At 71.0% G+C, this 57671-nt stretch carries 48 protein-coding genes and 3 pseudogenes (1 of these 51 cut by a window edge); 38 read left to right on the top strand and 13 right to left on the bottom strand.

Features of this window, described 5'->3' with window-relative positions; genetic code table 11:
- Nucleotides 1–160: the 5' end (the start) of a hypothetical protein gene (locus ACFYY7_RS39305; protein ID WP_388669337.1), read on the bottom strand. The gene continues 476 nt to the left of window position 1, outside the view; 160 of the gene's 636 nt are visible here — the first part of the coding sequence; the start codon lies at nt 158–160; the stop codon falls past the left edge of the window.
- 1054 nt (nt 161–1214) lie between these two features.
- On the opposite strand from ACFYY7_RS39305, the gene ACFYY7_RS39300 reads away from it, so the two are divergent.
- The 6 genes from ACFYY7_RS39300 (at nt 1215) to ACFYY7_RS39275 (ending at nt 9093) form a co-directional block, all read left to right on the top strand.
- On the top strand, nt 1215–2465 hold the full coding sequence (locus tag ACFYY7_RS39300) for a ParA family protein (protein WP_388669334.1): 1251 nt from the start codon (nt 1215–1217) through the stop codon (nt 2463–2465).
- Nucleotides 2462–3712 (top strand): ParB/RepB/Spo0J family partition protein, encoded by a 1251-nt coding sequence (locus ACFYY7_RS39295; RefSeq protein WP_388669331.1) that lies wholly within the window; start codon nt 2462–2464, stop codon nt 3710–3712. Before ACFYY7_RS39300 ends, ACFYY7_RS39295 begins: the two co-directional genes overlap by 4 nt.
- 674 nt (nt 3713–4386) lie before the next feature.
- Nucleotides 4387–5499 carry a bifunctional DNA primase/polymerase gene (locus ACFYY7_RS39290; RefSeq protein ID WP_388669328.1) on the top strand — a complete coding sequence of 371 codons (1113 nt, stop codon included), beginning with the start codon at nt 4387–4389 and terminating at the stop codon, nt 5497–5499.
- Nucleotides 5496–7028: a phage/plasmid primase, P4 family gene (locus ACFYY7_RS39285; protein ID WP_388669325.1), complete on the top strand. Its 1533-nt coding sequence runs from the start codon at nt 5496–5498 to the stop codon at nt 7026–7028. The genes ACFYY7_RS39290 and ACFYY7_RS39285 overlap by 4 nt, the downstream gene beginning before the upstream one ends.
- A complete protein-coding gene (locus tag ACFYY7_RS39280) occupies nt 7025–7414 on the top strand; it encodes a DUF6009 family protein (protein ID WP_124723573.1) in 390 nt (129 codons plus the stop codon). Before ACFYY7_RS39285 ends, ACFYY7_RS39280 begins: the two co-directional genes overlap by 4 nt.
- Before the next feature lie 170 nt (nt 7415–7584).
- Nucleotides 7585–9093 (top strand): FAD-dependent monooxygenase, encoded by a 1509-nt coding sequence (locus ACFYY7_RS39275; protein WP_388669321.1) that lies wholly within the window; start codon nt 7585–7587, stop codon nt 9091–9093.
- Nucleotides 9094–9119: 26 nt separating this feature from the next.
- On the opposite strand, the gene ACFYY7_RS39270 is transcribed toward ACFYY7_RS39275, so the two are convergent.
- Nucleotides 9120–9791 (bottom strand): ScbR family autoregulator-binding transcription factor, encoded by a 672-nt coding sequence (locus ACFYY7_RS39270; RefSeq protein WP_388669318.1) that lies wholly within the window; start codon nt 9789–9791, stop codon nt 9120–9122.
- A gap of 128 nt (nt 9792–9919) precedes the next feature.
- On the opposite strand from ACFYY7_RS39270, the gene ACFYY7_RS39265 reads away from it, so the two are divergent.
- Entirely contained in the window at nt 9920–10771 is an 852-nt protein-coding gene (locus tag ACFYY7_RS39265) for an NAD(P)H-binding protein (RefSeq protein WP_388669315.1), read from the top strand.
- A gap of 83 nt (nt 10772–10854) precedes the next feature.
- Here ACFYY7_RS39265 and ACFYY7_RS39260 read toward each other — a convergent pair whose 3' ends face one another.
- Nucleotides 10855–11808 (bottom strand): ScbA/BarX family gamma-butyrolactone biosynthesis protein, encoded by a 954-nt coding sequence (locus tag ACFYY7_RS39260; protein ID WP_388669312.1) that lies wholly within the window; start codon nt 11806–11808, stop codon nt 10855–10857.
- A gap of 435 nt (nt 11809–12243) precedes the next feature.
- Here ACFYY7_RS39260 and ACFYY7_RS39255 point away from each other — a divergent pair, with 435 nt between their 5' ends.
- The 15 genes from ACFYY7_RS39255 (at nt 12244) to ACFYY7_RS39185 (ending at nt 27212) form a co-directional block, all read left to right on the top strand.
- Complete coding sequence (locus ACFYY7_RS39255) at nt 12244–12879, top strand: ScbR family autoregulator-binding transcription factor (RefSeq protein WP_388669309.1); 636 nt, start codon at nt 12244–12246, stop codon at nt 12877–12879.
- A gap of 271 nt (nt 12880–13150) precedes the next feature.
- The gene (locus ACFYY7_RS39250; protein WP_266738057.1) at nt 13151–13984 is read left to right on the top strand and encodes an AfsR/SARP family transcriptional regulator; all 834 of its coding nucleotides are present in this window, start codon (nt 13151–13153) and stop codon (nt 13982–13984) included.
- A gap of 43 nt (nt 13985–14027) precedes the next feature.
- Nucleotides 14028–14786, top strand: a complete 759-nt coding sequence (locus tag ACFYY7_RS39245; protein ID WP_388669306.1) for a ScbR family autoregulator-binding transcription factor — start codon at nt 14028–14030, stop codon at nt 14784–14786.
- A 33-nt stretch (nt 14787–14819) separates the two neighbouring features.
- Nucleotides 14820–15587 carry a phosphopantetheine-binding protein gene (locus ACFYY7_RS39240; RefSeq protein WP_388669303.1) on the top strand — a complete coding sequence of 256 codons (768 nt, stop codon included), beginning with the start codon at nt 14820–14822 and terminating at the stop codon, nt 15585–15587.
- A 31-nt stretch (nt 15588–15618) separates the two neighbouring features.
- The gene (locus ACFYY7_RS39235; protein ID WP_388669301.1) at nt 15619–17526 is read left to right on the top strand and encodes a polyketide synthase; all 1908 of its coding nucleotides are present in this window, start codon (nt 15619–15621) and stop codon (nt 17524–17526) included.
- A complete protein-coding gene (locus tag ACFYY7_RS39230) occupies nt 17523–18347 on the top strand; it encodes a 4'-phosphopantetheinyl transferase family protein (protein ID WP_376315034.1) in 825 nt (274 codons plus the stop codon). The genes ACFYY7_RS39235 and ACFYY7_RS39230 overlap by 4 nt, the downstream gene beginning before the upstream one ends.
- A 222-nt stretch (nt 18348–18569) precedes the next feature.
- Complete coding sequence (locus ACFYY7_RS39225) at nt 18570–19529, top strand: MBL fold metallo-hydrolase (protein WP_388669297.1); 960 nt, start codon at nt 18570–18572, stop codon at nt 19527–19529.
- Nucleotides 19530–19762: 233 nt separating this feature from the next.
- Nucleotides 19763–20584, top strand: coding sequence for an AfsR/SARP family transcriptional regulator (locus ACFYY7_RS39220; RefSeq protein ID WP_266738047.1), 822 nt, complete (start codon nt 19763–19765; stop codon nt 20582–20584).
- 185 nt (nt 20585–20769) lie between these two features.
- Entirely contained in the window at nt 20770–21531 is a 762-nt protein-coding gene (locus tag ACFYY7_RS39215; RefSeq protein WP_388669294.1) for a thioesterase II family protein, read from the top strand.
- Between the two features lie 5 nt (nt 21532–21536).
- On the top strand, nt 21537–22805 hold the full coding sequence (locus ACFYY7_RS39210; protein WP_388669291.1) for a beta-ketoacyl-[acyl-carrier-protein] synthase family protein: 1269 nt from the start codon (nt 21537–21539) through the stop codon (nt 22803–22805).
- Nucleotides 22802–24103 carry a ketosynthase chain-length factor gene (locus tag ACFYY7_RS39205; RefSeq protein ID WP_388669288.1) on the top strand — a complete coding sequence of 434 codons (1302 nt, stop codon included), beginning with the start codon at nt 22802–22804 and terminating at the stop codon, nt 24101–24103. The genes ACFYY7_RS39210 and ACFYY7_RS39205 overlap by 4 nt, the downstream gene beginning before the upstream one ends.
- A 58-nt stretch (nt 24104–24161) precedes the next feature.
- Nucleotides 24162–24425 carry an acyl carrier protein gene (locus tag ACFYY7_RS39200; RefSeq protein WP_388669285.1) on the top strand — a complete coding sequence of 88 codons (264 nt, stop codon included), beginning with the start codon at nt 24162–24164 and terminating at the stop codon, nt 24423–24425.
- A gap of 19 nt (nt 24426–24444) precedes the next feature.
- A complete protein-coding gene (locus ACFYY7_RS39195) occupies nt 24445–25677 on the top strand; it encodes an FAD-dependent monooxygenase (protein WP_388669282.1) in 1233 nt (410 codons plus the stop codon).
- A gap of 774 nt (nt 25678–26451) precedes the next feature.
- Entirely contained in the window at nt 26452–26904 is a 453-nt protein-coding gene (locus tag ACFYY7_RS39190) for a MarR family transcriptional regulator (protein WP_266738034.1), read from the top strand.
- Nucleotides 26901–27212 carry a replication initiation protein, RepL2 gene (locus ACFYY7_RS39185; protein WP_266738032.1) on the top strand — a complete coding sequence of 104 codons (312 nt, stop codon included), beginning with the start codon at nt 26901–26903 and terminating at the stop codon, nt 27210–27212. Before ACFYY7_RS39190 ends, ACFYY7_RS39185 begins: the two co-directional genes overlap by 4 nt.
- Before the next feature lie 154 nt (nt 27213–27366).
- Here ACFYY7_RS39185 and ACFYY7_RS39180 read toward each other — a convergent pair.
- Both ACFYY7_RS39180 and ACFYY7_RS39175 read right to left on the bottom strand, forming a co-directional pair.
- A pseudogene (locus ACFYY7_RS39180) lies at nt 27367–27660 on the bottom strand (HD domain-containing protein); the annotation flags it as partial.
- Nucleotides 27661–27961: 301 nt separating this feature from the next.
- Entirely contained in the window at nt 27962–28618 is a 657-nt protein-coding gene (locus ACFYY7_RS39175) for a hypothetical protein (protein WP_388669278.1), read from the bottom strand.
- A gap of 529 nt (nt 28619–29147) precedes the next feature.
- Here ACFYY7_RS39175 and ACFYY7_RS39170 point away from each other — a divergent pair.
- From ACFYY7_RS39170 to ACFYY7_RS39155, 4 genes and pseudogenes are all read left to right on the top strand, one after another.
- Nucleotides 29148–29687, top strand: coding sequence for an ArsR/SmtB family transcription factor (locus ACFYY7_RS39170; protein WP_388669275.1), 540 nt, complete (start codon nt 29148–29150; stop codon nt 29685–29687).
- Nucleotides 29684–30970 (top strand): MFS transporter, encoded by a 1287-nt coding sequence (locus ACFYY7_RS39165; protein ID WP_388669272.1) that lies wholly within the window; start codon nt 29684–29686, stop codon nt 30968–30970. The genes ACFYY7_RS39170 and ACFYY7_RS39165 overlap by 4 nt, the downstream gene beginning before the upstream one ends.
- Nucleotides 30971–31001: 31 nt before the next feature.
- Nucleotides 31002–31229, top strand: a pseudogene (locus ACFYY7_RS39160) (TetR/AcrR family transcriptional regulator); the annotation flags it as partial.
- Nucleotides 31230–31246: 17 nt separating this feature from the next.
- Nucleotides 31247–31369 (top strand): annotated as a pseudogene (locus tag ACFYY7_RS39155) (ATP-dependent DNA ligase); the annotation flags it as partial.
- A 186-nt stretch (nt 31370–31555) separates the two neighbouring features.
- Here the strand turns inward: ACFYY7_RS39155 and ACFYY7_RS39150 are convergent.
- From ACFYY7_RS39150 to ACFYY7_RS39140, 3 genes are all read right to left on the bottom strand, one after another.
- Nucleotides 31556–32011: a VOC family protein gene (locus ACFYY7_RS39150; protein WP_388669269.1), complete on the bottom strand. Its 456-nt coding sequence runs from the start codon at nt 32009–32011 to the stop codon at nt 31556–31558.
- A 50-nt stretch (nt 32012–32061) separates the two neighbouring features.
- Nucleotides 32062–32679 carry a hypothetical protein gene (locus ACFYY7_RS39145; RefSeq protein ID WP_388669266.1) on the bottom strand — a complete coding sequence of 206 codons (618 nt, stop codon included), beginning with the start codon at nt 32677–32679 and terminating at the stop codon, nt 32062–32064.
- Between the two features lie 405 nt (nt 32680–33084).
- Complete coding sequence (locus tag ACFYY7_RS39140; RefSeq protein WP_388669263.1) at nt 33085–33555, bottom strand: nuclear transport factor 2 family protein; 471 nt, start codon at nt 33553–33555, stop codon at nt 33085–33087.
- Between the two features lie 131 nt (nt 33556–33686).
- On the opposite strand from ACFYY7_RS39140, the gene ACFYY7_RS39135 reads away from it, so the two are divergent.
- From ACFYY7_RS39135 to ACFYY7_RS39110, 6 genes are all read left to right on the top strand, one after another.
- Nucleotides 33687–35288, top strand: a complete 1602-nt coding sequence (locus ACFYY7_RS39135) for a class I adenylate-forming enzyme family protein (protein WP_388669260.1) — start codon at nt 33687–33689, stop codon at nt 35286–35288.
- Nucleotides 35285–37045, top strand: coding sequence for an FAD-dependent oxidoreductase (locus ACFYY7_RS39130; RefSeq protein ID WP_388669257.1), 1761 nt, complete (start codon nt 35285–35287; stop codon nt 37043–37045). Before ACFYY7_RS39135 ends, ACFYY7_RS39130 begins: the two co-directional genes overlap by 4 nt.
- The gene (locus tag ACFYY7_RS39125; RefSeq protein WP_388669254.1) at nt 37042–37863 is read left to right on the top strand and encodes an SDR family NAD(P)-dependent oxidoreductase; all 822 of its coding nucleotides are present in this window, start codon (nt 37042–37044) and stop codon (nt 37861–37863) included. The genes ACFYY7_RS39130 and ACFYY7_RS39125 overlap by 4 nt, the downstream gene beginning before the upstream one ends.
- 20 nt (nt 37864–37883) lie before the next feature.
- Nucleotides 37884–38888 (top strand): aromatase/cyclase, encoded by a 1005-nt coding sequence (locus ACFYY7_RS39120; RefSeq protein ID WP_388669251.1) that lies wholly within the window; start codon nt 37884–37886, stop codon nt 38886–38888.
- A 45-nt stretch (nt 38889–38933) separates the two neighbouring features.
- The gene (locus ACFYY7_RS39115) at nt 38934–39890 is read left to right on the top strand and encodes an SRPBCC family protein (protein WP_388669248.1); all 957 of its coding nucleotides are present in this window, start codon (nt 38934–38936) and stop codon (nt 39888–39890) included.
- Between the two features lie 241 nt (nt 39891–40131).
- On the top strand, nt 40132–42270 hold the full coding sequence (locus ACFYY7_RS39110; protein ID WP_388669245.1) for a condensation domain-containing protein: 2139 nt from the start codon (nt 40132–40134) through the stop codon (nt 42268–42270).
- Nucleotides 42271–42333: 63 nt separating this feature from the next.
- On the opposite strand, the gene ACFYY7_RS39105 is transcribed toward ACFYY7_RS39110, so the two are convergent.
- Together ACFYY7_RS39105 and ACFYY7_RS39100 are read right to left on the bottom strand one after the other, a co-directional pair.
- Complete coding sequence (locus ACFYY7_RS39105) at nt 42334–45081, bottom strand: AAA family ATPase (RefSeq protein ID WP_388669242.1); 2748 nt, start codon at nt 45079–45081, stop codon at nt 42334–42336.
- Between the two features lie 100 nt (nt 45082–45181).
- The gene (locus ACFYY7_RS39100) at nt 45182–45466 is read right to left on the bottom strand and encodes a PqqD family peptide modification chaperone (protein ID WP_388669239.1); all 285 of its coding nucleotides are present in this window, start codon (nt 45464–45466) and stop codon (nt 45182–45184) included.
- Between the two features lie 768 nt (nt 45467–46234).
- Here ACFYY7_RS39100 and ACFYY7_RS39095 point away from each other — a divergent pair.
- From ACFYY7_RS39095 to ACFYY7_RS39070, 6 genes are all read left to right on the top strand, one after another.
- Nucleotides 46235–46531 (top strand): antibiotic biosynthesis monooxygenase, encoded by a 297-nt coding sequence (locus ACFYY7_RS39095; RefSeq protein ID WP_266738007.1) that lies wholly within the window; start codon nt 46235–46237, stop codon nt 46529–46531.
- Nucleotides 46521–47315: an acyltransferase domain-containing protein gene (locus ACFYY7_RS39090; RefSeq protein ID WP_388669236.1), complete on the top strand. Its 795-nt coding sequence runs from the start codon at nt 46521–46523 to the stop codon at nt 47313–47315. The genes ACFYY7_RS39095 and ACFYY7_RS39090 overlap by 11 nt, the downstream gene beginning before the upstream one ends.
- A 370-nt stretch (nt 47316–47685) precedes the next feature.
- The gene (locus ACFYY7_RS39085; protein ID WP_388669232.1) at nt 47686–49464 is read left to right on the top strand and encodes an acyl-CoA dehydrogenase; all 1779 of its coding nucleotides are present in this window, start codon (nt 47686–47688) and stop codon (nt 49462–49464) included.
- A 20-nt stretch (nt 49465–49484) separates the two neighbouring features.
- Complete coding sequence (locus ACFYY7_RS39080) at nt 49485–50375, top strand: 4'-phosphopantetheinyl transferase family protein (RefSeq protein WP_388669229.1); 891 nt, start codon at nt 49485–49487, stop codon at nt 50373–50375.
- 158 nt (nt 50376–50533) lie between these two features.
- The gene (locus tag ACFYY7_RS39075) at nt 50534–52123 is read left to right on the top strand and encodes an acyl-CoA carboxylase subunit beta (RefSeq protein ID WP_328512731.1); all 1590 of its coding nucleotides are present in this window, start codon (nt 50534–50536) and stop codon (nt 52121–52123) included.
- Nucleotides 52120–52395 carry an acyl-CoA carboxylase subunit epsilon gene (locus ACFYY7_RS39070; protein WP_388669226.1) on the top strand — a complete coding sequence of 92 codons (276 nt, stop codon included), beginning with the start codon at nt 52120–52122 and terminating at the stop codon, nt 52393–52395. Before ACFYY7_RS39075 ends, ACFYY7_RS39070 begins: the two co-directional genes overlap by 4 nt.
- Here ACFYY7_RS39070 and ACFYY7_RS39065 read toward each other — a convergent pair.
- From ACFYY7_RS39065 to ACFYY7_RS39055, 3 genes are all read right to left on the bottom strand, one after another.
- Nucleotides 52367–53485: a BTAD domain-containing putative transcriptional regulator gene (locus ACFYY7_RS39065; RefSeq protein ID WP_388669223.1), complete on the bottom strand. Its 1119-nt coding sequence runs from the start codon at nt 53483–53485 to the stop codon at nt 52367–52369. The two genes, ACFYY7_RS39070 and ACFYY7_RS39065, sit on opposite strands and share 29 nt — an antisense overlap.
- A complete protein-coding gene (locus ACFYY7_RS39060; protein ID WP_388669220.1) occupies nt 53482–54228 on the bottom strand; it encodes a thioesterase II family protein in 747 nt (248 codons plus the stop codon). Before ACFYY7_RS39060 ends, ACFYY7_RS39065 begins: the two co-directional genes overlap by 4 nt.
- A gap of 162 nt (nt 54229–54390) precedes the next feature.
- On the bottom strand, nt 54391–57432 hold the full coding sequence (locus ACFYY7_RS39055) for an AAA family ATPase (protein WP_388669217.1): 3042 nt from the start codon (nt 57430–57432) through the stop codon (nt 54391–54393).
- Nucleotides 57433–57671 lie beyond the last annotated feature (239 nt).

Raw genomic sequence — 57671 nt, 5'->3', positions numbered from 1 at the left:
TGTAGCCGGCGCCTCCGGCGAAGCTGTGGACGGACCGCGGGTCGTTCTCGTACTCGAAGGTGACGCCCTTGAGCTTGCGTTTCCCTGTCCTTGGCTGTGTTGCCTCCGGGACATTCGTGCCGAGTTGCTCACCCAACAGGTTCAGGATGTCGTCGAACACGGCGTTGCTCTCCGGCGAGGACGCAGGAGAAGGCACTGCTCGGGGCCGACGCGGCTGGCGCGACGGCGTTTCAGATGTCACTGGACCCTCCTTGTTGCTCAGGCGGTCCGAGGCTATCCCAAAAGTTCGGCTGAGCCTTACTTTTGACGGCTCGACACGCTTCGAGTCTGAAGGGGTGACGGATGCGCCTCAAAAGTTTGCGTGAGCCGAACTTTTGGTGCACGAAAGCGGTGAAAGTTAGCGTGAGCCTAACTTCCAGTTTCGTTCTGCAGCACATTTTGATCGAATCGGTGCCACGGGCTGGGGTGTTCGCCTGGAACCGCCACTCCCCTGACCTGCGGTTTCTCCGGCGATCATGGTCGGTTTGAAAAGTTAGGCTGAGCCTTACTTTCAGGGCCAAATGTGCTGGCCAGGTTAACATTTCGACCCACCAAATGTGTCGGCCAGAGCATGATCAACATCGCATATGTGCAGGTCAGAGCCTTGCTGGGGTCCGGCGCCTCTTATAAAAGAAGAGCCGCACGCTACGTACGGGCAGTGTGCGAAGCCGGAGTGCGTGCTGTGGTGGCTGTGCTTTGTTGGGGTCGTGAGTCGGCAACGGGAGGCGTTAGCACCGTTCCTGAGGAGGGGTCACGGGCTGGACTCTCTACTCGCCTGACTGAACCTCGGCCCACGAAAGCCAGCCCCGACGATAGGTTCATGGACTCTGCGGCGGGAGTGCCCACCCGAGCCACCCACTCCGATCAGCCACTGTGCCGCTTTGACCACCCGCGGTTCAGTGAACCCGGCGGACCGCGACGGCACAGTGGCTGAGTCGAGGCCGAGTCGGCACCCGCGATGGACAAGATGCCCTGAGGCTCGCGCGCAGAGTGGGGCATTATAGGTGATGTTGGTTCGTTTGGATCTACTCTCCCGCACATTCGGACGTTCCGGTTCGTGGTGGGGCGCTGTGGGGGAGCTATCACGGCGTGATAGCTCCCCCACAGCGAAAAAGACGACACAGCTAACGTGTTGAGCGCTTAATTGATCTACGGCGTTAGTAGAGTGACGGACTATGACGACACCCGACATCCGGGGCGACCGAGAGAAGGTCGTCTCGAAGCTGCCCTCCTGGCTTCGCCAGGAACTCAAGGTCCGCGCCGTTCAGCACGGCATCGACATGCAGGACGCCGTCGAAGCCGGCATCACTGCATGGCGCGGTCTCGGCTCCAACCTCTCCCCCATCGATACATCTGGGGCGGAATCCTTCGCGACGTTCCTGCCTTCCCAGCTGTGGGCCGGATTCCGTTCGGACTGCAAGCGCCGCGGAGTCTCGCTCATCCAGGGCCTGGCCCAGTCCGTGCGGGTCTGGTTGGACAGTCATCCCGCGCCTGCTGTTCGGCGCCCCGATATCGTCCGACGCGTCGTCATCTGCAATCAGAAGGGTGGCGTCGGCAAGACCGCTGTGACTGCCGGGACCGGCGAAGCTCTTGCGGAGGACTCCACCGCCCTTGTGCCGGTCCGCGTCTCCAAGCACTTCGCGGCACTCCTCGAAGAGGACGAGGAGGCCGCCAACGATCCGCTCACTCTGGAGGATCTGCCCGGGCTCGGACAGCGCGTTCTGCTCGTCGACTTCGACCCGCAGGGGCACCTCACCAAGCAGCTCGGCCATGCTCCCCTCGCCATGGACGGGGACTCTCTCACCAATCACATGGCCGGTGACGGCAAGGGTTCACTGAGCGATCTCATCGTGACGATCGAGGAGGACCGGTTCGGCAGGCGTCTGCACCTTCTGCCCGCCTGCACCGATGCCTTCCTTCTCGACGTGCGACTTGCCTCCGTCCGTGCACGCGAAGCGGCTCTCGAACGCGCCCTTGCCGCGGTCGAGCCCGATTACGACGTCATCCTGATTGACTGCCCTCCCAGCCTCGGGCTCAGCATGGACGCTGCTACTTACTACGGGCGCCGTCGCCCGCAGGAAGTGCCGGGCAACTCCGGCGTTCTCATCGTGGTCCAGGCCGAGGACAGCAGCGCCGACGCCTACGAACTGCTCACGTCGCAGATCGAGGACATGCGCAATGACCTCGCGCTCGACGTCGACTACCTCGGGCTGGTCGTCAACCACTACGACGCCCGCCGCGGGTACATCGCCACCTCCTCCCTCCAGTCCTGGATGGCCATAAAGGATCCGCGTGTCGTGGGCGTCATCGGAGACCTCAAGGAGCAGAAGGAAGCCGTTCGTGCCAAGCGGCCCCTGCTTGCCTACGCGCCCCGCTGCGAACAGTCCGTTGCCCTCCGCGCCCTCGCCCGGGAGATCAGCAAGTGAGTAAGGCCAAGAACCTCGGAGCCGGCGCCTCCTTCGCCCAGGCCCGACCCATCAGCGCTCGTCGGGCCGCGATCGGCGCTGCTACGGGCGTGCCGACGGCAGGTGTGCCCGAGCCGACCGAGCTTTCTCTGAATCTCATCAGCCAGAACCCTGACAACCCCCGCGAGGAGCTCCGCGATCTTGAGGGGCTGGCGGAGAGCATCGCAGAGATCGGCCTCGTCAACGCCGTGACCGTGGCCTCCATCGAGGCTTATCTGGAGGAGCGGCCGCATCGCGCGGCCGACCTCGACGAGGGGGCCCGGTACATCATCGTCGACGGTCACCGTCGTCTTGCCGCAGCACGTCTTGCCGGAGCTGCGAAGATTCGCGTCAGCGTCGACAACGCCCTTGTCTCTACGGATGAAGCGCTGCTCGAGGCGGCCTTCGTGGCCAACGTCCACCGCGACGACATGAACCCATTGGAGCAGGCTCAGGCCCTTCGTACGCTCGTCGACTTCTACGGTTCTCAGACCAAAGCTGCCAAGCGGCTCGGCATTGCGCAGTCGACCATTTCGTCGAAGCTCTCCGTTCTCGACCTCGACCCTCAGCTTCAGGCGGACCTGGTGGAGGGGCGCCGCAAGATCGAGCACGTACGGAATCTCTCCAAGCTGCCGCCCGATGAGCAGCGCCAGCAGGCGGATGCGCGGGCTGCCGCGGGGGTTCAGCGGCGCTCGGCAGTGCGGGAGCTATCACGGCGTGATAGCTCGGAGGTCGGGGGAGAGGTCGAGGAGTCAGTTGGTGCCGGTGCTTCGGGTGGCTCCGGGGAGCAGGGGGCGGCAGTATCACGGCGTGATAATCCGGGGGAGGGACCGGAAGAAGTATCACGGCGTGATAGTTCGGAGGAGAGTCACGCTGCCCTATCACGGCGTGATAGCCCGAGTGAGGATCAGGCCGTCCCATCACGGCGTGATAATCCCGAAGCTCGGCAGGCTGAGCTATCACGGCGTGATAGCTCCGAGGCCCGGGAGCCGGCATCGGCGACACACGATGAGGTGCCCGGACAGCGGTCGGAGCATGCCGGGCACCAGGTCGCACCGGCTCAGCTCGCGCCTGGGGAGTCGGGCATCGTCGCGCTCGGCAAGGTGACGAAGATGCCCTGGCACGACGGTCATCAGGTTGCCGACCTCGTACTGAGGAAGATGGACGAGGCGCAGCGGAAGATCCTCGTCGACAGGATCCTCGCCGAAGGCAGCAACTCCGTTCGGTGAATAGCCCGGTGAGGACGGGTCGGGGCCGGGGCGACGTCAGTACCCGGCCCGCCCCAGGGCGGTTGTCGGGGTGCGGCGAAGAACTGTTCGGCGCAGTAGGCGTGTTGGTGCTGATGTGCTTGAACTTCGGTTGTCCGGCCTGCAGGTTCGTGCCCGCCGGCAGGCGCGATTGGCTGGTATGCACCGGTGAGAGCAGTCGTAATGGGGAAGCCGCTTGAGCCTGGCTGCAGACGGGCTTGAGCGGTTCGGATGGTGGGGGAGTGGCCTCAGCGACTGAACGTCAGCGACTGAATGAGTGTTGAGTCGCTTCGATCAGAAATGTAAAACCGCAGGTCAGAAGGGCTTGCTGGGGGAACAGCGACTGAAGCGACTCAAGTTTCAGGTATATGGAGACATTCGTGCGTGTGCGTGTGAGCGCGTGTGTGCGTCATATATAGCGAGCTTGAGTCGCTTCAGTCGCTGTTCTGTGTTGCATACGTCTGTGACCTGGTGTTTTGTGTGCCTGTCCGGCAGCGACTGAGCGACTGTCGGTCTCTGGGGTCTCGGTCGCTCCGTCGCTCGGGCATCCTGCAGATGCGTACACCTGTTCTGCCCCATGTGCCTCTCCTCTCCCTTAGATTTCGCTAATCTGATTTTGGGAGTTGAGTCGCTTCAGTCGCTGATGGGGGAAGTGAATGGCAGCTGAGCTGCAGGTTTCGCGCAGCGACCCACGGCAGTTCGTGAGATCTGCATCGGTCGCTTCGCAGCCTCTGACAACTGCCTCGTGGTGTGCGCGCCAGGGGTGGCCGGTTCATCCTCTTGCTCCGGGCCGTAAGACGCCTGTGGGCAACTGTGAGGTGTGCCGTGTTCAAGGTCATGCCCGAGGGGGGTGCGACTGTATTCGTGCGGGTCGCTGGTGTCATGGGTTTCATGCGGCAACGCTTGATTTCGACCGGATCCAGCAGTGGTGGGGATCCCGGCCCGATCTCGGGGTGGGAGTCGCCACCGGTCCGGCCGGCCTCGTGGTCATTGATATCGATGCGCATGCGTGTGAACTCCCCGACCGTGACCGGCTGCTGCCCGGTGTCGGGATCTCCGCCGGGGTCGACCTGACGGGGCTGGCCAATGGCTTCCACACCCTGGGCGTGCTGGCTGCACTGCGCGGCGCGGCCAGCCCGGCGGACGACGAGTCGACGCTCCGGGTCCGCACCCCGTCCGGGGGACTACACGTGTGGTACCGCAATGACGGCGGGCACCGGTGGCAATGCTCCTCCGGGTCGGGCGGCGGCCGTGCCCTCGCCTGGCAGGTCGATGTCCGGGCGCACGGTGGGTACATCGTGGCGCCCGGGACCGTGACCCCTGCAGGGATCTACCGGCCCGTGGGGACCGTACGGGTTCCGGCTCCGCTTCCCGCCTGGCTCGCCAGGGAACTGGAGCGCACCGGGCATCTGCCGTCCGCGTCCGTGCCGGGGACCCGGCCGGTGCCGCCCCGTGCCCGGCAGGCGGTTCTCGCGGCCGGTGGCGGCCGCGGTGCGGGGGACCGGGTGCTGACCGGTGTTCTTGCCGAGGTTGCAGCGTGTGCGGCAGTACCCGAAGGCGCCGCGTTCTCCGAGAAGTTGAACCGGGCCGCGTACACCACAGGGGGGCTGGTCGCGGCGGGGCACATGACGGAGGCCGAAGCCACGCGTGTGTTGCAGGATGCGGCCGAGCAGGCCCGCCCGGGGCAGCAGCGGCGTTGCCTGGCGATCATCCGGAGTGGGCTGAGCGCAGGTCTGGCACGTCCACTGTCCCTCGGGGGGCGGGCGTGAGTGTGGACGAGGAGAGAGCACTGTCTGCCTTCGACGTCCAGGCGGTGGCCGCGCAGATCCTTGCGCAGCCCGTCCCGGCGCCCCGGCAGAGCGAGGAGTCCGCGCGGTACGAGGCTGTGGCCGCCCCGGAGGGGGACGGTGAGGCGACGGCGGACGGGCTGTTGCCCGACACGCTGACGGACCGCGGTAACGCCAAGTTGTTCGTCAAGCTCTACTGCAACGACTACCGGCACGTCCCCGGGATCGGCTGGTACCGGTGGGACGGCACCCGGTGGCAGATCGACGAGGACGACACGGTGATGTGGTCGGCGGGCGATCTGGCGGAGTCCATTGCCACCACCGATCCGCGAGGCGTCTACACCCCGACAGCGTTGCAGCAGCACCGACGCCGCACGCTGAGCACCAGCGGGATGAACGCGATGCTGACGCAGGCGAAGTCCGCCCCGGGGATGGTGCTCAACGCGGCGCGGCTGGACGCGGATCCGTACGCGTTGTGCACGCCCGCGGGCGTCGTCGACCTGCGGTCCGGGCGCATCCGTCCTGCGGAGCCCACGAAGGACTTCCATTCCCGGTCCACCTCGGCCGCGCCCGAGCCGATGCCGACGCCGCGCTGGAACCGGTTCCTGACCGACACCTTCGGCGAGGGGCCGGACGGTGCGGAGATGATCGACTTTCTCCAGCTGCTGCTCGGCTACTCCGTCACCGGGGATGTCGGCGCCCAGGTCATGCCGTTCCTGTTCGGCTCGGGGAAAAACGGCAAGTCCGTACTGCTGGATGTGCTGATGAAGCTGCTCGGGGACTACGCGGACGCGGCGCCTCCGGGGTTCCTGATGTCACGTCCGTACGAGGGGCATCCCACCGACCTGGCCGAGCTGCACGGCCGGCGCGTGATCGTGTGCAGTGAGGTCAAGCCGGGGGACCGTTTCGACGAGGCGCGGGTCAAGCTGCTGACCGGTGGTGACCGCATCAAGGCGCGCCGGATGCGGCAGGACTTCTTCAGCTTCGAGCCGACGCACAAGATGTGGCTGCTCGGCAACCACCGCCCCGAGGTGGGCACGGGTGGGTTCGCGTTCTGGCGGCGGATGCGGCTGATCCCGTTCGAGCGGGTCGTCTCCGACGACCGCAAGATCGACAATCTGGCGGACATCCTCGTCACTCAGGAGGGGCCTGGCATCCTCAACTGGCTCATCGAGGGCGCCCGTCGCTACCTGGGCGGCGACAAGGACCTGGCGGGCCCCGAGCGGGTCCGCATCGCGACCACGGCGTACGCCGAGACCGAGGACCACACCGGGCGCTTCGTCCACGAGACCTGTCGGCTTGAGGCCGATCTGCGGGCGGAGCAGTCGCAGCTCTACGCGGCCTACAGGAGCTGGTGCCAGAATGAGGGTGCTCCGGCGATATCGTCCCGGGCTTTCGCGGCACGTGTCCGCGAGGTGGTGGGACTGGCGTCACCGAAGGAAATGATCCTTTCCAATCAGCGCAAGTACTACCCGGGCATCGGCCTGCTCGCGGACGAGGAGACAGTATGAGTGCCCTCATCGCAGAGGACGAGATCGTCGACGAGATGGACCTCGTCTGGCTTGAGGACATCAGTCGGCTCGACTATGTCCGGCAGAGCCTGGACCGGTTGCCGACCCGGCGTGGCAGACCCGCGTACCACCGTGACGGCCGGATGGTCGGGTACGCCCTGCTGGGCCCGAAGGCCAAGCCGTCCCGTTCCTCCGGCACGTTCAGGCGGCGGGTGTTCTGGCTGCTGCCGCACGACCGGGACACCGAGCCCGACGGGCTGTACGCGAGGGGGGCGCCGGCGGAGGCCGTGGACGTGCGGACGCTGGCGCCGGGCAGCAAGGGGCACAAGACCGAGCGTTCGGAGGGCGGACCGATGTCGTCCACGATGCGGGAGCTCCAGCCCTAGCCTCGGCCCCACGGCCTCGGCCCCACGGCCTCGGCCTCGACGGTCTCAGCCTCGACCTCAGCTTTGGCTTCGGCTCCCGGGATCCCGTTCTTCGGTGGATGGATTAGAAACAGTCCCTCCGGTATATTTCCCGTTGCGAGGGTGGATCACGGCCAGGGGAAGGCGTCGCTGTGCAGGGGGAACATCCGGTACGGGCACAGGTCGTGGTGGTCGGTGGGGGACCGGTCGGCATGCTCGTCGCCGCCGAACTGGCAGGGTACGGAGTCGACACCGTGCTCCTGGAGTCCCGGGCCGAGGTGTCCGGCCAGCCGAAGGCGACCACGCTGCATGCCCGTGCGGTGCAGACGCTGGCCCGGCGTGGCCACCTGCCGGGGGACGGGTACCCGTACACCGGTGGCGCGGCGGAGAGCCCCTTCCACTTCGCAGGTCTGCCCGGACTGGTGATCACGGCTCCTGCACGTGAACCCGAGCCGATCCTCAAGTGCCCCCAGGCGGAGCTGGAGCGGCACTTCGGGGCGCGGGCGCGGGCGGCCGGGGCTCGGGTCCTGCGCGAGCACCGGGTGACCGAGGTCGTCCAGGAGGACGGCGGGGTACGGGTCATGGCCGAGGGGCCGGAGGGGAGTGTGGTCTGCTTCGCCGAGTACGTGGTGGGGGCGGACGGCGCCCGCAGCACGGTCCGGGACCGGGTGGGCATCGCTTCCGACACTCATCCGGCGACGGTGTCCGCGCTCATGGGTACCGTCACGCTCGCGCAGCCGGATGCGCTCGCCAAGGGCTGGCACCGCACCCCGCGCGGCTGGATCGTGGCCAAGCACGATGCGGGGGGCAGCACACACATCCGGACGCTGAACTGCACCGGCGCCCATGCGGACCGGCAGCTGCCTCCCACGCTGGAGGAGTTGCGGCAGGAGGTGTCCTGGATCGCGGGCCGGGACATCGCGATGGACGCACCGCGCTGGCTCAGCAGATTCAGCGACTTCGCGCGGCTGGCCCGGAGCTACCGCGCGGGGCGGGTCTTCCTGGTGGGCGACGCGGCGCATGTGCACTTCCCGATCGGGGGACAGGGCCTCAGCGCCGGGGTGCTCGACGCCCTGAATCTGGGCTGGAAGCTGGCGCTGGCGGTGCACGGATCGGCGGACGCGGGTCTGCTGGACACCTACGACCTGGAGCGCCGTCCCGTCGCCCGGAAGGTCATCGAACAGACACAGGCGCAGCTCGCGCTGATGCGGTCAGGTCCCGAACTCGATGCGCTGCGGGGCGTGTTCACCGGAATTCTGTCGGCGGACCGTGCGCACGGGCACCTCGGCGACATGATCAGCGCGCAGGACACGGTGCTTCCGGACCGGACCGGCGGGCCCTCCGGCGGGGCGACGGGAACGTTCCTGCGCAACGCGGTGCTCAGCACGGCGGACGGCGAGACGGATGTGATGGGGCTGCTGCGCGAGGGCAGGCCTCTGCTGCTGCTCCTCGGCGAGGAGAGCGACGGCCACCGGGAGGCGGCCCGGGGGTGGGAGGGGATTCTGAACGTGGTCCGCGCCCGGCCCACCGCCGAGGTGCCGTACGAGGCGCTGCTGGTGCGGCCCGACGGCTACATCGCCTGGGTGCCCGGCGGCCATGACCTGAGGCAGGCGTTGTCGGCGTACTTCGTCGAGGGCGCCGTGTCTGCGGGGCACCGTTGACAGTGGCCCGCAGACACGAGCGGTGCTCAGCCGGCCGTGTCGACGAGGTCCCTTATGTCGGCCGCCTTCAGCGCCTCGTCGTAGACCGCGGCTCCCCGGCCCTCGGAGAGGTCGAGCGAGGCGAGGACGGAGGGCACCACCGCGCTGGGCAGCACGTGACGCATCAGGGCGGAGACCCGGCGGACCAGGTCGTTGTACTCGCAGACGGCCTGCGACATGGACTGGATGCCGGCGAAGGAGCCCACGATGACATCGGCCGTCTCGGCCGGCGTGATGTGGGGCAGCAACTCGCCCTGGGCCTGCGCCATTTGGAGCAGCTCGTGGCCGACCTCGGCCCAGCGCAGGAACGGGCCGCTGCGGTCGAGGCTCTGCGCCAGCTGGTCCATGGTCAGCCGCACGCCCGCGCGGACCATGGGGTCGGTCTGCAACTGGTGGGCATGCAGCATCACGACGTCCACGATCTCCTGCACCTTGGAGGCGCGGGGAGGGACGATGATCCGCCGGTCCTGCTCGGCGAGGACGCCTTGAGCCAGGTCTTCCTTGGAGTGGAAGTGGAAATACAGGGCGCCCTTGGTGACGCCTGCCTCGGTGAGGATCTGGGAGATCGTGGCCGCTTGGTACCCGTGTTCCTCGAAGATCTTGGCCGCAGCCGAAAGAATCGTCTGACGGGTACGGATGGCTCGTAGCTGCTCAGCCACTCTGCCTCCTCCCTCCTCAGGGTGGTGAACGTCGGGAGGCCGGTGAAAGAAACCGTCCAGTTCGTATCTTACAGGCCGCTTCCTCGTCCGTACCGGTCGGGGAAATGTCGGGCAAGAGAGGCAAATCCATGATTCTTGTCACCGGTGCCACGGGGACCATCGGGCGGGAAGTGGTCCGAAGGATCCCTGCTGACCTGGCAGTTCGCATCATGGCCAGGCATCCGGAGCGGGTCACGGGAGCGGGCGCGGCGGCCGAGATCGTCCACGGAGATTTCTCGGATCCGGCCTCGGTGGCGGGTGTTCTGCGTGGGGTTCGCACCGTTTTTCTGGTGACCAACCCGGGCGGCGGCGACGACGAGGGCTTCATCGGGGCCGCGCGCTCGGCGGGGGTGCGGCAGGTGGTGAAGCTGTCTGCCGCCGCCGTCGCGGACAGCCGGGCCGAGGATCTGATCACCCGGTGGCAGCGCCGCAACGAGGACCTGTTGCGCGGTTCCGGGATGGAGTGGACGCTGCTGCGCCCCCGCGCGTTCATGTCCAACGCGCTTTCCTGGGCGGGATCCATCCGCTCGGACGACGTCGTGCGGGCCCTGTACGGGGCGTCGGCCAACGCCTGTGTCGATCCGCGTGACGTGGCGGAGGTGGCGGTACGTGCCCTCACCGAGGACGGTCATGCGGGCAGGGTCCACACCCTGACCGGGCCGGAGGCGATCTCGGCGGCCGAGCAGACGGCCCAGCTCGCCGAACTGCTGCGCCGTCCGCTCCGTTTCGAGGAACTGGGCCCGGAACAGGCGCGTACCGCGCTTGGCGCGCGCTATCCGGCAGACATCGTCGAGGCGCTGCTGGATAGCGCGGAGCGCGGCCGTGAGGGCGCGAAGGCGGAGGTGGACGGCACGGTCGCCGGTCTGCTCGGCCGGCCGGCCGGGACCTTCCGCGGCTGGGCGGCCGACCACTTGAGCGCCTTCGGGAACGCGAGTCGCTGAGAGCGTACCGGTGAAGAGAAGAAGACGGCGGCTGCCCGGTGGGCAGCCGCCGTTCGGCATGGCTAAGTCGCTGTTCGGCACGGTCAGACCCCGTGCGATCCTGCGGTCACCGTGGAGTTGAAGACCGGTGCACCGTCCTGATGGGCGGTCACCAGGACGCTCTGCTCGCCTTCGGCGGAGGTGTCGGGCAGCAGGGTCGCCTCGATCATGCACGGGGAGTCCAGCTCGACGTACCGCTTGAACTCATTTGCGATGGCGAGCGGGAGATAGGAGGACCGGCCGAGGACCGCCGCCGTGGCCTGGCGGGCGGCTTCGACCAGCACCATGCCCGGCACATGGTCGACCGCGTGCTCGAAGAGCACGGGGTGCCGCGTGTCCACCCGCAGCTGCCAGCGGTTCTGCTCGTTCGTGGGGGAGAGCACGACGTCCATGGGGGACATGCGCCCGACGCTCTGCGGAGCCGCTGGACTGATCAGCGGCAGCTGGTCCCAGTTGCCACCGGGAATGTGCTCGCCGCGCACCCGCCGGTAGACCGCTGGCGCCATGCAGGAGAAGGATCCGCCACCGGTCGCGACGATGTTCCCGTCGCGGTGGAAGACCGCCTCGAAGCGCAGCCCCGACAGGTTCCTGCCCCGTTGGTTGATCTCCGTGCAGTGGACGTCGATGCTGAGGGCGGCGGGCTCGTACCCCATCCGCAGGTGCTGCGGACGTACGGCGAGGTCGAGGTCCCAGACGAGGAACTGGTGGCCGAAGGGCACACCGAACTCCGCGTGCCCCAGGAGTATGCCGATCTGGCGGAGCGTTTCGCAGCCTATGAGCGGATCGTGGTAGCCGTCCGCGACCGGGGTGAAGAAGCTGTGGCCGCGCGGCCATTGGGCGGACATGACGAAGTGGGTGTCGTCGAGCCGGTCCCAGTCGGTGAGCATGACCTCTGCGACTGCGGAGCGGTGTACGAGTTCTTTGGGCACGGTCATAGTCAGAGTGTCGGGGTAGAAGCCGCCGGGCTTGATGGTGGAGGCCTTGGTGCTTCTCGTCATTTCTCTGTCGAACGTGGTTCGTTCGACCTGAAACGTGCTCGCAGACATTGCTCCCCCTGGGCTGGTGCGAGAGGTGTGTTCCGGGCTGTTCCTGGCCTGAAAATACATACCAACCGGTTTAATTTCTAGTGCTCCTGACTCCTTGTCATCCAAAAACAGCGGAGCCGTTCATTCCGATCTGCCTGTTCTTGAGGATGGGGCCAGGTCGGCGCGGGCTGTAGCCGAGTTGGCTTCCGTTTCCGGTCCGACACGGCTCGAGCGTGACACGAGTCGTTCTTGAGTGGAGTGACTCAGGGTGCGCCCGCGGCGTTCTGCCGGATGAGCCAATGCCTCCTTCTGAGCTTTGACGAATGAGCAGGGAATCTTTTCAAAAACCGCACGGGCGGTTTGTTATAGTCGACGTCTGCCCTTCGGCAGGCACGGCAACCTCTGGCAGTGACGGAGCAGTTGATGGTCAAACAGGAACGCGCGGCGCGTACGCGTGACACCCTGATCCGGTCCGCGGCCGAGGTCTTCGACCGTGACGGTTTCTCGGCGGCGTCGCTCACCGCGATCAGTTCGCGTGCAGGGGTGAGTAACGGGGCGCTGCACTTTCACTTCGCGAGCAAGGCCGCCCTGGTGGACGTTGTCGAGGAGGAGGCGCTGACCAGGCTGTTGGCCGTCACGAACAGCGCGCTGTCGCTCGGGGCGAGCCATGTGCAGCTCCTCGTCGATGTCACCCAAGCGCTCGCCGAGGCGCTGCGCGACGATGTGGTGCTGCGGGTCGGCTTCGCGCTGAGCGGTGAGACGTCCCGCCCGCGCCGGATGGATCTGCGCGCGCGCTGGCGGCGCTGGGTCGAGGAGACCCTGAAGCAGGCCGAGTCCACAGGTGAACTGCGCCGGGGGACAGGGGTCCAGGACGTGGTGACCGCCGTGGTGGCCGCGACTGTCGGATTCGAGGTGCTCGGGGTGCGGGACCCGGCGTGGCTCTCGGCGTCGACGGTGGCGCGGTTCTGGCGGTTGCTGCTGCCGACGCTGGTGCCGCCGGCGAATCTCGCCGGAATCGAGGCCGGGGGAACCCGGCGTCCGTAGATGGTGGTGTGACGGGTTCCCCGGTTGCTGATCAAGGAGAAGACCTGCTGGTTTGTTTTGGCGCGTTCCTTCTGTTGTGGATACAGGATGGGTCGACCCTCTAAGGAGCCTCCGTACTCTCGCCGCATGACAACTGTGCAGCTCAGAGTGGGTATTTGAGGGACCGACAGGGGGTCTGAAGGTAACGAGCGACCCGGTCGGTTTTCTGTTGACAAACCGCCTGTCCTGTTTTTTACTGGCCGAGGCTCATCCACGGACAGGGGAGTATGGCGTGGACATCGAAGTACTGGGCACATTGGCGGTGCGGGAAAACGGGGTCTCGGTCACACCCACCGCCGCCAAGCCGAGACAGGTTCTGGCGCTGCTGGCGCTCCATGCCGACCAGGTCGTTCCGGTGTCGGCTCTGATAGAGGAGTTGTGGGCGGGAGCCCCGCCGCGCAGCGCCAGGACCACACTGCAGACCTACGTGCTGCAGCTGCGGGCCCTCATCGCGACCGCGCTGGAGCAGAGTCCGGCCGACGGGGACACGGGCCGCGGCACCGCCAAGGACGTGCTCGTCACGCTGCCGGGCGGCTATCTGCTCAACAGCGGCGGCGGCACCAGCGACGTACGCGAGTTCGACCGGCTTGCAGGCATGGGCTACCGGGCGATGGACGGGGGCGACTTCCCGGGCGCGGCCCGGCTGCTGCGCGAGGCGCTGTCCCTGTGGTCCGGCCCGGCCTTCGCCGACGTACAGGGCGGTATCCAGCTGGACATGGAGACCCAGCGGCTGGAGGAGACCCGGCTGTGTGCGCTCGACCAGCGCATCGAGGCCGATCTGCGGATCGGCCGCCACCGCGAGCTGCTCGCCGAACTGACCGTGCTCGTCAGCCGGTACCGCACCCACGAGAACCTGCACGGGCAGTTCATGCTCGCCCTGCACCGCTCCGGCCGCCGGGGCGAGGCTCTCGACGTCTACCAGCGGCTGCGCACCACACTGGTGCGTGAGCTCGGGCTCGAACCGTCCGCCGCCCTGCGCAGGCTGCAGCGCTCGATCCTCATGGCCAGCCCCGAGAACCCGGCGATGGCGGAGAGCGGCGCCGAACGACTTGTCCGCGTGGGCTGAGATGGCCGCGCGCGATGCCGGGGGTGCTACCGCCGTCCGCCCGATGGCCCGGACACGTAACCGGTCCATGGGCCGAGCGGGCACCGTGGTGCAGGAGAGGTCGGAGCGGACCCGCAGGAAGCTGGTGCAGGCGGGGGCCGAGCTGTTCCACCGCAACGGCTACGCGAACGCGACGCTCGGCGAGATCGCCGCGTACGCCGGAGTGACCAAAGGAGCGCTGTACTTCCACTTCGCCTCCAAGGAGGAGTTGGCGGAAGCCGTACGGCTACGGGGATGCGCGCTGCTGCACGAGGCGGTGCGCGAACTGGGCGCATCCGGACTCCGTCCGCTGCAGACCTTGGTCGACACGACCCATTGGCTGGCCCGGAACCTGCGGGAGGAACCGGCGATCCCGGCCGGCTTCCGCATCGCCAAGGAGTGCGCGGGCCTGCGTGAGGGAGTCACCGACTTCCACCGCGTCTGGCTCGCGGCGGTCTGCGAGCTGCTGGGGCAGGCCCGGGAAGCGGGGGAGCTCCGCACCGAAATCGCCTGGGAGAGCATCGAATCGCTGGTGGCCGCGGCGGCCTGCGGAATCGAGATGCTGGCCGGTACGGGAATGCCTTACGCCGAGCTCCAGCGCCGGGTCACCGGGCTGTGGTCGCTGTTGTTGCCGAGCCTGGTGCCCGAGGGCGCGGAGGCGAACTACCGCGCCGGGACGCCGGGGACGTACCCGCTGTTCCGCTCCGCGGACGATCCTGCGGACGCCCCCTTGGACGCCTTTGGGGCACCGGTACCGGCCGGGGTCACCGGCAGCACCGGGTGAACGTGTGCCACCGACGGCTTGGAGGAGCCTGCGATGACGATTGAACATCCCGCGGATGTGCTGACGGACCTCATCGGGGTCCTCGGCGACGTCCTGCGGGTCAAGCCGGAGAAGATCGACCCCGACCAGACCTTCCCGTCCCTGGGCCTCGACTCGCTGCTGATCGTGGAGTTCGTGGCTGTCATCAACGGACGGTACGGGCTCCAGGTGCGCGCCACGGACCTGTACGACTACCCGACCCCGGCGTCCTTCGCCCAGGAGGTCGGGCGGGCCAGGGCGGCAGCCTCCAGCGGTGCTGCACCCGCCCGTTCCGTCGGTCCCGCCGGTTCTGCAGGTCCCGCCGTTCCCGCCGATGCTGTTGCTCCTGCCGCCTTTACAGGCTCTGCAGGCTCTGCGGCACCCGAGGGGGCGACGCGGATCGCGGAGGTGCTGCGTGAGCAGCTGGCGGCGATCCTGTGCTGCGACGCGTGGGAGATCAGCACCACCGCAGCCTTCAACGTGCTCGGCATGGACTCCATCGTGGCCGCGGAGTTCATCGCTGCGGTCAACCGCACCTTCGGACTCCGTGAGCGCTCGGTCCTGCTGTACGAGCACCCCAACCTGGCCGCCGTCGCGGCATACATCGCGACCCGTACGGGCGCGTTCGTGCCGGACGCCGAACCCGTCCGGACGGCGGCCCCGGTGTCCGCCTCCGCCGCTCGGCCGGCGCTCCGCGGCGACGTCGACGTCCTGCTGGACGCGATCCGCGACGACCGGCTCACCGTGGACGAGGCAGTCGTGCTGCTCGCCCGCCGTGGCTGAAGCTGTTCCACCCCATAAGGAGCGCGTCCCGATGGACGAGAAGGAAGTCCTGACCCGGTTCAAGAACGGCCATCTGGACCGGGCCCAGGCGGCCGCGCTGCTGACCGGCGCGGCCGGTGCCGTCGGCATCGCCGCCACCGGACCGGCGCCCGTCGTCCTCCGCCTGCCGGACGCCTGGCCCGAGTTGGAGGTCATGGAGGGTCCGGTTGCGGGCCGTGCTGTCACCCCTGCGCCTGTCGCCCCGGCCCCTGCACCTGCCGAACCCGTCGCCGTGGTCGGGATGGCCGGGCGCTACCCGGGGGCGCCCGATCTCGCCGCCTTCTGGCGGCGGTTGCGCGCCGGGCACGGCAGCGTCTCGGCGCCGCCGCCCGGACGGCCCGGCGACGAGATCGGCCACTACCTGGAGCGCGTACAGGACTTCGACCCCGGGTTCTTCGGGATCGACGTGCGTGAAGCGGCCCTGATGGACCCCCAGGAGCGGCTGTTCCTGGAGACCGCGTGGGAGGCCCTGGAGGACGCCGGATGCACCGGCGGCCGGCTGGACGCCCTGACCGCCGCGGACGGGACGGCGCGCAGTGTCGGCGTGTTCACCGGAGCGGGCAGCGGTGACTACGCGCTGCTCGCGGCCGGTACGTGGACGTCCGAGCGGCCCCGGCCGATGCCCGGCGGCGGACGGTGGAGCCTGCCCAACCGGTTCTCGTCCCTGCTCGGCCTCACCGGCCCCAGCCAGTCGGTGGACACCGAACAGTCCTCCGTGCTCGTCGCCCTCCATCTCGCACTGGCAGCCCTGCACCGGGGCGAATGCGCTGCCGCGCTCGTGGGCGGCGTCCAGCTGCTCCTGCACCCGTCCAGCCGGCGGCCCGGAGCGGGCGAAGGCGTCGGTGTACTGCTCCTCAAGCCCCTGGCGCGGGCCCTGGCCGACGGCGACAGCATCCACTGCCTGGTCCGCGGGAGCGCCGTGGGCCACCTCGCACCGGACTCCGCGGCCCAGGGCCCCGGCCGCCGCTCCCGGACCGCCGACGCGGCCCCGGCGCACGCCGCCGCGCTGCGGGTGCCGCACGCGGCACTGCGCGCGGCCGGTGTGGAGGCGTCGGCCACCGTTGTCCGGGAGGACGCCGGATCCGTACGCGCACTCGTCGGCGAGGCCGGGGCGGCAACCGGGGCGGCCTCGCTCACCCGGGCGGTTCTCCAGCTGCGCCACCAGGTGCTGGCGCCCGGTCCGCGGCGTGCCGAGGCCGAGGCCTGGGAGCGCGAGGACGCGGCACCCCGCCGGATCCGCGTCGGGGTGCGCGGGGCGGGCGGCGCGGACGCGCACGTGGTCCTGGAGGAGTACCTCCCGGCCGACGCGGGCGCGGGCCTGGTGGCGGCAGCGGACCCGGGAACGGGAACGAAAACGGAACCGGTGGCGGGAACGGACCCGGTGACGGCGGACCCGGATCCGGAGCCGGCCGGGGCCGGTGAGCTCTTCGTCCTGTCCGCTCCCACCCCCGCGCATCTGGCCGCCACCGCACAGCGGTTCGCGGAGCTGCTCGGTGGCACCGGGCCGGGGCCGGTGCCACCGCTCGGGGCGCTCGCACGGGCCCTGCGTACCGGCCGGTCCGCCATGGACTGCCGGTTCGCGGCCGTCGTCGGCGACACCGGCGAACTGGTGGACGCACTGGAGCAGTTCGTACGGGACGGTGCGCCCTGCGCCGACCTGAGGGACGGCGGCGCCGACCCGCTGGGGCTGGCCGACGCACCCGAGACGGACGGGTATCTTGCCGCGCTGTGGCAGGCCGGGCGGCTGCACCAGCTGTGCGGCCTGTGGCTGTCCGGGCTCGACATTGACTGGGCCGTCCTGGAGCGGGCCCACGGAGCGGGTGCCGTGTCCGTACCGCTGCCCGCGTCCGCGTTCCTGCGCGTCCCGCTGTGGCTGGGCGGCGAGGAGGGCCCGGCATGACCGCGCTGACCTCCGCCCGCCCCGCCGAGCCGGGCAAGTCCGAGCCGGAACCCGTCAATCTGTGGTTCTGCCCCAACGACGAGCTCACGCCTCAGATCGCCGCCACCCTGGCCTCGCACTGGCTGGACGAGAACGAACAGGAGGTGGCGGGCCGCTTCCTCTTCGAACGCGACCGCCGCCAGTACCTCGTCGCCCACGCCCTGGTGCGCCGGGTGCTGGCGCTGGAGACCGGCATCCCCGAGGCCGAGGCGATCATCTGGCGTTCCTCGCGCGGGCGGCCGTTCCTCCAGACGCCCGCCGGGGGGCTGCCGCGCGGCGCCGACACCCTGGACTTCAACCTCTCGCACGCCAACGCGTACAACCTGCTGGGCGTTTCGCGCGGGCTGCGCATCGGCGTCGACGTCGAGCGGCTGGACCGCGGTGAACGCGGCCTGGAGAACATCATCGCCACCTTCGCCGCCGAGGAGCAGGCCTGGATCGCCGGGGCGGCCCCCGGGCGGTCGAGGGACCGGCGCGCGCTGCGCCTGTGGACGCTGAAGGAGGCGTACTCCAAGGCGCGCGGGCTGGGGCTCGGACTGCCCTTCGACTCCTTCGCGTTCACCCTGGCCGAGGACCGGGGCGTGCTCGCCTTCCGGCCGCCCGCCGACGACTCGGCCGCCTGCTGGCGGTTCCTGGAGATCGAACCGGTGCCCGAGGCGCTGGCCGCGGTGGCGGTGGAGGTCGACTCCGGGCAGGTACCGGCCGTTCAGCTGCACCACGGGTTCCCCTGGGGCCGCGCCGCTCCGCGCCGTCTGGTGTTGCAGGAGACCGCCGGTGTGTGACGGCCCCGGCCTTTGCACCGTGGCCGGAACCACACCCCTGTAGCGGCGATGAATGAGGCGGAGAATTCCGCTGGAGTAATTCCTGACAATCGCCGGGAAAACGCTTGAAGGACGGTCGAGACGGCGGAAGAGACAGGCCGGGATCCGGATAGCGTGAATTCGGATTCTGGATCACCGGCGGGCCCCGCCGTGGCCCGTCGATGACGAAGAAAGAGGTGCCCCGTGCATGCCGCCACCGATGCCGTCGATGCCGTCGATGCCATCGATTCCGCCGACGTCACCGACGTCACCGATGTCATCGAGGTGGCCGAGGGGGTTCACGCGTACGTCCAGGGCGCGGGCGGCTGGTGCCTGAACAACGCGGGCATCCTCACCGACGGCGGCCACAGCGCGCTCATCGACACCGCCGCCACCGAGAGCCGGGCCCGCCGGTTGCGCAGGGCCGCCCTCGCACTGGCGCCCCACCCGCCGCGCGCCGTGGTCAACACGCACTTCCACGGCGACCACACCTACGGCAACTTCGTCTTCCCCGAAGCCCTGACCATCGGCCACGAGCGGACCCGCACCATGGTCCGGGCGGCCGGGCTGCACATGGCCGGCCTGTGGCCGGACGTCTGCTGGGGCGACATCGAGATCACTCCGCCCGAGCTGACCTTCCAGGACCGTACGACGCTCCACGTGGGCGCGATCAGGGCCGAGCTCATCCACATCGGCCCGGCCGCGCACACCACCGACGACACCATCGTCTGGCTGCCCGACCAGGGCGTTCTGTTCACCGGTGACCTCGTGATGAACGGCGTCACGCCGTTCTGCGTCATGGGCTCGGTCACCGGATCCCTGCGCGCCCTGGAGCAGTTGCGCGCCCTGGGTGCCACGACCGTCGTCCCCGGGCACGGGCCGGTCGGCGGCCCGGAGATCCTCGACGTCAACGAGGCGTATCTGCGCCGGATCCGGAGGCTGGCCAAGGAGGGCACCGAAGCCGGGGCGACCCCGCTCGAACTGGCCCGGACCGCCGGCCCCGGCCCGTACGCGCACCTGCTCGACAGCGAGCGCCTGCTTCCCAACCTGCACCGCGCGTACGCCGAGGAGCAGGGTTTGCCCGAGGGCTCGCCGCTGGACGTCCCGGCCCTCTTCGCGGAGATGGCCGAGTACCACGGCCGCCCTCCGGAGTGCCTCGCCTGAACCGCCCCGGGCACCCGGAAGCCGGTCCCGCGGCCCCTCGGCGGCCGGTCGTTTCTCTATGTTTCTCGCCCCCAGAACGGAATTCACCTGCGTTTTTCCGGTGCGCGGTCGGTGTGGCGGAGGGTTGCTCGACACCGGCTTGAGAATTTCGGGACATTGCCCTGTGTCCCGCTACTGTTCGGGAAGTCGAAGGCTGAAAATCGATGGGAACTCGACGAATTACGGAGGAGACCGTGAAGATTCAGGTTCTGGGTCCGTTGAGTGCCGAGGTCAACGGGGGCTCGATTGTTCCGACGGCCGGCAAGCCGCGTCAGATTCTGGCGTTGCTCGCGCTGTACCCGGGGCGGGTGATGCCCGTACAGACCCTCATGGAGGAGATCTGGGGCACCGAACTTCCGCAGAGCGCGCTCACCACCCTGCAGACGTACATCCTGCAACTGCGCAGAAGACTCGGCACGGCCATGGGGCCGGGCGCTCCGGGCAACGCCAAGGACGTGCTCGCGACGCGGCACGGCGGCTACCTGCTCCAGATACCGTCGGACTCCGTGGACGTCCACGCGTACGACAGTCTCGTGGCCGAAGGACAGGGCGCGTTCGAGACGGGGGACGACGAGCGCGCGGCCGAACTGCTGCGCAAGGCCCTCGGGCTGTGGAACGGTCAGGCGCTGGTCGACGTCCGGGTCGGGCCGATCCTGGAGATCGAGGTCATGCGGCTGGAGGAGAGCCGGCTCGTGACGATCGAGCGGCGCATCGACGCGGACCTCCGGCTCGGCAGGCACGCCGAGGTCATCGCCGAGCTGACCGAACTGATCGCCCGGCACCCGCAGCACGAGGGGCTGCACTCGCAGGCCATGGTCGCGCTGTACCGCTCCGGCCGTCAGGCCACCGCCCTGGACGTCTACCGCAGGCTGCGCGGCCGCCTGACGGACGAGCTCGGTGTGGAGCCGTCCCCGCAGCTGCAGCGCCTGCACCAGGCGATGCTGACGGTCGATCCCGCGCTGGACGTGATGGCGGGGCCGCGCCGCGGATCGACGTTCGACCTCTACGCGGCGTAACTCCGGCCGCAGCCGGGGCGCCCCCACCGCCCCGCCGCGCCCTCATCCACTGCCCGCCGCGCCCGTCATTCACCGCCCGTCGTCCCGCCGCAGCGCGGCCTCGCACCCTGCAGACCCGTTCGAGCCCTTCTCGAGCGAGGTCGGTGAGGGTGGAGGCCGACGTGGCGGTTCTCGGGGAGGTGGCGATGGGCGACAGTCAGACCCTGCGGCTGCACTGCTTCGCACACGCGGGAGCCGGAGTGTCCTCGTTCCACCAGTGGGACAAGGCCGCCGGCGGTGCGGTGCGGACCTCGGCCCGGCCGTTGCCGGGAAGGGACAAGCGGCGCCGTGAACCCCGGCTCACTGGACGCGAGGAGCTGCTCGCAGACCTGGGGCCCCTGTTCGAGCGGATAGCCGAGGAGCCGGCGCAGCCGTACATGCTCTACGGGCACAGCCTCGGAGCGATGGTCGCCCTCACGGTCACCCAGGAACTGCGGAAGACCGGGCTGCCGATGCCCGCGCTGCTCGCCGTCGGGGCCTGCCCGCCGCCCCACGCACCGGCCGCACTCATGGACGCCGCCGAGCTGCCCGACGAGGAACTGCTGCGCGTACTGGACGGGTTCGGCGCGCTGCCGCCCGGGGTGCGGCAGGGAGACGTGTGGTTCCGGTCGGTGTTCCCGGTGCTCCGCGCCGATCTGCGGCTCGTCCGCAACCTCCGTGCCGCCGCCACCGGGCCGGCGGCACCCGGCCCCGTGCCCGTGCCGCTGCTCGCGATCGCCGGGCGCGAGGACCCCCTCGCCGATGCCGGGGCCGTCGCGGGCTGGGAACGCTGCACCACCGGGAGGTTCGTCCGGCGCACCGTGCCCGGCGGCCACTTCTTCGTACGGGGCCGCGAACTGCCCCGGATGCTCGGCCGGGCCGCCCGCATCGTGCTGCGCGGCCACCGCGACCAGACAGGACAGGGGTAAGGGCGATGAGACGAGTCGTCATCACGGGCATCGGGGTCGTGGCCCCGGGTCGTCCGGGCACCAAGGAATTCTGGGCGCTGCTGACCGAGGGCCGCACGGCCACCCGCGCCATCACACTCTTCGACGCCTCCGGCTTCCGCTCCCGGATAGCCGCCGAGGCCGACTTCGACCCGCAGGAGTCCGGCCTCACCGCCGAGCAGTCCGGGCGCCTGGACCGCGCAGCCCAGTTCGCCGTCGTCAGCGCCCGGGAGGCGTTGGCCGACAGTGGCCTGGCCGGTACGTACGACGCCACGCGCACCGGCGTCACCCTGGGCAGCGCACTCGGCTGCACCACCGGGCTCGACGCCGAGTACGGGGTGGTCAGCGAGCAGGGCACCCGTACCCTCGTCGACCACACCAGGGCCGTGCCCCACCTGTACGACTACTTCGTGCCCAGCTCCATGGCGGCCGAGGTGGCCCGCACGGCCGGTGCCCAGGGGCCCGTGGCGCTGGTGTCCACCGGCTGCACCTCCGGCCTCGACGCGATCGGCCACGCCGTGGACCTGATCCGCGAGGGAAGCACCGACGTGATGGTCACCGGTGCGGCCGAGGCACCCATCACCCCGATCACGGCTGCCTGCTTCGACGCCATCCGCGCCACCTCCACCCGCAACGACGAACCGGAAACCGCCTCCAGGCCCTTCGACCACACCCGTAACGGCTTCGTCCTGGGGGAGGGGGCCGCCGTCCTCGTCATCGAGGAGTACGAGCACGCCCGCAGCCGCGGCGCGCACATCTACGCCGAGATCTCCGGCTTCGCCTCGCGCAGCAACGCCTACCACATGACCGGGCTGCGACCCGACGGGGTGGAGATGGCCGCCGCGATCACCGCCGCGCTCGACGAAGCGCGGCTGCTGCCCGCGGACATCGACTACATCAACGCGCACGGCTCCGGCACGAAGCAGAACGACAAGCACGAGACCGAGGCGTTCAAGCGCAGCCTGGGGCAGCGGGCCCACGAGGTCCCCGTCAGCTCCATCAAGTCGATGATCGGGCACTCGCTCGGCGCGATCGGGGCCCTCGAAGTGGCCGCCTGCGCCCTGGCCATCGAGCACGACACGGTCCCGCCGACGGCGAATCTGCACGAACCCGACCCGGCCTGCGACCTCGACTACACCCCGCTCACCGCACGCCATCTGCGTACCGACGCGGTACTGACCGTCGGCAGCGGCTTCGGCGGCTTCCAGAGCGCGATGATCCTGACCAGCCCGAGCCTGGAGGGCGCAGCCGCATGACGACCGTCATCGCTCCCCGCGACCGCACAGAAGTTCCCCGCGACCGCGCCGAATCCGCCACCGGCGGGCCCGCGCGCACCGCCGAGGCCGTCGTCACCGGGATCGGCGTCGCCGCCCCCAACGGCCTCGGCACCGAGGCGTGGTGGGCGGCCACCCTGCGCGGCGAGAGCGGCATCCGTCCGCTGACCCGGTTCGACGCGGGCGGCTATCCGGTGAAGCTGGCCGGTGAGGTGCCCGGATTCGTCGACGCCGACCATGTCTCCAGCCGACTGCTGCCGCAGACCGACCGGGTCACCCGGCTCTCGCTCGCCGCCGCCAAGGAGGCGCTCGACGACGCCGGAGCCGACCCGGCACAACTGCCCGACCACGCCGCGGGTGTGGTCACCGCCAACTCCTTCGGCGGCTTCGAGTTCGGCCAGCGAGAGCTTGAGGCGCTGTGGAGCAAGGGCGGCCGGCATGTCTCGGCGTACCAGTCCTTCGCGTGGTTCTACGCGGTCAACAGCGGCCAGATCTCCATCCGGCACGGACTGCGCGGAGCCTCCGGGGTGATCGTCTCCGAGCAGGCCGGCGGCCTCGACGCCATGGCGCACGCCCGCCGCCAGATCCGCAAGGGTGCCCGGCTCGTGGTCACCGGAGGCATCGACTCCGCACTGTGTCCGTGGGGTTGGGCGGCCTATGTCGCCGGTGGCGGGCTTTCCGGCCGCGTGGACCCGGCACGCGCCTATCTGCCCTTCTCCGAGGACGCGAGCGGCCATGTCGTGGGCGAGGGCGGTGCGCACCTGATCCTTGAGAACGCCGAGGAGGCACGCCGTCGCGGGGCCCAGGTGTACGGAACGCTCGCCGGGCACGCCGCCACCTTCGACGCGGACGGGGTCTGCCGGCTCGGCGCGGCCGCGGAACTCGCCCTCGCCGACGCGGGCCTGCACCCCGACGAGGTGGATGTCGTCTTCGCCGACGCCGCGGGGGACCGCATGGCCGACCGTGCCGAGGCGGAGGCGATCACCGCGCTCTTCGGCCCGTATGGGGTGCCCGTCACCGCGCCCAAGTCGATGACCGGGCGGCTGGCTGCGGGCGGCGCCGCCCTCGATGTGGCCGCCGCCCTGCTCACCCTGCGCGACCAGATCATCCCGCCGACCACCGGCACCGAAATCCCGGCGGACGACTGCCTGCTGAACCTGGTGACCGGAGCCCCCAGCCCCCGCCTGGGGCTGCCGCTGCGCACCGCGCTGGTACTGGCCCGAGGACGCGGCGGCTTCAACTCCGCCGTCGTAGTCCGGGCCCCCGAAGCCACCGCCTGAGCGACGCGCGCGCCCAGGAACCACCGAAGAACCGCACGACCGAGGAGAAGAGGCACCCATGGACCGGCTCGGACTCAGTGACCTGACCCGCATTCTGCGCGAGTGCGCGGGCGAGGAGGAGGGCGTCGACCTCGACGGAGACGTCCTCGACCTGAACTGGATGGAGCTCGGCTACGACTCCCTCGCCTTCCTGCAGACCGTCGGCCACATCGAGCGGGAGTACGGGGTGCTCCTCGACGAGGAGGCGCTGGACGAGGCCGACACCCCGCGCCTGTTCCTGACGATGGTCAACGAGGCACTCGCCGCCAGTGCCACGGTCTGAGCGGACGGCCGGCGAACCCATGGAAGCGCCCGGGACCGAGGTCCGCACGGAAGCGGCCGAGACCGACGTCTGCATCGTCGGGGCAGGGCCCGCGGGCCTCGCCCTGGCCCTCATGCTGCTGCGCTCCGGGGTCCGGGTGACGCTCGTCGAGCGCTCCACCGCGCTGCGCCGCACGTTCCACGGCGAGATCCTGCAACCCGGCGGTCAGCAGATCCTCGACGAGCTCGGGGTGCTCGACGCGGCGCGGGCCCGCGGGGCCGCGCCGCTGGGCGGCTTCCAGGTGCTGGAACGGGAGCGGGTGCTCCTGGACATCGACTACTCCCGGCTGCCCGCCCCGTACGACTGCCTGCTGGCTCTGCCCCAGCCGCACTTGCTGGACGAACTGCTCGCGGCCTGCCGTCGGCTGCCCGGGTTCACCCTGTTGGAGGGCCACCGGATCGCCGCCCTGCGTGAACGCCGTCCGGGCAGCCCCTGTACCGGCATCTTCGCGAACGGCCCGGACCGTACCCAGGTCAGCATCGAGGCCCGGGTCGTCGTCGGCGCAGACGGGCGGTTCTCGAAGACGCGCGCGCTGGCCGGGATCGACGCGGGGCGCTCCGAGTCCTTCGCGCACGACGTGGCGTGGTTCTCGCTGCGCGCGCCCGGCCGGGAGACCGGACGGGTACGGGTGCACCGCGCGGCCGGCAGCGCCGTACTCGTCCACGACACCCACCCCGACCGGCTGCGCGTCGGCTGGACCCTGCCGCACGGCGGCTGGCGCCAGGTCGCACGGCGCGGGATCGACGACATCCGGGCGGAACTGGCCCGTGCACTGCCGCAGTTCGAGGACCTGCTGCACGACCAGATCAGGTCGATGAGCGACCTCACCCTGCTCGACGTGTTCGCCGCACACGCCCGCGAATGGGTGCGCGACGGGCTCGTCCTCATCGGGGACGCCGCCCACACCCACGGCCCCATCGGCGCCCAGGGCATCAACCTGGCCCTTCAGGACGCGGCCGCCCTGCACCCCGTCCTGCTCGACGCGCTCGCCGCCGGGCAGCCGACCCGCGAACGCCTGGCACCCTATGCCCGGCTGCGCGCCCCGGCCGCGGCATCGGTCCACCGGATGCAGCGCATGCAGGCGAAGGCCATGTTCGGCGGCGGCAACCCCGTAGCCGGCTTCTTGCGCGCCCGCGCCGCGACCCTGGTGACCCACACCCGGCTCGGCGCCCTGATCACCCACAAGGTGGCCTACGGCACCGGATCTCCTTGACCCTGCGCAGCACCAGCAGTACCAGGCGGCAAGGGAAAGCGGCTCTCCACGCCCATCGGTCGGTGCATCCTCGGCCCTGGCGGGCCTCCGGTGCACCGACGGGGTCCGCAGGTGGTCGGGCGGCTGCAGACCGGTGGGGGCGGTGGGGAACGGAGTGGCTGAGGCCGGGCGGGGCTGATCGAGACATACGTGGCGGGTGTTCCGTCGGCTGCGGCCGCGTCGTGGCGTGCTTTCGCGGGCTGAGGCCGGAGGATGCGGGCGAGGTTTTCACCGACGGGAGCGAGCTGGGCTCGCGCCGAAGGCCCTGTCGGGAAGCGCTGGGCCCAGCGCTTCCCGACAGCTTTTCACGGCTCGGGGCGCTGTGAAGCTGTCGGATCGACGGCCTGTCCTACCTGTTAGAGAGCGCGCAGACGTCAAAGGCGTCTTGGCCTGTGGAAACGCATTTTTCATCAGGTTCCGACGATCTGGCACCCAGTTCTCAGCGTCGTGCACCCAGTTCCTGAGATCAGGGCAGGCAGTTTCAAGGATCGTGGTGCCCATGTCCTGAGAACCGTGACCACTGCTGCAGGACCTGACTAGATTGACGTCACGTACATGAGTAGATGCCATGACTGGGCGGCCACGGCCGCGGCGACGGATGGACGGCAGGTCGATCGGCACGCCCTGGAGGCGGGGTCCATCCACTTGGTGCTCATGTACGTTAAGTTCATCTGGTCGGCCCGCAGGGTCGCTGCTCATGCACATCACAGCAATGCCCATTCAGGGGAGGGCCCGTTGGGAGCGGTACGCAGACTGGTCGATGCCGACACAGGCGAGGCCATCCCCTATGCGCCCTACGCCTTCTCCGGCGAACACATCCAGGTCGACAAGGCCAGGGTCGAAGCGATCACCGAGAGCAAGGAATTCACCCCGAGCCAGAAGTTCATGGTGCTGTGGTGGATCGGGGTCTCCCCGCAGGGCATGGCACCGCTGAGAGCGACCGGTGCGGACATCGCCAAGAAGGTCGGCATGACCGCCGACGCCGTGGGCAAGATCAACCGGAAACTCCTCAAGCGGCGCATCCTGATCGAGCGCGGGCGCATCGGCAACTACAGGCTGTACCGCATCAGCCCGTACATCGCCTTTCACGGACCCGGGATCGAGCAGCGGGAAGCGATCAGGACGTGCAACCCGCCGGACATCCCCGGCTTCGACAACACCATCCCTTCGCTCTGGGAGGCCCAGTGAACAACGACGACAAGCAGAGGCTCCTGGACGTCCTCCATCGCACCGTCGGCATGACCGCCAACCAGCGCCTGGTCGTCATGCTCTACGCGATGCACCCCACCGACCGTGCCGGTGCCGTCATCGAGACCGGCGCCAACCTCGCCAAGCTCGTCGGCATGTCTCCGACTGTCTTCTCCCGGACCCGGCGCCAGGTCATCGAGGCCGGCTGGCTGGAGGAGTCCGACCGGCTCGCGCACATCAGCTACTACCGGCTCAGCGTGAAAAGCACAGGCGAGGACGTCGTCATCCCCCTGCGCCGCGCAACCTGAACGGCTCCGAGGAGCAGAGCTCATGTACGTGAGGTCAATGAGCACCGATCCCAGGATCGGTGCTCATTGACCTCACGTACATGACGGTCGAGCGGGCGAGGTCAAAATGGGCATTACGCCCCCCTCTTCCGCCCCGGCACAAGGGGCGGTGGGGTTACTGTTTTCCCTCGCTCAGGGCGGTGCGCAGCCAGTCGAGGGTTCCCTGTGACAGCAGTTCATCGGCCAGCCGGTTCGCGGTTTCGGTGACGAGCCGCCTGCGGCTGTGGTCGATCCATCGCTGGGCGTTCTCGTAACCCTGCGCCTTGTATTCGATGCCCTGGAGGAGGCACTCCAGTTTGTCCGCGTCGCGGGCACAGATGGCTTCCGGTGATTCCTTGGCCTCGTACTCCGCGACCAGGTCACGGACCGCTGAGGCCAGGATCTCGGGCATGCCTGCTGTCCTGCCGGCGGCCCATTACCGCCGGGCTTCTGGATTCTTGAAGCTTTCTCATCTCGCCCGACCGGCCTGCGGTCTGAGTGAAGGCGAGGAGGCTCGGGCCGGCGGTACTGACAGTCGCAGGAGGCCCTCGCGACCGTCAGGCGCCGGCAGGCCGCCCGCGACCTGGCCCGGCGGCGATGACGGGGTGTGACCGGCAGCCGTCGACCTCGTCCGGGGACCGACCGCTGATCGCCGCACAGAGGTGACTGGTCTTGTGCTCGGCGACACCGGGCCCGCGCAGATGACGTAGTTTCTGCCGCTCCTGGGGAAGCTATTTGATCTTCGCGGCGATGGTCCGGACGAACTCGGGGAGCACATCGTCCCGCCAGACGAAAGGTGCTGGGGCCGACTCGCCCTTGAAGGTCACGCTGCTCTGCCCGCCCACGGTGAACAGCAGCGGACCTTTGCGGCAGTTCCAACTTCCCTCGTAAGTACCGGTGATGACGCAGTGATCCGCGCCCTGTGCACCTTGGTTGGTATTGGATCCTGACACGAGGCGATCTTCGTAGCCGACAATCAGCTTGGGGTCGGCCACGGCCTCGATGCGGAACCAGAACTGGGTAGCGGCGTAGGTCTCGCCCGGAAGGCGCATGCTGTAGAGGCACTGGCCGGACTTGGCCCTGTCACTCTCCTTCCACGAGGAGTCGGCAGCGAAGTCCTTGATCGACAGAGCGCTGATCGGACGGCTTTCCTGTTCGATGTCCTTGGCATCAGGGAAGATCGCCTTGATCTCCTCCTGGTCCACGAACGAGCACGCGTCCGGCCACTGATTCGCGGCCAGGATTGCCCCACCCTTGAGTTCAGGAAGGTTGACAGTCGCATCTCGGGGGGCGGCCTTGCCTATCGCAACATCACCCTCGGACGACATGTACGTAGCGACCAGGAGCGTCAGCAGCACGACATTTGACATCAGCAGGGTGAGCATCATGGCTCTGTTCTTCCGCATGGCGGCCGATTCTCCCCGAACAGCGAGCTGATCGTCGACCGCATCCGCTGTACCGAGGCATCCCGCTGCCGGGAGATCCCGGACACAGCCGCAGAGCAAGACCGGCCTCGGTTCCCGTGAACCCAAGGGCCAGAGCCGCCGGACAAGACTGAAGACCGATGAGTTCGCCCCAAAGCCCCGTCAGTTCGCGCGGACTCATGGGCCTTACCGGGTGTGAGTGGTTGAGGTACGGAAGGTGTCGCTGAGATTGATCCCGGTCTGATCTGCCTGCTGCGTGGGGGCTTCGAGCCGGCGGGGCACTGCGCCGGCGCGTAGCTCGCACAGGTCCGGGATACGGCGCTCCGGGGTTCTTGAACACCTGAGGGTGCCACGGTTTCTTGACGGCTCAAGGACTCGGGCGGTCCGGCTGAGCTTCCGCGACGGAGCGAAGGCCTCACGTGCTGGACAGGCGATTCCGGACGCCCGAACAAACCGCTTGCCTAATGGTCAAGAAGTGTTGACCATTAGGGGCATGGCTACCGAAGATGTTCCCGAGACGCTCCACGTCACCACTGACGAGCAGCTGCGCGCCGTCTCCAATCTCACGCGCCACCGGATCATGGCCGTGCTCCGCTTCGAGCCCGCGACGATCACGCAGATCGCCGAGCGAGTGGGCCTTGCGAAGGGGAGTTCCAGCTACCACGTACGGCTGCTGGAGCGGGCCGGCCTGGTGAAGGTGGTGCGGACGCGGAAGGTCCGGGGGGTCACCGAGCGGTACTACGCGATGGCCGCGCGGGCGATCGTGCTGCCGGATCCGGGCGAGGGAGGGCCGGATGTGCTGATGCGGCACGCGGTGGCGGACCTGGAGGCAGCGCCCGCGGATGGCGAGCGGCACGTACGGATGGCGCATCTGCGGCTCACCGAGGAGCAGTTCGCCGAGCTGGGGGCGCGGCTGCAGGCGCTGGCGGACGAGTACCGGGAGCTGTCCGATCCGTCGCTGCCGGACGCGTCACTCGTCTTCGCACTGTTCCACCCGGCATCACGCGAGCAGACCGAAGGGGACACCGAGTGACCTCAGACGTCCGGAAGTTGCCGAACGGGTTCGGACGGCTGTGGACCGCGCAGACGATCTCCTCGCTCGGTGACGGGGTGACGCATGCCGCGCTGCCGCTGCTTGCGTTGACGTTGACGCGGGATCCGATGGCGCTCGCCGTCGTCACGGCCGCCGGAACGCTGCCGTGGCTGCTCTTCGGGGTGCTCGGCGGTGCGCTGGTGGACCGCTGGGACCGCCGGCGCACGATGTGGGTCACGGACGCGGCACGTGCGGTGCTGCTCGCGATACCGGCGGCAGCGGCCGCGCTCGACGTGCTGAGCATTCCACTGCTCGCGGCCGTCGCCTTCCTCCTCGGCCTCGGCGGACTCTTCTTCGACACGGCCGCCACGGCCTATCTGCCGGATCTGCTCGGCCGCGACCCCGCGCTCCTGGAGCGCGCCAACTCCCGCCTGCGCGGCACCCAGACCGCCGCGTCCGGCTTCGCCGGGCCGCCCGCGGGCAGTGCCCTGCTCGCGCTCGGCCGGGCGGTCCCGCTGCTCGCCGACGCGGTCTCGTTCGCGCTCTCCGCACTGCTCGTACGGTCGCTGCCCGCCGCACCCCGGCCCGTACCGCAGGCCCGTGAGTCGCTGCTGCGGCAGGCGCGGGCCGGCGCCTCGTACGTCTTCCGGGATCAGCTGCTGCTCGGGCTCGCGCTGCGTCCGGCGGTCGGGAACATCGCCTTCCTCGCCGTGGAGACCGTGCTCGCCCTCTTCGCGCACGATCGTCTCGGCATCGGCACCTTCGGCTTCGGCCTGCTCCTCACGGCGGAGGCCACCGGCGGTCTGCTCGGCGCGGGCATCGCCTCCTTCCTCGGCCGACGACTCGGCACCGGCACCGCGCTGACCTGCACGGCCGCAGTCGAGGGACTCGCCATCCTGGGCCTTGCCGCCGCCCCGAACCCGTACGTCGCCGGCCTCGCGCTCGCCGTCTGCGGCGCGGGCATGGGCGCCACGATGGTGCTCGGCCCCTCCCTCCGACAGGCGATCGTCCCCGCCCACCTGATGGGCCGGGTCGCTTCCACCTCCCGCATGCTCGCCATGTGCGCCGCCCCGTTCGGCGCCTTCCTCGGCGGCTGGCTGGCCACCACCTACGACGTACGCACCCCGCTCTACACCGCCGCCGGCCTCCTCCTCACCATGACCGCCATCACCGCGACCATGACCAGCAACCGCCGAGTCGAAGCGGCGCTGCGTGCCGCCGCCCCCGCCGCTGATCCAGATCACCCGGAATCCCGGGACCCCGTTCAGGAACGTGCCATTTAGGGTTCAGCGAGGTCGTCGAGCCAGCCCACGGCAGGCCGCGCTGATCGCCTCCGAGGGCGGTATCAGCACCCTCCCTCCGAAGGAGTACGAACAGGGCACGGAGCAGTTCCGCGTCGCGGTGCTGGGCGCCGACCCCGAGCGCTTCCCGGCCCTGGCCCACTTCGCCCGCGACATCCGCCCCCTCGGAGCAGACCGCCGCGCCGCATTCGAAGAGATCTTCGCCGCCCAACTCGCCCGCATCGAGGCCCAGATCCCCTGACGTGCCGGATCACAGGTGCGATGGCGGGAGCGCGGTGGGTGCTGCCGCGCCTGGCGGGCGAGGTCCGCTGCACGGGCCGGACCAGGGCGGGGCTGCTGCGGCAGCCTTCCTGGCACCGGCTGCGCACCGGCTGTGCCCCGGCCTCGCACCGGATGACATCACCCGACCCGGGCGCAGTTCGAGGAGTGCCTCCCATCCGGGCGTGGGCTCGGCCGACCAGCCGGTCCGTCAGCGTGTCCCGTGACGGTACTCAGCTCCTTGCGGTTCATCCGCTTGCATTCGGCAAGAGATCTTCGCCCCTGTGACCAGCACCGTCGCAACGGCCCTCAGACGACGTCGAATTCGTTGCCCTCGGGGTCCTGCATGGCGGCGGCGTAGAGCCCCATGTCCGGCTCATCCTTGGTCCGCAGCACGGTGGCACCGGCTTTGACCAGCCGTTCCACCGTAGCCTCGACCCGCTGTGTGCGGACGTCCAGCGGGACGTCCCGTCCCCCACCGACCTTCAGGTCCAAATGCCACCGGTTCTTGGCGACCTTCGGCTCCGGAACCTGCTGGAACCACACCCTCGGTCCACGTCCCGCGGGATCGATGATGGACTCCGGAATATCCCCGGCACCGGCCGGCAACTCCGCCTCGGGCACCCCCATCGCCGCCCAGTAGGCACGCCACGTGGCGTGGCCGCCAGGCGGAGGCTCAGGCACGTAGCCCAGGGCCTCGGCCCAGAAAGCCACCATTCTCTGCGGATCGGAGCAGTCGATCGTCAGCTGCACTGTCATCTCCATGCCCGGAGCATCCCAGGCAGGTCTGACAGACGATCCATTCGCAACCGGCCCTACCCGTGCCGGGTGAAGACTTCGCGGACGCCGGGCAGGTCCGCTTCCTTCTCCTTCTCGTCCTCGTACGAACCGTCCTCGTCCCGGATCGCCACGACGGTCTCCGGGGTGAAGTCCTGGCCGAAGCGGTAGTCGTCCAGGCAGTAGTCGAAGCCGGACTCGCCGAAGAGGTCCGCATCCTCGCGGCGGCAGTACTCCGCCAGGCCGTCGGACACGTGCCAGCGCGTGCCGTCGTACCAGAAGACACCGCCTGCGTAGTGAATCGTCCGGCCCGTCGCGGAGTCCGTGAGGTTCAGCGACTCGTAGTTCTCGGGACGGTCGCGAACCAGGGCGACGAGGGGCTCGGGGACGCCCTCGTAGAAGGACTCCTGGAGGGCGAAATCCTCCTCGGCGTACAGATTCAGCGCCGACTCGTGGTCGAACGTCAGCAGCAGCACGCGGCCGTCCTCCGCGAAGTACCAGACCGCGGACTGGCCGCCGCCGTCGTTCCAGGCCAGACGGCGTGCGCCGGTCACCGTCACCGGTTCGACCCCGGCGAGGTCGTCCATGATGGCCGCGCGGCGCCGCACTTCCGGGAGGGGCGTCGCTGCCAGGGCATCCCACATCGCGTTACTCATTCCCGCAGGCTATCCACCGCCTACGACAAGGCCGTCACCAACTACCTCGCCGCCCTCCACGTCTCCGCCGTCCTCATCTGGTCGGCAGGTTGATCCAGAAGAAACGCCTCAGGAGTGCTGGGGCCGGGGCCCCGCGACGGCGATCCCGGCCTGCTTCCGCGGGACCGACGGCCACCGCCGTACGGCGGCAACCGAGCCGTTGCCGTTGCCAGGCCTCGAACTACAGGCCCCGAAACGGGGGAATGAGGCGCAGCCGCCCCTGCCCGGCTGTGGTCGGGCAGGGGCGTAGCGGGTCATGAGCGGTGGCGGTCCGGCGGCAGACCGGACACAGCCGGGCTCGGTGATGCCGCCGGGGGCCGGTGGGTCCGATCGGGCCACGGTCGACCTGCGCCCCGGGCGCCCGGGTCACGCCAGGTCGTCGCGTGTCACGAGCCGGTGGACGACCCGCCAGTCGCCGCGCGAGCGCGCGAGGGTGTCCTCCATGACGCACACCCGGTGCACCCGGGCCTCGCCGCCCTTCGGGGTCAGGTACACCAGGGCGTACGCACGGGTGCGCAGCGTCCCATTGGGCTGTGGCTGGACGTCGACCATGCCCAGCCAGTGGCGCAGCTGCTCGCCGCTGCGCTCCTGCGCCTCCTTGTTGCGCCGCACGTTCGCGGCGAGCTCCTCCCGGCCCCGTACCGGCTGCGGCAGCGTCGGAACGTCGAACACGGCGTCCGGGGTGAACGTGCCCGCCCACTCCTGCGCGGCGAAGGAGTCGAACAGCTGCATCTGGTGGGCGTAGAACTGCTGGACCTCCGCATACAGCAGGCCGAACTGGCCGGGCTGCTGATCCGGCGGGCTCACATGGTGCCGCTCGGCGGCGAGCACGGTCATGGGCTGACTCCGTTCCGTCGGTTCCTGACAGCTTCTGCCCCGAAGATCGAGCGGCCTTCGAAGATTCCTCAAGCGCCCCCGCCAAGGCTTTCGAAGCGTTCACTCGCTTCGGGAGCCAGGAGGACAGCACCATGCCGACGTTCGTGTACCCGAGAATCCGGCTGGACGGCCTGCTTCGGCAGGCCGCGGTACGCGACCCGGCGGGCTGCGCCCTGCGCACGGCAGCCGGCCCGGTCACCTTCGCGGAACTCGACGACCGGGCCGACCGGATCGCCGCCTACCTCGAACACACCCTCGGCCGCCGCGGCGCGCGCGTCGGCGTGGCCAACACTCTCGACGCGGTCTTTCCCGCCGCGTACTACGGGACGGCGCGCAGCGGGAACACGGTCGTGCTGGTCAATCCGCTGCTCAGGGCGGAGGGCCTGGAACACGTCCTGGCCTCGGCAGCCGTCGAGGTGGCGTTCGTGCCCACGGCCACCGCCGAACTGCTGGTGAAACTGGCCGACCGGCTGCCCGCCCTGCGCACCGTCGTCGTCACCGACGCGTCCGAGGGGATCGTGCCTTCCGACGCCGTGCCGCTCCGGGCTGTGCTGGACTCCGTACCCGGCCGGCGCCCGCTGCCCGCCCTCGCCACCGATCTCGACGCGGACGTCTGCGTCCAGTTCACGACCGGAACCACCGGCCGGCCCAAGGGCGTCCGGCTCAGCCACCGCAATCTGGTCGCCAACGCCTCCCAGACCGCCGCCGCCCACCACCTCGGCAGCGACTCCGTCACCCTCAACCACCTGCCGCTCTACCACGTCATGCACCTCAACTCGGCGATGTACGCGGGCGCCGAGCAGGTGCTGTGCGCCGACCCCGACCCGTGGGCCTCGCTGCGCTACGCGGCGGAGGTCGGGGCCACCCACTACTACGGGCTACCCGCGCGCCTGCACCGCCTGGCCGGGGACGAGCGGCTCCTCGCGGACAGGGGAGGGGCGCCCGGCGGGGCGCGGCTGACGGTCGTACTGTCCGGCGGCACCGCGCTCGCGCCCCCGGCCGCCCGGGTGCTGAGCGAGCACATCGGCGTACCCGTCGTGCAGGGGTACGGGATGGCCGAGCTCTCCCCGCTCTCCCACTGCCAGAGCCCGCACGGGCCGGAGGCGGCGGGTGTGGTTGGTGGGGTCGGTGCGGTGGTGCCTGGGACCGAGTGCCGGATCGTGCACCTCGACACCCGCCAGGTGCTGGGCGCCCACGCCACCGGAGAGGTGCAGATCCGCGGGCCGCAGGTGATGGCCGGGTACCTGGACGACCCGGGGCCGACGCCCGTGGACGCCGACGGGTGGTTCTCCACCGGGGACGTCGGCCACCTGAACGAGGACGGGCAGCTGTTCCTCGTCGACCGGCTCGGCGACGTCTTCAAGCACGACAACGAACTCGTCTCGCCCAGCGCCGTCGAAGCGGTCCTCGGAGAGGACCCCCGGGTCACCGACTGCATCGCCGCCGACTGGCCCGACGACATCCACGGAGCGGTGGTCTGGACGGGCATCGTGCTGCGCGACCCGGCCGCCCCCGGCCTGACCGCGGTGGTCGACTCCATCGTCGAGCGGGCCAATGAACGCCTCGCACCGTACGAACGGATCCGCCGCGCCGAAGTGCTCGACGCGGTCCCGCGCACCCCCGTCGGAAAACCGGAACGACGCGTGTTGCGCCAGCAGCTGAGTACCCGTGCAGCCGAGGAGGCCGCCGTATGAACCGCATGGACCGTGTACTCGTCGTGGGCGCCGGGCCGGTGGGGCTGACCGCCGCCCACGAACTGGCCCGCCGGGGCCTGCGCGTACGGCTGGTCGACGCGGCTCCCGGGCCCGCGGCCACCAGCAGGGCGGTCGCGGTGCACCCGCGCACGCTGGAGACCTTCGACCAGATGGGAGTGGTGGAGCCGGTACTCGAACGCGGGCGCCACAACCGGGCGTTCACGATGTACGCCGGGGGAAGCCGCCTGGTCCGGCTGAACGCCGACTACCGGACCATGCCGACCCAATACCCGTACACCGTCATCATCGAGCAGACCCGCACCGAGGAGGTGCTGCGCGCGGCGGTGGCCCGGCTCGGCGTCACCGTCGAATGGGGCGTCCGGCTCACCGGCATCGCCCAGGACCGGCACGGCGTCCGGGCCGGTCTGGAGCACGCCGGCGGCACCACCGAGGAGTACGACGTCCCGTGGCTGGTCGGCTGCGACGGCGGCCACAGCACCGTACGCAAGGAACTGCGGCTGCCCCTGATCGGCGAGTCCAGCGAGACCTGGGAACTCGCCGACGCGACGGTCACCACCGAACTCCCGCAGGACAGCATCTACTGGGTGCACACCGGCGGGCAGGCCCTGATGATGGTCCCCTACCAGGACGAGGGACGCTGGCGGCTGCTCGACACCGCGCCCCGCCCCGGTGCCGACCCCGCGCAGGCAGCCGCCCGCTTCGGCGCCAAGCTCAGCGCCGGCCTCGGCCACCCGGTGACCGCCGGCGCACCCGACTGGTCCTCCGTCTTCACATTCCAGCAGCGCATGGTGCCGCGCATGCACGACGGCCGCTGCTTCGTCGCCGGGGACGCCGCCCATGTACACAGCCCCGCCTCCGGGCAGGGCATGAACACCGGCATCCAGGAGGCGTACAACCTGGCCTGGAAACTCGCCATGGTGGCCCAGGGCCAGGCCGGACGCGAACTGCTCACCACCTACGACGAGGAGCGCGTCCCCATCGGCAGGGCGCTGCTCGGCTCCACCCGCACGGCGACCTTCCTGGTCCAGTTCAAGAACACCCTGGCCGGTGTCATGCTGCCGGTCGTCTTCGGCGTCGTGCGCCGGGTGCCGCCGCTGCGCCGGGCCATCCAGCGCAAGGTGCTCGGCGGGCTGTCCGGGCTGCGGATCGGCTACCCGCACAGCTCGCTCACCACCGCCGGGTCCGGCCGGGGAATCGCCCCGGGCAGCCGGGCCGCGGCCGCCGTCGCCGCACGGCAGCCCGGTGACCCCGGGGCGGAGGAGCTGCGGGCCGAACTGCGCGACACCCGGTGGACCCTGCTGTACGCGGCGGGCGGGGGAGCGGAAGCGGACCTGGTCGCGGCGGACACGGCCCACGCCCACGCGTCCTGGCTGTCCGTGCGGACGATGCGCGCCGTCGGCGAAGCCACCGGCCCCGATCCGCTGGACGACCCGCGCGGGCGGCTGCGCGGGGCGATGGGCCTGGACGCGGGCGGCTGGCTGCTGATCCGCCCCGATGGCTATGTCGCGAGCGGCGGCGCCCGGCTGACCCGGCACGAACTGGAGCGGGCCCTGTCCCCGCTCGGCTCCCCGGTCCGGTCCGGGCGTGAGGCCCCGTTCGGCTCTCCGGTCCGGTCCGGGCATGAGGTTCCGGATCGGGTCCGTACGCGGTGCGGTCTCCAGCACTCGTCCGGCGTTCCTCAAGCGGTTCCGGACACGGTCGAGGCCACGACCCAAGAACTGGAGGCACCCCGATGACGGCACCGACGACGGCATCGACGGCGGCACCCGAGAGCCCGGTGGCGCTGGTCACCGGCGCCACGAGCGGCATCGGCCTGGCGGTGGCCAGGGACCTGGCCACCCGCGGACACCGGGTGTTCCTGTGCGCCCGCACCGCCGAGGCGGTCGAGGAGACCGTCGGAAAGCTGCGCGCCGACGGACTGGAGGTGTCCGGCACCGCCGCCGACGTGCGCTCCAAGGAGCAGGTGCGGTCCCTGGTCGCGGCGGCCGTCGCGGCCTACGGGCCGATCACGGTCCTGGTCAACAACGCCGGTCGCAGCGGCGGCGGTCCGACCGCCGACATCAGCGACGAGCTCTGGTACGACGTCATCGACACCAACCTCAACAGCGTCTTCCTGCTCACCCGCGAGGTGCTCAAGCACGGTGGGCTGACCGAGGCAGCGGCGGCGGGCCGCCACGGACGGATCATCAGCATCGCCTCCACCGCCGGCAAGCAGGGTGTGCTGCTGGGCGCCCCCTACTCGGCCTCCAAGCACGCCGTCGTCGGCTTCACCAAGGCGCTGGGCAAGGAGCTCGCCCCGTCCGGGATCACCGTCAACGCGGTCTGCCCCGGGTACGTCGAGACGCCGATGGCCGAGCGGGTGCGGGCCGGTTACGCGGCCGCCTGGGACACCACCGACGAGGACGTGCGGGAGCGGTTCGAGGCGAAGATCCCCCTCGGGCGCTACTCGACACCCGAGGAGGTGGCGGGACTGGTCGGCTATCTGACGACGGACCTCGCCGCTTCGATCACGGCCCAGGCGCTCAACGTCTGCGGCGGGCTGGGCAACTTCTGATGACGACCGGGAGACCGATGATGACGACCGGGCGGCCGATGATGGCGGACGGACGTACGACGCATGACGGGCGGACCCACCGCACGGTCCACGGGACCGAGGTGGCGGCACCCGCCGGGGTGGTCTACGGGCTGATCGCGGACGCGACCCAGTGGCCGCTGTACTTCCCGCCCAACGTGCACGTGGACCGGCTGGAGTTCGACGGCACGCACGAGCGCCTGCGCATGTGGGCGACGGCGAACGGCCGGGTGAAGGCCTGGACCTCGCACCGCGTACTGGACGCGGTGGCCCGGCGGATCGAGTTCCGCCAGGAGACCCCGGCGGCCCCGCTGTCGGCGATGACCGGCACCTGGATCGTCGAGCCGATCGGGGCCGAGACCTCGCGGCTGACCCTGCTCCACGACTTCTCGGTGGCCGGCGACCGTCCCGAGGACGTCGAGTGGGTGGAGCGGGCCACCGACACCAACAGCCGCGCCGAACTCGCCGGGATCGCTGCGCTGGCCGCGCAGTGGGCGCGGCTGGACTCGCTCGTGCTGTCCTTCGAGGACTCGGTGACGGTCGACGCCCCGCCGGAGCCCGTGTACGCGTTCCTGGAGCAGGCCGGGCGGTGGCCCGACCGGCTGCCCCACGTCTCGCGCCTCGACCTCACCGAGGAGCCGGGCGGCGTCCAGGTCATGTCGATGCAGACGCTCACCGCCGACGGTTCCTCGCACACCACCGAGTCGGTGCGGGTCTGCTTCCCCGACGCCGCCCGGATCGTCTACAAACAGACCGTCACCCCGGCCCTCATGTCGGCCCACACCGGCGTCTGGACGGTGGCACCCGGCCCCGCAGGGACCACCGTCGCCACTTCCCGGCACAGCGTCGTCCTCCGGGAGGAGGCGGTGGAACGGGTACTGGGCGCGGGCGCGGATCTCGCGAGGGCGCGGCGGTACGTACGCGAGGCGCTCGGCCGCAACAGCACCGCGACCCTGACCCACGCCAAGCGGTACGCGGAATCTGCGGAATCTCCAGTGGTCCTCTAGCGACTGCGGACAGCATCTGTACAGGATCCAGAGAGGGTATGGACGATGGCCGTCGAGCGAGTGCACCGCACGCAGTACGCGGTCGATGTGGCAGCGCCGGCCGGCGTTGTCTACGGGCTGATCGCGGACACGACACAGTGGCCGTTGTTCGTGCCGGCGAGCATCCATGTGGAGCGGCTGGACTTCGACGGCTCCCAGGACCGCTTCCACATGTGGGTGCTCGCCAACGGCCAGGTACGTTCCTGGCTCTCGCACCGCACACTGGACGCGGCCCGCCGCCGCATCGAGTTCCGGCAGGAGACGCCCGCCGAGCCGGTCAGTTCGATGGGCGGCGGCTGGACCGTGGAGCCGCTCGGCCCCGACCGCTGCCGGCTGAACCTGGAACACGACTTCACCGTCGCCGGGAACCGCATCGAGGACGTCGCCTGGGTCCGGCGCGCCACCGACACCAACAGCAGGGCCGAACTGGAGCGGCTGCGGGAGACCGCGGAGCGCTGGAACCGCCTGGACGACCTCCTGCTGACCTTCGAGGACTCCGTACGCATCAACGGCCCGGCCGAGCTGGTCTACGACTTCCTGTACCGGATCGCCGACTGGCCGGACCTCATGCCGCACGTGGCCCGGACCGACGTGGCCGAGCCGCGGCCCGGCGTCCAGCTCACCGGAGTGGACATCCTCGCGGCCGACGGGGCGACCCACACCATGGAGGCGGTCAGGGTGTGCTTCCCGCACTCGGGCCGGATCCTGTGGAAGCACACGCGGCCCTCCCCGCTCGCCGACGCCCACACCGGCGAATGGTCGGTGATCCCCGACGAACGGGGCGTCCAGGTGATCGCCCGGCACAGCGTGCTGCTGCGCGAGGAGGGCATCGAGGAGGTCCTCGGAGCCGGTGCGGACCTCGCGCGGGCGCGGGCCCACGTCCGTGAGACGGCGAGCCGGTTCAGCCTCGCCACCCTGGAGTTCGCCGGGCAGCACGCCGGGACGGCCGTCCGGACCCTCTGAGAGTCTGTCGGTCGGCATCTGTCGGCATCTGTCGGCCTCGGTCGGCCTCTGACGACGTCTGACGACGTCTGATCGGGCGGCCAAGCCCGATCAGACGTCGACCGACAGGATCCGAGCACCACGTCAGCGCCGTGTCAGCGCTACGTGGCCGGTGCGTGCACACTCGGGCCGTCCCTTCGTGCCCTCCGGAGCCGGGTCCGGCGCGCCGGGGCGCGGGCGCCATCGGAGACAGGGGGACCGGATGACCGGCAGCATGACCGTCGTCATCTCCTCCGGCATGCCTCCCGCGCTCGAACTGCGCGGCCCGCTCGACCCGGCGGCACTGGCGCGGGCGCTCGCCGAACTTCCCGGGTGCACACCCACCCTGCGCAGGCACACCGCGACCCACCACACCCTGTACCTCTCCCCGCGCCACCTGCCCGCAGGCGCCCTCGGGGACCTGCTCACCGCGTTCACGGGCCCGCCGGGCAGCGGCGCGAGCACTGACGCGAGCACCGACGTGAGCACTGACGTGAGCACCGGCGTGAGCACTGACGCGGCGGGCACACCGGTGCTCGCACCGCTGTCCTGCGCCGAAGAGCCTTCGGTCTCCTCGGTGCAGGGGGAGCCGCACCACTCCGCCGCTGCCCTCTTCCCGGCGTCGCCCCGGCAGCGGGAGATCCTCCTCGACCTGATGACCGCCGCCCCAGGCACCGCCCCGTACGTCGAGCAGCAGCACTGGCGCTGGTACGGCCCGCTCGACACCCGGCGCTACCAGGCCGCCTGGGCGTCGGTCGCCGACCGCGAGGCGGTGCTGCGCGGGTCCTTCGCGCGGGCGGACGCGCCCGACGGCCCCAGGGTCGCGGTGCATCCGAAGGCCACCCCGCGAGTGGTCCGGCACCCCTGCGGCTCCGTCGACCGGCAGGCGCTGCTCGGCAGTGAACGGCTGACCGCCTTCGACCCGCTGAGGCCCGGACCGCTCCGGGTCCTGCTCATCGACGAACAGCCGGGCACGATGGGACCGGTACGGGTCGTCGTCACGTACCACCACGCCTTCATCGACGGCCCCAGCGTGCGCTTGCTGCTGCGCGCCGTGCACCGCGCCTACCTCGCCGACGGCCCGCCCCCCGGCGGGCAGCGCCGCCCCGACCTGCGCGACCACCTCGACTGGCTGGACCGTCAGGACACCGCCCCGGCCCGCGAGTTCTGGACCCGGGCCGCCCCGCCGGCCGGCGCCGCCATCCTGCCGCCCCGGCCGTCCGGCACCCCGTCCCGGCCGGGCCACGGACGTACCGGTCAGCGGCTCACTCCCCACGAGGCGGTCCGGCTGCGCCACTGGGCCGGTGACATCGGCGTCACCGAGTGCACCGCGCTGCACGCCGCCTGGGCGCTGTTGCTGCACCGGGCGTCCGGCCGCACCGGCCCCGCCCCCGTCGCCTTCGGCATGACCGTCTCCGGCCGGGGCATCCTGCTCGACGGTGCCGCCCTGCTGCCCGGACCACTGCGCAATCCGCTGCCCCTGAGCACCGAGGTCGACCCGGCGATGCCGCTGGCCCGGCTGCTGACCGAACTCGGCGAACGGGCCATGGACATGGCCGCGTACGAATGGGTCTCCGAGGGCCAGGTGCACGCCTGGAGCGGCCGGCCCGCCGAGGACCGGCTCACCGGGACGGTGATCTCCTTCGAACCGCCCGCCTCCTTGGGGCCACCGGCCACCGGAGACCCGCTGCGCAACGAGTTCGACGCCCAGGACATCCGGCTGACCCCGCCCGAGACGGTGCCTGCGGACACCGGGGTGCCGCTCTCCCTGACCGCCCACCACGACGCCGAAGGCGGCCTCGCGCTGACAGCGGTGAACGACCGGACGCGTCTCGCCGACCCCGACGCGGCGACGGCCCTCGCCCAGACCGCTCTGCTGCTACGGGAGTTCCCCCGGTTCATCGCGGCGGGCACACCGGTCGCCGAGGCCCTGGCCCTGCTCGGTCCTGCCGCACCCGCCCGGACGCACCACCACCGACCGGCGCCGGGCCCCACCGTGCTGCGACCGGCCACCCGGCCCGGCGCGGGCACCGTGCTGCTCGTACCGCCGCCGGACGCCCCGGCCGGCTGCTACGACGAGCTGGCCCGGATCTACCCCGGTCCGCAGACCCTGCTCACCGTGAACGGGGCGGTGGACGCGGCGGGCTGCCTGGCCGCGCTGCGCCCGGCCCTCGCGGCGGCCGAACCCGTCACGTTCGGCTGCTACTCGGGCGGCGGCGCCCTCGCCTACGAGGTCGCCCAGCAGATCGCCGGGCACGGATGGCTGCCGCCGCCGGTTGCCATCGCAGGCACCGCAGCCGCTGCCGAAGCCGGCGCGGCCGCCCTCTCCCGCACCCTCGCCGAGGTGGCCGGCGCCGGCTGACCGTGCGCGCAGGCCGGTGGCGACGGTGAACCGCGACGGCTTCAGCGGGCGGTGGTCCGCCTTTCAGGCGCGGACCGGGGCGCCGTCGGCGCGTTCCAGGTCGAGCGGGAGGTCGCCCCGGGAGGTGATCCGGAGCTTGCGGTAGACCCGGGTCAGGTGCTGCTCGACCGTGCTCACCGTCAGGAAGAGCCGGGCCGAGATCTCCCGGTTGGTCAGGCCCTGCGCGGCCAGGGTGGCCACCCGCTGCTCGGAAACGCTCAGCCTGGCTGCCGAGGTGCCGGGCCGGTCCTTGCCCGCGCCCGCCTTCCCGGCCCGGCCCGGCCGGCTCTCCGCCCTGGCCGGGGCGGTGACCGGCGCCGTCACCAGCGGTGCGTCGGGAAGGATCTCCTGGCACAGCGGCGCCGCGCCGGTGTCCTTCGCGAGCTGCCAGGCCGAACGGATCATCACGCAGCCCTTCGACGAGGAGCCGTCCGCCTGGAGCGTCCGGCCCAGATCCGCCATCGCACGGGCCGTCTCCAACCGGTCGCCGGAGCGGTGCAGCTCGTCGATCGCCTGGGCGAGGACCGTCGGCCGCTGCTGGGCATTCCCGGCCAGCGCCCGCATGCGCAGCGCGAGACCGCGCACGTGCGGGCGCCGCGCGTCGGCCATCGCGAGCTGGCGCAGGGCCAACTGCTCCGCCCGGTGGTCCTCCCCGAGGCACAGCAGCGCCCGCGCCGCATCCGTACGCCAGGGCAGGAACGCGGGCCGGTCCACCCCCCAGCTCTCCATCAGCCGGCCGACCTCCAGGAAGTCGGCCAGTGCCGCGTGCGGCTGATGGAGAGCCAGGTGGTGCAGTCCGCGGGCGCGCAGATACGCCAGTCCGTGCAGGCTCATCAGCTGTCGCCGGGGCAGCTGCCGACCGGTCAGGCGGGACGCCTCGGTGTACTGGCCCATCTCCGTGCACGCGCGTACGACCACCGCCGTCGGCGCGCAGACGAAGGTTCCGCGGCCCTGCGCGGGGAGGGCCGCGAGGGCCGCCGTCGCACGGGTGTGGGCGCCGCGCAGGTCGCCGAGGCGCAGCAGTGCCTCGGCGTGCAGCGTCCCGAACACGGCGCTCCAGCCCGGGGCCCGGCAGCCGTCAGCCTCGTCGAGCAGCCTGCGGCTCCACCGCACCGCCAGGTCCGGCTGCTCGGAGCAGAGCAGCGACGTCACGGCCTGGGCGAGCGGCGCGAGCGTGGCATCCGTCAGCCGGGCCGACCGCAGCAGCCGCTCCGCGGCGCCGGGCGCGGTGTCGACCATCGTGTCCAGGGGCGAGGCGCCCGCCTGGTCGGCACCGGTGCCGAGGATCAGCTCCGCCGCGTCGGAGACCCGTCCCTGGGCCAGTAGCAGTCCGGCCAGCGGCTGTTCGTGCTCGGCGGCCGGCCGGCCGGAGCGCACCGCCTCCAGCAGCGCGTCCACGCGGCGTTCGGCCGCGGCCGGGTCGAAGCGGGACGTGATCTGGGCCAGCCGGATGCGCAGCGAGGCCCGCACCTGGTCGTCGGTGCCGGTTTCGAGGGCGAGTTCGAGCAACCGCGTCGCCGGACGGGCCTCGCCCCGTGCCAGGGAATCCTCCGCAGCCTCGCGCAGTACGTCCACGTCCACATCCACGTCCCACGGTTCGCCCGCCGTCGCCGCCTCTTCCGCCGGTACCACGTCTTCGGAGGCGGCGGCGAGCAGCAGCTTCGCGACTGCCGGGGCCGGGACGCCGTCCTCGTGCAGCACCCGTGCGGCCTGCCGGAGCAGCCTGCCCCGGGCGGCCGGACCGGCCTCCTCCAGCACCGCGTCACGCACGGCCGGGTGCCGGAACCGTACGCCGTCGAGAAGGCCGGCCGCCCGCAGCGCGGCAAGACCCCGGTTCGCGGCGGCGCCGGTCAGCTCCGCCGTCCGGGCGGCGCGGGCGGGGGAGGCGTGGTCGCCGAGCAGCGCGACGGTACCGGCCACAGTGGTGGTGACCGGGCCGGCCCGGTGAACGCAGGCGACGACCGCCTGCGCGAACGGGCCGCCTGGGGCGGGGAACGTCGCCTCGCCGTGCGTGCCCTCGCCGTGCACGTCCCCGGCCGTGTCCCTGACCGCCGTGTCCGTGTACTCGGCGGTCAGGGCACGCAGCAGCAGGGGGTTGCCTCCGCTGATGCGGTACGCCTCGTCCGAGGTGAGGCCGTCACAGCCGTCCAGTTCCAGGAACCGGGCCGTCTCCGTCCGGGACAGCGGACTGAGCCGGATCCGGCGGAAGTGGGGCTGGCGCATCAACTCGGTGGTGAACAAGGGGTCCTGCGACGGCGGGTGCGGCGAACCGGTGAGGACGACGAGGACCCGGGACCCACGGGCGTGACGTACGAGGTACTGGAGGTGGCGCAAGGACTCGGCGTCCGCGTGCTGCACATCGTCCACGCAGAGCAGCACCGGCCGGTCCAGGCCCAGTTCGCACACCCGGTCGCAGAACTCGCGCAGGTCCTCGACCCGCGAGGGCTCCCCGCCGGAGTTCCCGATGGCGCCACTGCCGGAGCCACTGCCGGTGCCACTGCCAGTGCCGCCGTCGGGCAGCCGGAACCCCGCTGTCCGGTGGACGAGTTGCCGCAGAACGCCCCACGGGATCTGCCGCTCGGCCACCGTGGCGACGGCGGACAGGACCAGGGCACCGGCCGCAGCGGCCCGCTCGGCGACGGTGTCGGCCAGGGCGCTCCGGCCGCACCCGGCTGCACCTTCGATCAGGACGGCCTGAGAGCCGCCCGCAGCGCAGTCCGCGAGCGCCTCGTCCAAGGCTCCGATCACCGATGTCCTGCCGACCAACCGCATACTCGCCCCTGTTGACGAAGGTCCACCCCTATCCGGGACAGGGTGAAGTCTGCGCCTACAGGGGTGGTCGAGCCACCGCTGAGGGCGGGTAGGGGTCGGGTCAGGGGCAGGGCTCGGCGCACATGAGACCCGCGTCGCGCATTTCCTCGACCCATATGTCGAGATCGGCGCGCGCATTCTCGGGCGCGGTATTCCACAATTCGGCGAGCAGACGTGCGGCGGCGCCCGCGTCGCCCTCGTTCTGGCGGAGCGCGATCCACATCGCGGCGCCCACCGGACCGCACCAGTAGCGCATTGTTCCCACCGCTGACTCCGCCAGGAGTTCCAGGCGACCGGCGGCGTCCACCGAGGCGACACTCACCCCGGGCATCGGTCGAACAAGCACGGACACCTCCAGTGCCGGGGTCCCCCGGAGACACATTCCTGAGCGTCGGTTCTCTTCAACCGATCGAGGAAGCCTCAAGTTATTTCGGAATGCCCGCCAGATCCATGACGACGGCCGCACTCTGGGGTTCGCGGTACCCGCACCCCTATGCGGGCGGACCCCGGCGTGCACGGGATAGGGGGGCGTGGGGGCGTGGCTGAGGCCGGACCGCCGCGCTTCCGACGCCCGCGTCACGCCCCCGGGCCACCCGTCCCGGGCGGCCGCCGGCCGGGTGTGAATCCTCGCCGGGATAGCGGCCGGATTTCGTCCATCCGTAAGGAATGAAAGGAATGGGCGGTCCGGAAATCCGGATCACTTCACCGGACCGAATACCTCCGGTTCCGTGGGTACGGAAAAAACCAGGAGTCCTGCCGGTTTTCCGTCCGGCCGGAATCCGGGGCGCCCGGCGGCGCAATGCGGGGCCGCCGGGCCATGCTCAGAAAAGCCCGGAGGAACCGTCCGCGCCATGCTGAGGAAAGCCCGGAGGGAACCTGGAGGAACCGTCCGCGCCATGCCCTGGAAAACCCGGAGAAACCGTCACGACCCGCCCTCCGGACCCTGCCGGAAGCGGCCTTCGCCCTCCGCCGGATCACCGTGCTTCCTCAAGCGGGAGTCGAGCGCTCTTCCGGGGTTCCTTGAGCCTTCTCGCCGAGCGTGGCATCCGCAGGGGCGGCCCCGCCCCGTACCCGTAAACGGCACTGCTGCCGTGGCCGACCCGAGGAGCCTCACATGGTGACCTTCGTCAACAAGCTGACCGTCCACGGCGACATCGACGAGTTCCTGGCCGTCAAGGACCGGCTGACCGCCTACATGAGCAGCCAGCCCGGTTACCTCGGCCACGAGGGCCTGCGCAGCCTCGGCGACGAGCGGGTCTTCCTCGAACTCGCCGTCTGGGAGGACCCCGCCGCCCACCAGCGGGCCGTGCGCAGCGAGGAGTTCCAGGCCCTGGTCAAGGACCTCGGCCCGCTGGCCACCCCCGAGCCCGGTCTGTACGAGACGGTGGAGGCGGCTCCCCGTGACCGATGAGACCCCGGCGCTGGTCGCCCGCCGGTGCCGGCCCCCGACCGGCCCGGCCGTGACCGTGCTCTTCACCGGTGGCGCCGGAATCCGGCCCGGCCTCGGCCGCGAGCTGTACGGCGCCTTTCCCGCCTTCCGCGCCGCGTACGACACCGTGCGCGGCGCTCTCGACCACTGGCTGCGGCTGCCCCTGGCCGCCGTGGTGTTCGCGCCCGAGGACGGAGTCGACGCGGCTCTGATCCGCCGGTCCGAATTCGGGCAGCCGGCCCTGTTCGCCTTCCACGTGGCGGTCTTCCGGCTCTGGCAGTCGTGGGGGCTCCGGGTCGGCGCGGTGTCCGGCCACGGTGCCGGAGAGATCGCCGCGGCCCATGTGGCGGACGCGCTGAACCTGGCCGACGCGGCCCGGCTCGTGGCCGCGCGAGGCAGGCTCGCCCCCGTGCACCCGGCCGTGCTCGCCGGGGACTTCGCCGCCGCCCTCGACTCCGAGGCGGCCTTCGCACGGGCCGCGGCGGACAGCGTCGTCGCACCGCCCCGGATTCCGCTGGTGTGCGCGACGACCGGCCGGAGCGTGGGACCCGGACCGGGCCGGCAGCCGCTGTCGCCCGGCTATCTGCTGAGTGAGGCCCGCCGGATGTCCCGCACCACCGACGCGGTACGGGCCCTGGTCCGGGCGGGTTTCCCCCGTCCGTATCCCTGCGGGCCCGACCCCGCGGACACCCGTCCGGGCCGCGAGCTTCGCGCCGCACTCGGGGTCGCCGGCCGGATACACGCACTCGGCCGGGAACCGGGCTGACCGGAAGCCGGGCCCGAGGTACGGCTTCCCACCAGCGGCCCCCGGCCCGTCCCCTACCCGTCCCCGACCCGTCCCCGGATCGTCCCCGGTCTGTCCCCGGCCCGGCTGTAGGCCGCCTCAAGCGGATGTCGAGCGACTCTGGCGACGCTGATACTCCCGCGCGCGGCTGCCGCGTACTGCCGCGCAACGCCCACGCACTGCCGCCACACCCCCGTGCAACTCCCGCGCACTGCTGCACACTCCCGCGCAACTCCCGCGCAGCTTCCGCGCACAGAGGTGGGCCCGCTCCCGCGCGGCCACCGGGTGTGCCCGGCGCAGTGCCGCCCGGCCGCTTCGCGGACATGTTCAGCCCCCTCCCCAGGACTGTCCCGTGACGAAGGAGCTGATCCACGCCACCATGGCCACCACCCAGATCCACGCGGAACGGACCGCCGGGCGTGCCGCCGAGGAGACCGACGCCCTGCGCCGGGCCGCCCGGCTCGAAGCTCTCCTCGGCGACCCCTACGATCCCGCCAACCCGCACGGCCTCGGCGCCCTCTTCGCCGCCGACGAGCGCCACGAACCGCCCGCTGCCACCGAACGGCTCCTCGTCGAAGCAGGGCTGGGCTCCGAGTTCGTACCCGCCGAGTTCGGCGGCCGGCTCACCCGCGCCGACCTGCTCGTCAAGGTGCTGCGCCCGGTCTTCCGCCGCGACCTCGCGCTCGGCTTCGGCGCCGGTATCACCTCGCTGTTCGCCACCTCCGCCGTATGGGCGGCCGGTAACCCCGGCCAGCGGCGCGCGACGGCCGACCTGCTGCTCGCGGGCGGCCGTGCCTCGATCGTCCACCACGAACTGGCCCACTCCAACGCCATCCTGCGCGACGAGTTCACCGCCCGGCCACGCCCCGGCGGCGGCTACACACTGGCCGGCCGCAAGGACGTGATCATCAACGCGGCCGTCTCCGGGGCCTACGTCGTCTACGCCCGGACCGACCCGGCCCGCACCCCCCTCAGCCACTCCGTGCTGCTCCTCGACCCCGACGGCCTCGGCGCCGGGATCAGCGCGCTGCCCCGGATCCGCATGGCCGGCATGCGGGGAAACCTGTTCTCCGGACTGTCGTTCACCGACTGCGACATCCCGGCCGACGCCCTCGTCGGCCGGCCGGGCGAAGGCGTGGCCCTGGCGCTGCGCACCTACCAGGTCAACCGCTGCGTCATCGCCGGAACGGCCGTCGCCGCCGCCGGTACCGTCCTGCACTCCGCCGTCCGCGCCGCCACCGCCGGCCGCAGCCGCCCCATCGCCCGCCGCCGGCACAAGCCCCTCGCCGGGGTCTTCGCCGACCTGCTCGCCTGCGACAGCATGGCCACCATCGCGCTGCGTGCCCTGAGCCTGCTGCCCGACCGCACCCACATCCTCGCCGCAGCCGTCAAGTACGTCGTACCCGACCTGCTGCGGGAGAGCCTGGAGGAGCTCGCGAGCGTCCTCGGCTCCCACGGTTACGAGCACGGCACCCCCGAGTACGGTGCGCTGGACAAGCTCTCCCGAGACCTGCCCGTGGCCGGTCTCGGCCACGCCGGAACCGCCGCCTGCCAGGCCGTGATCGTGCCCCAGCTGCGCAGCCTCGCCGAACACGCCTGGTTCCGGGACGAGGAACCGCCGCCCGAGCTGTACCACTCCGGCACCTCGCTGCCCCTGCTCGACTACCGGCTCCTCGGCATCGCCGGAGGCGGCGATTTCCTCGCCGCCTCCCTCAGCGGCGCCGCCGCCCGCCTGGCCGACGTACGGGGCCTGGGCGGCCAGCTCGCCGTACTCGCCGATCTCGCCGAGGCGTTCACCGACGAGCTGCGGGCCCTGCGCGAGCGCTGCCGGGCCATCCCGCCGGGCGCCGCCGCCCTCGCCGACCCCGCCTGGTGCGTGCTCAGCGACCGCTACTCCCTAGTCCTCGCGGCCGCTGCGATCCTGGCCACCTGGGAAGGGCAGGACGGCAGCGACCCCTTCCTCGCCGCGCCTGCCTGGGCCGTACTCGCCCTCACCCGGATCGGCGGGCGCCTCGGCATCCCGATGCCGGAGCTGCCCGAGGACTGCCGCACCCAGGTCCTCGACGAACTCGTACGCCGCTACCGCACCGGCCTCAGCTACGACCTCGACTCCACCGAACTGGCCCTGTGACCGGCCCGAGGAGGCCGCCCATGGAGGCGGAAGCCGCACGTCGCATCACGCCACCCGTGCACGCCACCGGCCCCGCGGGGCCCTGGCACGAGGTCCGCGAGGGGCTGGCCCGGCGCGGCAACGCATCCGTGTTCACCACCTGGGGCGAATGGCTGCCCGCCGCCCTCGCCGACCCGGTGCTGCGCCCGCTGCTGGGGCGGGACTGGCCGCGCTACCGGCAGACCGCCGACCCCGTCCTGCGGTACCGCTTCGTGGCATCCCGGCTGGCCGTCAAGTACACGGCCGCCGCCGCGCTCGGCACCTCGCCCGCCCAGCTCGACCTGGCGTACAAGGTCGGCGGCCGGCCCTACCTGCGGGGCTTCGACCAGATCGACCTGAGCCTCACCCACACCGACGACCTCATCGCCGTAGGCATCAGCCGCACCGGGCGCATCGGGATCGACACCGAACCGGTGGACCGCAAGCTGTCGTTCGAACTGCTCCAGGACCAGGTCTGCACCCCGGCGGAACGGGACACGCTCGCCGCTCTCCCGGAGGCGGAACAGACCGCGGGGATGCTGCGGCTGTGGACCCTGAAGGAGGCCTACACCAAGGCGCTCGGCCAGGGCCTGCGGCTCGACTTCTCCTCGTTCGGCTTCGCCACCGGATCCTCCGGTGACACCGGCCTGCTCGCCCCCGACGGCACCCCCGCCGCCCATGGAGAGTGGGCGTTCGGCACCTACCCGGTGCTCGGCCGCTACCTCGTCAGCATCGCCTGCCACGACACCGGCCTGGGCACCTCCCGGGACACCGCCGCCGCCACCATGCTCGACGAGGGGTTCATGGCGATGGTCTCCGGACTGATCGGGGCGGAGGACCGGGCGGAGGACCGGACGGGGAGCCGGGCGGAAAACCCTGTACCGGAGCCGTAGGTGTTCCCGTGCGTTATTCGAGTCCGGCTGTAGCGCCTGCGCCGATGCTGGACGACGCGACACCGGCCGGAACCCGGTGCCTCTGTGTCGAAAGGGCCTCCATGAGCATCGTCGAGGAAAAACCGCTGAAGACCGCGCCGGCCCCGGAACCCGGGAGCATGCGCCCGGCCGCCGCGGGCCGCGACGAGAACCGTGTCGCGACCATGCGCGAGCGCACGGCCGAACTCCACGCCATACAGGCGCTCGCCGAGTCCGGACCCGGAGAGCGGGCCACCGCCGCACAGCACGCCAAGGGCAAACTGACCGCCCGGGAACGCATCGCCCTCTTCTTCGACGAGGGCACGTTCAACGAGGTCGAAGGGTTGCGCAGACACCGTGCCACCGGCTTCGGCCTGGAGGACAAGAAGCCCCACACCGACGGCGTCGTCATCGGCTGGGGCAAGGTCCACGGCCGCACCGTCTTCACCTACGCCCACGACTTCCGCATCTTCGGCGGGGCACTGGGCGAGGCCCACGCCGAGAAGATCCACAAACTGATGGACCTCGCCGAGGCCGCCGGCGCCCCCGTCGTGGGCCTCTGCGACGGCGCGGGCGCCCGCATCCAGGAGGGCGTGACCGCGCTCGCCGGATACGGCGGTATCTTCCAGCGCAACGTCCGCAACTCCGGTGTCATACCGCAGATCTCCGTGATCCTCGGCCCCTGCGCCGGCGGCGCCGCGTACTCCCCGGCGCTCACGGACTTCGTCTTCATGGTGCGCGGCACCTCGCAGATGTTCATCACCGGCCCGGACGTCGTCCAGGCGGTCACCGGCGAGGCCGTCAGCATGGAGCACCTCGGCGGCGCCGACAGCCACGCCGAGTCCTCGGGCGTCGCGGCCTTCGCCTACGACGACGAGGAGAGCTGCCTGGAGGACGTACGGCACCTGCTCTCGCTCCTGCCGCAGAACAACCGCGAACTCGCCCCCGCCGGCGACCTCGACGACCCGGTCGACCGCCGCAACGAGAGCCTGCTGGACCTGGTACCGGCCCAGCCGAACCGCTCGTACGACATGCGCGACCTGATCGAGGAGATCGCCGACCACGGCGACTACTTCGAGGTGCACAGCCAGTGGGCGCAGAACATCGTGTGCGCCCTGGCCCGGCTCGGCGGCCAGGTGGTCGGCATCGTGGCCAACCAGCCGGCCTGCCTCGCGGGCGTACTGGACATCCACGCCTCCGAGAAGGCCGCGCGGTTCGTGCAGTTCTGCGACTCGTTCAGCATCCCGCTGGTCACCCTGATCGACGTCCCGGGCTTCCTGCCCGGCGTCGACCAGGAACACAACGGCATCATCCGGCACGGCGCCAAGCTCCTGTACGCCTACTGCAACGCGACGGTGCCGCGCATCTCGCTGGTGGTGCGCAAGGCCTACGGCGGCGCGTACATCGTCATGGACTCCCGTTCCATCGGCGCCGACATCGCCCTGGCCTGGCCCTCGAACGAGATCGCCGTCATGGGGGCCGAAGGCGCCGCGAACGTCATCTTCCGCCGGGAGATCAACGCCTCCGACAACCCGGAGGAGACCCGCCGGCAGAAGATCAAGGAGTACCAGACCGAGCTGATGCACCCGTACTACGCGGCCGAACGCGGCCTCGTCGACGACGTCATCGACCCGGCCGACACCCGCGCCCGGCTGATCTCCACCCTGGACATGCTCCGTACGAAGTACGCCGAGCAGCCCAGCCGCAAGCACGGGAACCTGCCGCTGTGACCGCCGTCGGGAGCAGGACGCCGGCCATCACCGGGAACGGGAACCCCGTCGTCGCGCTCACCTCCGCGTCCGTCCGGGTCTCCAAGGGGAACCCGACGGCCGAGGAGGTCGCCGCCCTGGCCGTGCTGCTCACGGCCCGGATCCGGCTGGCGAACGAGGCGCGGGAGAACGAGGTACTGGAGCAGGAACGGACCTCCTCCGTCGCGCCGGTCCGGGCGCTCCGTCACCGCGGGCCCGCCCCGTTCACGCCGCCGGGGGCATGGGCCTCGTGATCACGGGCCCGGACTCCTGCCCGGCGAGGGAGTTCCGGGCCGTCCTTGTCCGTCGGGCGGCTCCGCCGTACTCCCGGCTCTGTGCGCCGCCGGCCGCGGCGGCCGCGAGCTCGTCGATCCTGCGCAGCAGGGTGCCCTGCTCACGGGAGAGCTCATCGACGCGCTCCCGCAGCTGGGCGACCGTACCGCCGAGATCGAGCAGGGCCGCCACATCCGAAATGCCGCCGGGGGTGCTGCCGGGGTTGTTGCCGGGAGTGCTGCCGGGTGTACTGCCCGACGCGTCGTGTGCCAGGGCGCGCGGCGGCGGTGTCGTCCCGAGGTCCGCGAACGGCGAGTGCCGGATCGCCGCTTCCATCCGGGCACGCAGCGCCGGGCCCGGCTCCACGCCGAGCATGTGGAGCAGGACCTTGCGCGCCCGTTCGTACACACCGAGCGCCTCGGCGGGCCGGCCCGCCAGGCACAGCGCGACCATCGACAGGTCGTAGAACCGCTCCCGCAGCGGATGCTCGTACGTCAGCCGCTCCAGCTCGCCCGTGACGTCATCGAGCGGCGCCGAGCGCAGCGGTGTCTCGTGCAGCCGTGTCTCGTACAGCTTCTCCAGGGTCGACAGCCGGTGTTCCTCGAACCGCTCGGCCTCGGCCGCGCACAACGGCCCGCGCAGACAGTCCTGCAGCGCCGGTCCGCGCCACACCGCCAGCGCGCGCTCCAGCAGTTCGGTGGCGTGCGCCGGGTCGGTGGAGGCCGCGGCGCGGCCCTCGGCGGAGAGCCGCTGGAAGCGCTGGGCGTCCGTGGTGGCGTTGCCCAGCCGGAGCAGATAGCCCATGGGCTCGGTGCTGATCCAGTCCCCGTCGCCGGAATCGCTCAGCATCCGGCGCAGCCGGGCCACATGGGCCTGTACCGCGTTGGCCGCCCGCTGCGGCGGTTCGTCGCCCCACAGCTCGTCGGCCAGCCGGTCGACCGTCAGCGTCCGTCCCGCCTCGATGACGAGGGCGGCGAGCAGCGTGCGCTGCTTGGTGCCGGACGGGACGACGCGCCGCCCCGTCCGGCCGTCGTGGACCTCGACCGGCCCCAGGATGCGGAACTCGGTCACGGGGTGCCTGCCAGGGCCTCCAGTCCGGCCCGCACATCGGCGGTGATCGCGTCGGCCAGCGCCGCCGGATCGTCCTGGAAGTAGAAGTGGCCGCCCTCGAAGCGCCGGACACCGAGGAAGTGGTGGGTGGACTCCGCCCACTGCTCCAGCGGTCCCGCAGGCGCGGTGGTGTCCTGCTCGCCGTGGAACACGGTGAGGGGCACGGGCAGCGGCGTCACGTCATGCGGCGGACGCCAGTTCCGTACGAGGGAGATGTCCGCCCGGATGACGGGGGCGAAGATGCTCCACAGCTCCGGGTTGTCCAGGATGCGTGGCGGGGTGCCGCCCAGCCGGATCAACTTGCGGCGCAGCTCCGCGTCGGTCAGCTCGCCGGGCTCCTCGGCCGGCCGGCCGGGACGCGGCGCCCCGCAGCCCGACAGCCCCAGCCACACCGGTGGCCGGCGGCCCTCGTCGACGAGCCTGCGGGTCAGCTCGAACGCGATCAGGGAGCCCATGCTGTGCCCGAAGCAGGCGAAGGGGACGTCCGGGTCGTCGAGTTCGGCGGACAGCCGGTCCAGGAACCAGTCCACGAGCGTGTCCGCGTCACCGATCGGCGGTTCGCCGGCCAGCAGCCCGTGCCCCGGATAGTCCTGTGGCAGCAGCCGCCAGCCCGCCGGGAAGAGCCGGGCCCACTCGTTGAACATCAGCTGGGAGCCGCCCGCGTGCGGGAACACGAACAGCCGCAGGGTGCCGCCGAATCGCATCGTGATCTCCGTTCCACGGGCGAGGAGCCTGTCATGGCGACGCTAGTCCGTCACCCGCGCCCAGGGCGTAATGCCCGATCGGTGTTCTAGCGGACATGAGGGAGTTCTTGAGGGAGTTCTTGAGGGAAGCCCTCACGGGGGGCGCAGGTCGCAGGCCACAGGTCACAGTGCCTGCAGGGGAGGCGTCAGAAGACGGGTGGGCAGAGCCCGGCGACTGCTGACCCCCAACTTCCGGTAGACGCGCGTCAGGTGCTGTTCGACCGTGCTCACCGTGATGAACAACTGCTGGCTGATGTCCCGGTTGCTGAAGCCACGGGCGGCCAGCAGGGCCACCCGGTTCTCCGCATCGCTGAGCAGCGACGCCTCCGAATCACTGGCGTCACCGACATTTCTGAGATCACCAATGCCCCTGGTGTCTCCAATGCCTCTGGCGTCACCGATCCCACCGATCCCACTGGCACCACCGGCACCACCAGCACCACCGATCGTCCCGGTGCCCGGGGCCTGTTCGCCCCACTCGGCCGCATGGGCCGTGGCCCCGTGCCCGGGGTGCGACGTACGTGACATACGCGGCGCATGCGTCACGGCATCGGCCGCAGCCGCTGCCCTGAACCCGGACTGGCAGATCTTCGCCTCCTGGGCCGCGCGCCAGGAAGCCGCCCTGGCCTCGTCCAGCTCGCCGACATTGCGGCAGGCCACGGAGAGATCCGCCAGCGAACGTGCCAGCTCCATCCGGTCGCCCGCCGCCTGAAGCACCTCGACGGACTTGCGCAGCAGAGCCGGCCGCTGCATCAGCTCGCCGCACGCCGCGAGCAGCCGCAACGAGATACCCCGGGTACGCGGGCCGATCGCCTGCGCCCGGTCCAGCTGCTGCTTGACCAGGTCCCGGGCGACGACCGTACGGCCGAGCCGTAGATGCGCCTCCGCCAGGCCGATGCGCCATGGCACGAAGGGAAGGTCCAGATGAGCTTCCTGGGCCAGCCGGCCGCAGGTCTGGAAGTCCCGGACGGCCGCGAGCAGCCGGTCGGTCGCCAGGTGATGGTGACCGCGGGCGCACAGGAAGCGCAGGCCCCACACCGTGGTCGGCATGGCCTCCGGCGCCATCTGGCGAATCGGTTCCTCGGCCTCGGTGTGCCGGCCCATCGCCGTCTGCGCGGAGATCAGCACGCTCAGCGGGTACCCCCGCATCACACCCCAGCCCTGGGGCGACAGCACGTCGAGCGCGGCCCGCGCCCGGTTGGCCGCCGCCGCCGGCTCACCCCTGCCCAGCGCGATCTCGGCCCGTACGGTGCCCAGGGCGGCCTGCCAGGTGAGCACGCCGCGCCGCCGCGCCTCCGCGTACAGCCGCTCCGTCTGCTCCCCGGCCTGTTGGAGCTGGTTGCCGCCGATCAGGGTGAACAGCGCGGCCAGCACGACCTCCAGCAGGGAATCGCCCGGTCGGCAGCTCTCCAGGATGTGTTCCGCGCTGGGCAGTGCGCCCCGCGCGTTCGCCCCCGCCGAGCCCTCCGCGACGGCGTGCACCGCCCGGATCCACGGATCCTCCCGGTGCGGGTCCCCACCGGTGCCTGCGCTTGTGAGCGTGCCTGTGCCTGTGCCTGTGAGTGTGCTGGGGCTTGCGTTTGTGCCTGCGTCGGTTCCGGGGCCGTAGAACCAGCGGTACGCCAGGTGGAGTTCGGCCTCCGCGTACCGGTCACCGTCCCGGCCGGCCCCGCGCTGCTCGTACGCCTCACGGGCCGTGCGCGCGGTTGCGGTGTCGCCCTTCCACAAGGCCTGCTTCAGCAGAGGCAGCGTTTCCCGCCCGGCGAGTGCGCCCTGCGCGAGCGCGCTGCGCGGGGCGGCCTGCCAGCGGTCGGACGCCGCCGGATCGACCTGCCACACTGCCCGGGACAGTCCGCGCCGCAGCACCTCCTGCTCCGCCGGGTCCGCGGTCGCCTCCAGCGCCAGCTCCAGACAGCGGGTCACCAGCTCGACATCGTCACCCGTGGCCGCCTCGGCCGCCGCGCGGCGCAGCACATCGGCCGTCCATGCAGGCCAGGGCGCAGCTGTGGTCGCGGTCGCAGCGGAGGTCGCAGCTGTGGTCGCGGTTGCGGAGGCGATCAACTGTTCCGCGACCGTCACCGGATCCGTGCCCCGGAGCTGCAGCAGTTCGGCGGCGGTGGCGTGCAGCCGTGCCCGCTCCCCGGGTGCGAGCGTGCCCAGAACGGCCTGCGCGGCCACGGGGTGGAACCGCACACCGTCCAGCACCCCCGCGGCCGACAGGACGTTCAGCACCTGCTCGACCACGTCCACCGGCAGCGCGACCAACTGCGCCACCAGCGGGGCCGAGGCCCGCTCCGGGCCCAGGACGGCCAGTCCCTGCGCCACGGTCAGCAGACCCGTGTCCCAGCGGTAGAGGCAGTTCAGTACTCCTTGTGCGTACGACGAACCGACCACCGGGTGCTCGGCCGTCGCGCCGGGATGCGCCAGCTGCCAGGCCCGGTGGTCCTCCAGCAGCGCCCCCGCCAGCAGCGGATTGCCACCCGTCAACCGCAGTAACGAGGCCGCGTCGTACTCGTGCTCGTGCTCGTGCTCGCATTCGCGCTCGCGCTGGGGCGCGGGCTGCGCTGTGGTGGGGGTGTCGGCATGGTCGGCGGTCTGTTCTGCGATCAGTTGCCGCAGGGCTGGTTCGTCCATGGGTGCCAGTCGCAGCCGCAGATGCGGATGCTGTGTGATCTCGGCGTGGAAGCGAGTCATTGCCGGGTGGGCCCAGCTCCACTCCGTCAGCACGATCATGACCCGCGCCGAGGCGATCCGCTGGCGCAGATGCCGGACCAGCCGCAGGGTGAACTCGTCGGCGAACTGGATGTCGTCGATGCTGACGACCAGCGGGCGGTGTCTGGCCAGGTCCAGCAGCCGTACGGTGAGTTCATGGACGGCACCGGCCGCTCCGGCGGCCCCCGTCGCGTCCGGCAGCAGCCGGGCGGCGCACTCGGCGACCTCCGGCGGGATGTCCGGGTTGCGGAACAGCTGATCCACGCCCCCTACCGGGAAATCGTCCTCCGCGCGCGATCCGGTGGCCGTCAGATGCAGCGCACCCGACTCCCTCGCATAACGCGAGAACTCATGGAGCAGACGGGTCTTTCCGCTGGCCAGGCCCCCTGAGATCAGCGCGAGCTGGCCGGCGCCGTCGGCGCACTCGCCGAGTTGCCGGGCAAGACCGTCCAACGCTTCACGGCAGTCCCGCTCCACTGCGCCCCCCTGAGCATCTAGCCGACGCGTAACCCCTAAGGCACAAAGGCTGCTGCCGACACCTACAGGGCGGGTCGAGCCGGGGCGGAACACCACGTGGGACACCCGTTCGAGAACGGTCGGGGGGGGGGGGGGGGGGGGGGGGGGGGGGGGGGGGGGGGGGGGGGGGGGGGGCGCCCGGCCCCCCCGCCCGCGCGGGCGCCAGCCGCCCGGGC

It is taken from the genome of Streptomyces sp. NPDC001933, from assembly GCF_042890955.1.
In the GTDB taxonomy this organism is placed as follows: Bacteria; Actinomycetota; Actinomycetes; order Streptomycetales; family Streptomycetaceae; genus Streptomyces.
This window is presented reverse-complemented; position numbering and strand designations above follow the sequence as displayed.

Bases quoted from the DNA above. Each gene is read 5' to 3' on its own strand.
- ACFYY7_RS39300 (WP_388669334.1), top strand. From the start codon at position 1,215: ATGACGACACCCGACATCCGGGGCGACCGAGAGAAGGTCGTCTCGAAG.
- ACFYY7_RS39290 (WP_388669328.1), top strand. From the start codon at position 4,387: ATGGCAGCTGAGCTGCAGGTTTCGCGCAGCGACCCACGGCAGTTCGTG.
- ACFYY7_RS39280 (WP_124723573.1), top strand. From the start codon at position 7,025: ATGAGTGCCCTCATCGCAGAGGACGAGATCGTCGACGAGATGGACCTC.
- ACFYY7_RS39265 (WP_388669315.1), top strand. From the start codon at position 9,920: ATGATTCTTGTCACCGGTGCCACGGGGACCATCGGGCGGGAAGTGGTC.
- ACFYY7_RS39260 (WP_388669312.1), bottom strand. From the start codon at position 11,808: ATGACGAGAAGCACCAAGGCCTCCACCATCAAGCCCGGCGGCTTCTAC.
- ACFYY7_RS39245 (WP_388669306.1), top strand. From the start codon at position 14,028: ATGGCCCGGACACGTAACCGGTCCATGGGCCGAGCGGGCACCGTGGTG.
- ACFYY7_RS39240 (WP_388669303.1), top strand. From the start codon at position 14,820: ATGACGATTGAACATCCCGCGGATGTGCTGACGGACCTCATCGGGGTC.
- ACFYY7_RS39235 (WP_388669301.1), top strand. From the start codon at position 15,619: ATGGACGAGAAGGAAGTCCTGACCCGGTTCAAGAACGGCCATCTGGAC.
- ACFYY7_RS39230 (WP_376315034.1), top strand. From the start codon at position 17,523: ATGACCGCGCTGACCTCCGCCCGCCCCGCCGAGCCGGGCAAGTCCGAG.
- ACFYY7_RS39215 (WP_388669294.1), top strand. From the start codon at position 20,770: ATGGGCGACAGTCAGACCCTGCGGCTGCACTGCTTCGCACACGCGGGA.
- ACFYY7_RS39210 (WP_388669291.1), top strand. From the start codon at position 21,537: ATGAGACGAGTCGTCATCACGGGCATCGGGGTCGTGGCCCCGGGTCGT.
- ACFYY7_RS39205 (WP_388669288.1), top strand. From the start codon at position 22,802: ATGACGACCGTCATCGCTCCCCGCGACCGCACAGAAGTTCCCCGCGAC.
- ACFYY7_RS39200 (WP_388669285.1), top strand. From the start codon at position 24,162: ATGGACCGGCTCGGACTCAGTGACCTGACCCGCATTCTGCGCGAGTGC.
- ACFYY7_RS39195 (WP_388669282.1), top strand. From the start codon at position 24,445: ATGGAAGCGCCCGGGACCGAGGTCCGCACGGAAGCGGCCGAGACCGAC.
- ACFYY7_RS39175 (WP_388669278.1), bottom strand. From the start codon at position 28,618: ATGATGCTCACCCTGCTGATGTCAAATGTCGTGCTGCTGACGCTCCTG.
- ACFYY7_RS39170 (WP_388669275.1), top strand. From the start codon at position 29,148: ATGGCTACCGAAGATGTTCCCGAGACGCTCCACGTCACCACTGACGAG.
- ACFYY7_RS39150 (WP_388669269.1), bottom strand. From the start codon at position 32,011: ATGGAGATGACAGTGCAGCTGACGATCGACTGCTCCGATCCGCAGAGA.
- ACFYY7_RS39145 (WP_388669266.1), bottom strand. From the start codon at position 32,679: ATGAGTAACGCGATGTGGGATGCCCTGGCAGCGACGCCCCTCCCGGAA.
- ACFYY7_RS39140 (WP_388669263.1), bottom strand. From the start codon at position 33,555: ATGACCGTGCTCGCCGCCGAGCGGCACCATGTGAGCCCGCCGGATCAG.
- ACFYY7_RS39135 (WP_388669260.1), top strand. From the start codon at position 33,687: ATGCCGACGTTCGTGTACCCGAGAATCCGGCTGGACGGCCTGCTTCGG.
- ACFYY7_RS39130 (WP_388669257.1), top strand. From the start codon at position 35,285: ATGAACCGCATGGACCGTGTACTCGTCGTGGGCGCCGGGCCGGTGGGG.
- ACFYY7_RS39125 (WP_388669254.1), top strand. From the start codon at position 37,042: ATGACGGCACCGACGACGGCATCGACGGCGGCACCCGAGAGCCCGGTG.
- ACFYY7_RS39120 (WP_388669251.1), top strand. From the start codon at position 37,884: ATGACGACCGGGCGGCCGATGATGGCGGACGGACGTACGACGCATGAC.
- ACFYY7_RS39115 (WP_388669248.1), top strand. From the start codon at position 38,934: ATGGCCGTCGAGCGAGTGCACCGCACGCAGTACGCGGTCGATGTGGCA.
- ACFYY7_RS39110 (WP_388669245.1), top strand. From the start codon at position 40,132: ATGACCGGCAGCATGACCGTCGTCATCTCCTCCGGCATGCCTCCCGCG.
- ACFYY7_RS39105 (WP_388669242.1), bottom strand. From the start codon at position 45,081: ATGCGGTTGGTCGGCAGGACATCGGTGATCGGAGCCTTGGACGAGGCG.
- ACFYY7_RS39095 (WP_266738007.1), top strand. From the start codon at position 46,235: ATGGTGACCTTCGTCAACAAGCTGACCGTCCACGGCGACATCGACGAG.
- ACFYY7_RS39080 (WP_388669229.1), top strand. From the start codon at position 49,485: ATGGAGGCGGAAGCCGCACGTCGCATCACGCCACCCGTGCACGCCACC.
- ACFYY7_RS39075 (WP_328512731.1), top strand. From the start codon at position 50,534: ATGCGCCCGGCCGCCGCGGGCCGCGACGAGAACCGTGTCGCGACCATG.
- ACFYY7_RS39060 (WP_388669220.1), bottom strand. From the start codon at position 54,228: ATGCGATTCGGCGGCACCCTGCGGCTGTTCGTGTTCCCGCACGCGGGC.